The following is a 57,671-nucleotide window of genomic DNA, read 5'->3' on the forward strand; positions in this document are numbered from 1 at the left end:
CTTAACAACAGCGCTATCAACGAATGCAGATTGTTTGCAATGTCTTTCAGGCGTTCGCTACTGGCGTCGTACTGGCGGGAAAACTCCGCGTTGAAAATGTCATTTGTATCGTGCATCACATCGCCTCTGATGGATTTTCGGTGGAAAACTGGGCAATAAACACCCAATAAACTCATGTAACTTACGATATTTATAAGTAATCTTAAATTATTTTCCTGATGACATTTTTGCTCGAAACGATATACAGGAAATAAATCTTCCAATAAAGGAAGTCTTACTTCCCGTAAATGAAACAAAACATGACATCAGGTAACAACAAGCATCTTTCGTTACGAAAAAAGTAAAGATCGATAAAGTTCCGAGGATCCCATTTCATTATATGTGAACAATGATATAATTGGCAGCGGACTTACTCTGCATTCAAATAAATAAAATAACGTGTCACCTGCCTTTTATCACTGGCCTCAGACACTCATTTTACGGGAAATAACCCCGTAGCTGAATACCGAGAAAATAATATGACGCAACACCAACTCCAGGACACCATCGCCCGCTACAGTCAGCAATTAAAAAAGCATCCCTGCTTTCGCGAGGCCATTCGACATCATTATGACTCCCTGCTGGTAACCTATAAAAAACAGCCGCTCTTTTATAAAACAATTCTGCAAAGCTCCCGCTTTCATGTGGTGCTGGCGCTGCTGTGCTTTCACTACGGCGATCGCAAGGCCGTGCTGGCGGATATCAAAGAGTTCTGCGTAAAAATGGAGCTAACCAGCCTCAACACGGTGAATTCTCTGGTCACGCTGCTGCGCATTACCGGCAGAATGTCGCTGGAAAAAAGTGAGGATGACCGCCGGGTGCTGCTGTATAACCCCAGCGTGAAAGGCCTCAATGAAACCCGCAGCTATATGCAGATTTCTATTCCTTCACTGAAAATGCTGCTGCCGGAGAGCGTGCTTTCTATTCACGCTCTTGACGATAACAACACCTTTGAAAATTTTTTTCGCCGCAGCGCCAACCTGTTATTTGATGAGGTCATATTGAGTAGACTGGTGCCTAATAGCGCGATGTTTGTCGATAAAGACGCCGGACATATTATTATCCTCAGAATATACCTGATGGCTGCACAGAGTGAAGATGGCAAATGGTGGCTACGTCCCAATTACAACAAAACGGCGAAAGATCTGTCAGTGTCGAGAATGCACCTGAGACGCATCGTTAATTGCGGTATCATGGCGGGATTATTTAGCGAAGATAGCGCAGGCGTATTAGAAATACACAACGGCTTTATGGAAATGGCTGAGTCCTACTTTGGCTTTTATTTCTCGTTTATTCTGTACGGGCTTAATATCGACCCAACCAACGTATAAAAATGCCGGCTTTCGCCGGCTTTTTTTTATCTTTCTCGCAGCGCTTCGCTGGCTTTATTCAACGGTTTCAACAGGTAATCGAGTACCGATTTACTGCCGGTTTTAATGTCCACGGTTGCAATCATGCCGGGGAAGATGGGGAACGATTTTCCCTCCCGGTTTTCCAGCTGGCTGGCATCGGTACGGATGTAGACCCGGTAGTAGTAAACGTCACGCTTCACCTCATCCTGCAGCGTATCCGGCGAAATGGTGGTCACCACCCCTTTCAGCCCGCCATAGATGGAATAGTCGTAGGCGGTAATTTTCACCAACGCCTTTTGCCCTGGGTGAATAAAGGCGACGTCGCGCGGCGAGATTTTTGCTTCAATCAGCATCTGGTCATCCAGCGGTACCAGCGTCATCAGCTTGCCGTTAGGAGGAATCACCCCGCCCACGGTGGTGACCTCAATGCCTTTCACAATCGCCCGCACCGGTGAGGTAAACTTCAGGCGCGTCAGCGAGTCTGTCCGCCCCCGCATCACCGAGCGCTGAGTTTCAATTTCCTCGTTGGTTTTTGCCAGTTCTTCACGAGCGCGCACGTAGTACTGGTTTTGCATTTCGGTGATTTTGTTTTCCAGCTCATTTTTTTGCCGCTGCAGGCGCAGAACTTCCACGCTGCTGGCGGCACCCTGTTTGACCAGCGGCTGGGTCATCGCCAGTTCGCGCTGCACCAGCGAGACGGCCTCACGCAGCCCGGCGACGCCTTTTTCAAGGCTGCTACGGCGTGATTCGTAGAGCGCCGTCTCCTGGCGCACCAGGTCGCTATCACCGGCCAGCATGTCGGGGAAGACCAGCGCCGTAGCGCCGACTTCGGCCTTCAGGCGTGCGGCGGTGGCCATCGCCGCGTGGAGGCGTGATTCACTTTCCTGCACGCCGGACTCGGTTTTCGTGCGGTCAAGCTGCGCCAGCACCTGGCCCCGCTCAACGATGTCCCCCTCATGAACGTCCAGCTTGTAGAGGATCCCGCCCTCGAGGGACTGAATAACCTGCTCCCGTGACGACGGCACAACTTTCCCCGAGCCGGTCGTAACCTCATCCAGGCTAAAGAAATTAGCCCAAAGCACAAAAACCAGCAGCATCAGCCCCAGCGCCCAGGCTACCAGGCTCGATCGCGGCAGCGCAGGCTCTTTCAGGCGGCTGTTATAGCGTGTGATGTCGTTCATCCCTGCACCTCCGGCGCGATGTCAGGCTTAAGCGTCGCCGTCCTACGCGGGGCGGCTTTATTCTCCATCCCGTGCAGCTGTAAAATTTTGTCTCGTGGGCCGTCCATGACAATGCGGCCGTTATCCAGCACGATGATTCGGTCTACCAGCTGCAGGATGGGCATCCGGTGCGTGGCGACCACCAGCGTGCGGTTGCCCAGCCACGGAGCCAGGTTAGCGATGAGCTGCTGTTCGCTGATTTCATCCAGCCAGGCCGTCGGCTCATCCAGCAGCAGGATCTGCGGTTGCAGGATGAGGGTTCGCGCCAGCAGCAGCGCCTGCCGCTGGCCGCCGGACAGGCCTGCGCCCCCTTCGGTAATCAAATAGTTGAGGCCATTTTTCTGCTTCTGAACAAAGCCCAGCGCGCCGCTAAGCGTCAGGGCGCGATGGATCTCTTCGTCACTTGCCAGCGGACGGCCCATGGTCAGGTTGTCGCGGATCGAGCCGAAGAATAAGCGAGCCTGCTGGCTGAGCAGGGTCATATCACGACGCAGATCGGCGGTGTCGAGCTGGCCGAGGCTGATATCATCCAGCAGGATCTGCCCGTGCTGCGGCGTTTGCATCCCCGCCAGCAGCTGTAAGAGCGTGCTTTTGCCGGAGCCGTTCCGTCCCAGCACCGCGATTTTCTCCCCGGCGGTGATGGTCAGCCGCGCAATGTCCAGGTCGTTAACCTTTTCTTCTTCGTCGTAGTAAAACGCCGCATAGTTAAACTGGTAGTTCCCCTGCAAATGCGCTTTATGCACTTTTTTGCCCTGCTCCGGATCGTCCAGCGGGCGCTGCATCAGGTCGTCCAGCCCTTTACGCGCCACCTTCGCCTGCTGCCAGCGCGATAGCACGCCGGATATCTGCGCCAGCGGAGCAATAGTGCGGGAAGCCAGAATGGAGGTACCAACCAGCGCCCCGGTGGTCATATCGCCGTTAATCACCAGGTAACACCCTACCAGCAGCACCACGGCGTAGACGATAGACTGAACTTCCTGGGTCCAGGTCATCAGCAGGCTGGTCAGCCAGCGCTGCTTCATGCCAACCCCGGCCGCCACGTCGTTGGTGTTATTCCACTGGTTCTGGAACCGCTGCTCGGCACGCAGCAGTTTGATGTCTTCGATGGACTGAACGGCCTCCACCAGCGTGGCGTTGCGGATGGCCGACTCACGCATGCCCTCGTTCGAGAGGTGCGCCAACGGACGCTGCACCAGCAGGCCGGGGATCAGCAGCAGAGGGATCGCCAGCAGCACCACAAACACCAGCGGGCCGCCAATCAGCCAGAGAATAAAGACAAACAGCAGGAAGAACGGAATGTCCGACACCGTGCCGATGGTGGTGGAGGTGATAAGCTCGCGAACCGACTCCAGCTCGCGAATCTGCGAGATAAACGAGCCGGTTGATTTAGGCCGTGCGCTGTTTTTAATGCGCAATGCCCTGGAGAAAACCCGGTCGGAAATGCGCAAATCGGCCCGCTTGCCGACCACGTCGGCTATGTGGACGCGCAGCATACGCATGGTAAATTCAAAGAGAATCGCCAGCATCACGCCGCCAAACAGTACCCACAGCGTGGGGACAGATTGTGAAGGCACCACCCGGTCATACACCTGCATGGAGAAGATCATCCCCGCCAGCGCCAGCACGTTAGCCGCCATCGCCACCAGCATGATGTCGCCGTAGCGTTTCCAGTCTTTCAGCGCCAGCGTCCAGAACCAGTTTTTTTGGTACGGCTTGACGTAGTCGTCCACTCGCGCGTCGGGGATAGAGTTCAGCGGGCGCAGCAAAAACAGGCCTTTCAGCCTCTGCGACAGCGCTTCACGGCTGACCACGGTTTCCAGGCCTCCGTCGCCGCTAAGCTGTATGCTGAGCTGCCAGTGCTTATCCATGTGGGTCAGCACCGCCATCTGGCCGTCATTAAGCTCCGCGACCAGCGGCAAACGCCAAGGATCGATAAGCGTGACATCCGCCGGGACGCTGCGCAGGGCTAATCCAAGCTGACGAGCCATATCTTCCAGCACCAGATGATGGGGACTTTGGCTTTCCTGGTTAACCACCACGCGCACGTGCTCTTCCGAGAAGTCCAGCCGATAGTGGCGCGCTACGGCCAGCATGGCCTGCAGCCAGGGTTCATAGCGGGTATGCGTTGAAGTCATCGTGTCTCACGTCCTGCGAAAGTGGCAAAAAGCGCCGGTGTTGCCCTTTCTGCGGCTTGTTTCATAAACATGTTTTATACCGGGTAATAAAGATAAGCGGCCAGAATGCCGCCGGACTTAAAGCCCGGCGGCACTAACGTTAAATAACCACCAGCTGGTGGTTCGCCAGCAGCGTGGCGAGGTCGGTCTGTACCCCGTTCAGCGTCACCACGGTGGTTGGGTCAAAGACGCCGCCCTTACCGTCGCGGTCAATCTGAATCTCGGTGCTGCTGCCGTTTTGTACCACTTTGATGTAGTCGCCGATGTTGCCTGCCCCGGCACCCAGCTGTGCGACACCATTGATGTAGTGTGCGGAAGCATCTCCGGCGTAACCGCTGCCCTGCAGCAGCTCGCGCAGGTCAATGCGGTCGCTGTCTGCGGTGCCTTCCCAGGTCCCGACGCTGAAGCCATTGACGACGTCATGGCCGTTACCGCCGGTGGCATCCGACCCGTTCAGCAGCTTGTAGAGCAGCGTATCGTGCCCGCCGCTGCCGATGTTGAAGGTGTCGTTACCGCCGCCGCCTTCGAAGGTGTTATTCCCGCTATTGCCGGTAATCACATCGTCATGGCTGGAGCCGACGATCCCTTCGATATTGCTAAAGGTGGCGGTATTAAACCCGGTGTTCTGCGCCCCGGTTTTACCCAAATCGACGGTGACGCCCACGCTCGAGTTACGGAAATCAACCACATCCATTCCACCCGTCGAGCTCCAGGTCTGGTGTTCGGAAGACGTTTCCCAGCCGCCGCCGCCGTTGTAGACATAAGTGCCCTGCTCGGCGATAAACGTATCGTTGTAGCCGGTGCCGGTGAGCGTGCCTCCGTGTACGCCGGTCGCGGCATCTGCCGTCAGGGCATAGCTTTCTCTGCCATCGCCAGCGGTGAGTCCATTCCAGGTCGTGTTGCTGGAGACGCCGTTGATCGCCCGCACCAGCTCGGCATGGTAGGTTTCATTCGGGTTGAGGCCGTAGAAGCTCACCAGCGCCGAAGCGTCGTTGATGCCGATCCCCGACTGGGCGTTAATCACCTGGCTTGCCACCAGTTCACCCGCCGCGTTATAGAGCTTCACCGTGTTGCCGAAGAACACGTTAATGCCCTGGCTGTCGACAATTTTCAGGTGAATCGCCGTGCCCGGTGCCACGGCGTTGGTGTTCCGCTCCAGCGTCACGCTGCCGTTTTGGCGGAAGATCAGCAGGTCCTGCGCGCCGTCCCAGTCGTAGTCGACCAGCGCCGCGCCGGAGACCTGGCTGGTGGTCGCCGAGCCGAACTTCGACGAGGTGAAGCTTGCCACGCCCTTCAGCCCGTCGTTGGTGTACATATACGACTGCCCGCTGTTGGCCAGCTTGATGATGTCCATCCGGCCGTCCATGTTCCAGTCCACCGCCACGCTGACCGTACCGTTGTACTTCTCGGTGCCAACCGCCGTGCCGGCTAGCAGATTGCCTTTGCCGTCGTTCGTCATCAGCAGGCCGCCGGTGCCTGCCCGTGACATCCCCATGTAGAGGTCCATGTAGCCGTCACCGTCGAAGTCAGCCCAGGTCATGCTCACCGAGTTGTTGGCGGCGGCAGAACCCGTTGCGCTGTACATGGTGTTGATGAAGTTCTGGCCCCAGGTAAAGGTGCCATCACCTTTGTTAAACATGGTGGACAGCGCATAGTAGTTGTTGCCGTTGGTGGTGTGCTGAGCAATATCCACCATGCCGTCGTTGTTCAAATCCACGCCTGAAGCTTCAATCAGGCTGTTGTAGTTGCCGACTTTAGCCCCGGAGACAAAGTTGATGTACGTTCCGGCGCCGGAGGTCCCTACCAGCTTGCCGGCGTTGTTATTCACAAAGGTGCTGGAGTCCGGCCCGCCAGCATCGCCCATCACAAAGTCAACGTAGCCGTCACCCTGGAAGTCAATGGCCACGACGGCGCCATACCACAACAGCGCGCCGACCGAGGCGCTGCTGCCGGGGCTGGTTGAGGTGTAGGTTCCATCCCCGTTGTTCATCAACTGGGCGATGTAGCTGTAGTTGGTGCTTTCCACCAGCATATCCGCGTGGCCGTCGCGGTTGATGTCCGCATAGGCACCGGTGGTGTAGCTCCCGTTCATCGTGAAGTTTCCGCTCACTTTGTAAGTGTTGCGGTCGCTCGAGGTGGCGAACTGCTGGTTGCTGGCAAACGTCCACATGCCGTTTTCGTCGAGCATAAAGCTGGCGGCAATGGCGTTGGTGGCGCTGGTAAAGGACCAGGCTGGCGACATCGACGCTTCTGCACCTACCACCACCGTGCCGTGCGTGACATCTACGCTGTTGCCGTTGCCCGCGCTGCTTTTCACCTGCGCCGTAACGTCATAGCTCTTTAACGAAAGCACATCGGCGTCCGGGATTTGCAGATACCAGGTGTTAGAAGAAGGATCGACCACCACCGCACCGCCGCGATCGGAGGTGTAGGTCTTGCCGTTCACCGTCACCACCACGAACTCGCCGTGCACCAGGCTTGCATCCACGCTGCCGGTGATAATTGGCGTGGTGTCAGTGGTGTTTAAACCGTCAACCAGCGCTTTGGTGGTCGGCACCGAGGTGTCGACCGTCAGGCTAAAGTCGTTAGATTCGGTGTAGTTCCCCGCTTTGTCCGTCACTCGCAGAACGTAATGATAGTTTCCGTCCAGCAGGCCGGAGTCCGCGAACGTCCAGTTGGTGCCGCCGGTGATGGTCACTTTGCCCACCAGCACGCCGTCGCGGAAGATCTGTGCGATTTCGCCGTCGGCCAGCGCCTGGTTCAGCGTGCCGTTTAGCACCGGCGAGGTGTCGTCGGTAGAATAGCTGCTGTCGAAATTACCGGTACGTTCGCCGTCGTTGTCGGTATAGCTGACGATGCTCCCCACGGTGTCCGGAGCCACGGTGTCAACGGTTACCAGCTGGTTTGCGGTTGATCCGACGTTTCCGGCCTGGTCGACAATGCGAACCTGGTAGACATAGTCGCCATCGGCCAGGGTGCGGCCATCAACGTAGTGCCAGGCGGTCCCGTTCACCACGGCATCGACCCAGGTTTTACCGCCGTCGAGGCTTACCTGTACGCGCTCATCGCTCGCCAGCGCATGGCCGAGCGTGCCGTTCAGCGTCAGCGTGGTATCCATGGTGATAAAGTCGCTGGCGCTCTGCCCGGTATCGTCAGAGATACCGTCAATGGTGATGCCATAGTTTGGCGCGACGGTATCCACCGTCACCGTCTGGCTGGTGGTTGCGCCCACGTTTCCGGCAAGGTCGACGACGCGAACCTGCCAGGTATGGTCGCCGTCCGCCAGCTGGCGTCCGTCGGTATAGCTCCAGCTGGTGCCGTTCACCGAGGTGGCATAAACCCAACTGACTCCGCCGTCGAAGCTAATCTGGACGAATTCATTGTTGCCGAGCGCCGTCCCCAGAGAACCGTTCAGCGTCAGCGTATTATCGTTGGTGATAAAATCGCTGTTGCTGAAGCCGCTGTCGGTGGTGATGCTGTCGACGGTCACGGTGATGGACGCGTCCGGCGGCGTGGTATCCACAGTGACGTTCTTAGAGGCGCTTTGCCCAACGTTACCGGCATCGTCAACCACGCGAACCAGGTACTGATAAGTGCCGTCGCTGAGGGTTCTGCCGTCGTTGAAGTACCAGGTTGTGCCAACCGTGACTACCGTCTGCCAGGTCTTCCCGCCGTCCAGGCTTATCTGCACGTATTCCCCCGCCAGCAGCGACGCGCCCAGCGAACCGTTCACCGTCAGCGAGGTATCGCTGGTGACAAAGTCGGTGCTGCTCAGCCCCGTATCGTTGCTGATGCTGTCAATCGAGACGGTTTTACTCGCGTCCGGTGCCACGGTATCTACCGTTACCAGCTGGCTGGTGGTTGCACCGACATTGCCCGCCTCGTCGACAACGCGCAGCTGATAGAGATAATCACCGTCTGCCAGCGTACGCTTATCAATGTAGCTCCACGTGGTACCGCTAATACTCACGTCAATCCAGGTTTTCCCACCGTCAATGCTGATTTGGGCGTGTTCGCCCGCCGCCAGCGGAGCGCCGAGCTTGCCGCTGAGGGTCAGGGTATTGTCGTTGGTAATAAAGTCGTGCGCGTCCAGACCTGTATCCTGGCTAATAGCTTCGACAGTAATGGTCTTACTGGCGTCCGGCGCCACGGTATCGATGGTCACATTCTGCGTTGCCGTCGAGCCAACGTTGCCCGCATTGTCGATGACGCGCACGTTATAGGTCACGATGCCGTCCGGCAGAGTGCGCCCGTCGGCATAGCTCCATGATTTGCCGTTAACCACCAGATCAATCCAGCTTGCCCCACCGTCAAAGCTAATTTGCGCCTTCTCATTGTTACCCAGCGCCCCGCTCAGGGAACCTTTTACGACGACCTTGTTGTCGGCGGTAATAAAGTCGCTGGCGCTCAGCCCGGTATCGTTTTGCAGCGAGTCAATGGTGATGGTCATCTGCGGTGGCGTGGTATCCACCGTGATGGTACGGTCGGCCCCCGCACTGTTGCCGATGCTGTTGCTGACGCTGGCGTGAATAACGTATGCGTCGCCGTCCGCCAGGGCGGATACCGCGCTGCTGCCAAGGGTGTAGCTCCAGGTCCCGTCGCCGTTCACCGTCGTGGTGTATTTCTGCCCGTTCAGCGTAATGGTCACGGTTTGCCCCGCAGGAGCATTGGTGACTCCGCTCAGCACCAGCGGTGTGCCGTGCTCCGCCGCGCTGACGATATCGTCCCCGGCAAAGGTGTTAATGCTGATGGTAGGCACTTCACCGCTCAGGGTGACCTGCTTGTCCGCGCTGCTGCCGTTGCCCGCTTTATCGCTGACGCTCGCAGAGATTTGATAGCTGCCGTCCGCCGCGCCCAGGAAATCCTGAGCAGGCACGGTCACAGACCAGGTCCCGGTATCGCTAACCACCGCCTTGTAAGCGTGATTATTGAAGGTCACGGTAATCGTCTGCCCAGGCTGGGCGCTGGTCGTCCCGCTGATAACCTGGCCTGCCTGCTGCTCGGCGCTGTTGATGATGTCGTCCCCGGCCACCTTGTCGAAGGTGATGGTCGGCGCGGTCGTGTCCACCGTCAAAGTACGGTCCGCGCTGCCCGGGTTCCCGGCTTTGTCACTCACTGCGGCATGAACGGAGAAGTCGCCGTCAGCGAGCTTTGCCAAATCTTCAGCGGCCACGGTGAGGCTCCAGGAGCCATCTGCCTGAACCGTGGCTTCATAGCTTTCGCTGCCCAGCTTAACGGTGACTTTTTGCCCGGCTTCTGCGCTGCTGGTGCCGCGAATCGTTAACGGCTGCTGCTGTTCGGCCGCGTTGATCACGTTGTCGCCGGAGATGTCGGCAATGGTGACTATCGGCGCAGCTGTGTCGACGCTGATATTGTGGGTCGCCGACGTCGCGTTATTCGCGCTGTCTGTCGCCGAGGCCATCACCGTGTAGCCGCTGCCGTGCGCCAGATTCTGCACCTGGTTTGCCGGGACGGTTAAGCTCCAGCCGCCGCCCTGCTGAATAGTGGCGCTGTACTGAATGCCGTTTAACGTGACCGTGACCTGAGTGCCCACGGCCAGCTCGGTGCTGCCGCCGCTAATCACCAGATCCTGCTGAGCTTCCGCAGCGTTAATCACGTCATCCTGGCTAATGGTGTCGATGGTCAGCCCGATGCGGGCGGCGTTAACCTCAACCGTGTGGGAGTTCGTTCCCTCGTTTCCGGCGCTGTCGGTCAGCGTGGCGGTAATCGTCGCCGTGCCGTTTTTCAGCGCTGAAACCGCCGAGGCCGGCACGCCCACGCTCCAGTTGCCGTTGGCATCCACCTGAGTAACGTACTGAATCCCGTCGAGGGTGATGACGATTTTGTTCCCTGCTGCCGCGCCAGTGCTTGAGCCAGAGATAATTTGCGCCTGAGCGTGCTCTTCAAGGTTGATGATGTCGTCACCCGCCACGACGTTAAAGCTGACGGTCGGCGCGGTGGTGTCCAGCGTCATGTTCTGGCTGCCGGTGGTTTTGTTGCCTGCCGCATCGCTGACGTCAACTTTTACCGCATACTGGTTATCCGCCAGCGCGCCCAGGGCGGTTGAATCAAGCGTAATGCTCCAGGTGCCGTCCGCTTTCACTACGCCGGTGTAGGTTTTTCCGTCCAGAGTCAGGGTAACCGTCTGCCCGGCCTCCGCATTTGACGTCCCGGTGACGGTCACGCCTGCGCCTGCTTCTGCAGCGTTAATCACGTTGTCCGTGGCGATCGGGTCGATAGTCAGCCCCGGTGCCGTGGCGTCAACGCTGAACTCACGCTCCGCGCTGGCGCCGTTCCCGTTCACGTTAGTGACGCTAACTTTCACCGAAGCATCGCCGTCCTTCAGTCCGGCCATATCGTTTGCCGGCACGCTGTAGTGCCAGCTGCCGTCGGATTCAACCTGGGCCGTGTAGGTGTGGCCGCCGAAGATAATAGTGACGGTTTGCCCCGCCTCAACGTTTTGGGTTTTACCGGAAAGCACCAGGTCTGCCCCTTTCTCGGCGGCATTAAGCACGTTATCTGCGGTGATAGCTTCAACGCTGACCGCGACCGGAGTGAGATCGACCGTCACGGAGCGATCGATAGAGATCGGATTGCCCGAGCTGCTGCTGCCCGCCGCCGTCACGTTGATATTACCCGCCGCCCACAGGCTGACATCTTCCGCCGGAACGGCAGCCGACCATGTGCCGCTCGCGCTAACCGTCGCCAGGTAGTTCTTGCCGTTAATGGTGACGGTGACGGTGCTGCCTTCGTTCATGCCGCTGGCGCTGCCGCTGATGATCAGGTTCTGATTGTGCTCGATGGCGTTGACGACGTCATCGCCGGCCACGGTGTTGATGCGGATGCCCGGCAGGCTGGCGTCAATCGTAAACTCACGGTCTGCCGTGCCGCTGTTGCCGTGGCCGTTGGTGACCGAAGCCGTGACGGTTAATTTTCCGTTACCCAGGGCGCTCAGCACGTCGGCCGGCAGGTCGAGGCTCCAGCTCAAATCACTCTGCACCGTCGCGGTGTAGGTTTTCCCACCCAGTTTTATAGTGACAGTGTCACCTACGGCGGCATTGCTGACCTTTCCGCTCAGGGTCTGGCCTGCCGCGATTTCCGCAGCATTAAGGACGTTGTCTGCGGTAACCGGGTTAATCGTGACGCCCGGGGCGGCAGTGTCCACCAGCAGATTAGCGTTGGCGCTGGCGCTGTTGCCGATGGCGCTGGTTGCGGTGGCTGTCAGCGTATAGTTTGCTTCACCCAGTCCGGCCAGGTCGCCCGGCCGAACGTCCACGCGCCAGTTGCCGCTGGCGTCGGTGGTTGCGGTGTAGTTTTTGCCGTTCAGGGTGACGATGACGGCGGTGCCCGGCGCCAGATTAGCGCTGGTGCCGCTCAGCGTCAGCACTTCGCCTTTTTCAATGGCGTTCAGCACGTTATCGCCGCTGATAGCATTGAAGTTTAGCGACGGCAGGCCGGTGTTAACCGTCACTTCATGACTGCTGCTGCCGGTGTTGCCGGCGCTGTCCGTCAGGCTGGCGTTGATGGTGACTTTACCGTCCGCAAGCTGGCTTACCACGCCGGCCGGGACGCCGATGCTCCAGTTGCCCGCCGCATCCACGGTGGTGGTCCAGCTGTTTGCGCCGATAGTCACGGTGATTTTATCCCCGGCAGCAGCGCCACGGCTGGAACCGGAGATAATCTGTGCCTGCCCGTGTTCGGCGAGGTTAATCACGTCGTCGCCGGCGACCACGCCAAACGAAATGGACGGCACGGTGACGTCCACGCTCAGGTTATGGCTCGCGGAGGATCCGTTGCCTGCGGCATCGCTGACGCTGGCTTCAACGGTATACACGCCGTCGCCAAGCGCGGAGGCTTTGTCAACCGGAACGGTTACGCTCCAGCTGCCGTCGGCCTGCACGGTGCCGGTATAAGTTTCATTGTTCAGCTTCACGGTCACGGTCTGGCCCGGCTCCGCGTCGCTGGTGCCGGTAATCACCAGCGGCTGCCCGGCCTCGGCGGCATTGAGCACGTTATCCCCGGCGAGGGTGTTGATTTGCAGAGTCGGGGCTGCGGTATCCACGCTGATTTCACGCCCGGCCGATGCCCCGTTGCCGCTCACGTTAGCGACGCTGACTTCCACGGAAGTTTCGCCGTCTTTCAGCCCTTGCATATCATTAGCCGGGACGGTGAATTTCCAGCTGCCGTCGCTCTCTACCTGAGTGGTGTAGGTGTGCCCCGCAAAGGTAATGGTGATTGTCTGCCCGGCTTCCACATTCTGTGTTACCCCGGAGAGCAATAAATCAGCGCCTTTCTCGGCGGCGTTCAGCACGTCGTCTCCGGCAATCTGGCCGATGGTTATCGCCACCGCGTTGAGATCCACATTGACGGTATGATCGATGGAGACTGGGTTACCTGAACTGCTGGTTCCGCCTGCAGAAAGGGTGATATCTCCGGCCTGCCACTGGCTGACTTCGTTTCCTGGCACCACGGTCTGCCAGCTGCCGTCGGCCCGCACCGTTGCGGCATAGTCTTTACCGTTGATGGTTACGGTTACCGTGCTGCCTTCGTTCAGGCCGCTGCTGGTGCCGTTGATCACCAGGTTCAGGCCATGTTCAATGGCGTTGATAACGTCATCGCCCGCAATGGTATTAATCCGGATGCCCGGCAGTGCCGCATCGATGGTGACGTCGCGCGAACCGGTGCCGGTGTTACCCGCCCCGTCCGTCACGGAGGCGTTAATTTTAAGCGAGCCGTCGCCGAGCGCGGTCAGCACGTCCTTGCCAAGGGTCAGGCTCCAGGTAAGATCGCTTTGCACCTTAGCGGTGTAGTTCACGCCGCCAATGTTAATGGTCACGTCCGCCCCGGCCTGCACGCCGGTCACGCGCCCGGTAATCATCTGACCAGCCGCCAGCTCTGCGGCATTGATAATGTCGTCGATCGCCACGGCATTGATGATAATGCCCGGCAGCGTAGAGGCGACTTCCAGGGTGCTGCTCTGGCTGCCAGCGTTGCCCACGCCGTTGCTGGCGCTGACGGAAACATCATAGAAGGCCTCGCCAAGCTTGCCAACGTCGCCCGCAGGGACGGTAGTGGTCCATTTACCGTCGTCACCCACGGTGGCCGCATAGTTTTTACCGTTCAGATTCACCGTCACCGACGTCCCGGCAGCAAGGCCGGTAGACGAGCCGCTAATTACCACATCCCCCGTTTTCTCATCGGCGTTGAGGATGTTATCCCCCGCAATGGTGTCGATGCTCAGGGTTGGCGCGACGGTATCCACCTTAAAGGTATGCGAAGCATCGCCGGTATTGCCCGCTTTGTCGGTAATAGACGCGGTCACCGTGTAAGTATTGTCGCCCAGCGCGCTGATATCAGCCCGCGGCACGCCCACGCTCCAGTTGCCGTTCGCGTCCACCACGCCGGTATAGCTTTTATTTCCCAGCGTGACGGTAACAATATCGCCAGCCTGCGCGCCGCTGCTGGTGCCGGAAATCACCTGCGCCTGGCCGTGCTCGGTCTGGTTAATCACATCGTCGGTAGCGATGGTGCCGATGGTCACTTTAGGCACGGTTACGTCTACCAGCACGTCGCGGCTGGCGCTGCCTGGGTTACCGGCGCGGTCTTCTACGCTTGCGGTAACGGTGATGTTACCGTCGACCAGCTTGCCAACGTCCGCTGCAGGTACGCTCAGGCTCCAGCTGCCGTCTGCTTTGACCGTTGCCTGATAGCTTTCGCCGTTCAGCTGGACGGTCACTGTCTGGCCCGCCTCTGCGGTGCTCGTTCCGCTGATAATCAGATCCTGCTTCGCCTCTGCGGCATTCAGCAGGTTATCCTGGCTGACTGGGTCAACGGTCAGCGCCGGGACAAGGCTGTCGACGCTGACGTTTTGCGCCGCTTCGGTGCTGTTGCCATTTTTGTTGGTGACGCTCACCTGCACGGCGGTGTCACCCTCTTTCAGGTTCACCATATCTGCCGCCGGAACGGTGTATTTCCAGCTGCCGTCCGCCTGAACCGTGGCGGTGTAGGTGTGCCCGGCAAAGGTAATGTTGACGGTCTGCCCCGGCTCTACGTTTTGCGTCATGCCGGAGAGTTCGAGATTGGCGCCTTTTTCGGCGGCATTCAGCACGTTATCGCCGGTTATTGCGTTAATGCTGATGACCACTTCGCTGAGATCGACGGTCACCTGATGCTGGATAGCCACATCGTTGCCCGCGCCGCTGCTGCCCTTCACCTCAAGGGTGACGGCACCTTCAGCCCAACGGGCGACATCTTCCCCTGGTACGGCGGCCTGCCAGCTGCCGTCCGCGCGGACTGTTGCCGCATAGTCTTTGCCGTTGATCGTTACGGTCACCGCGCTGCCCGCGCTGAGGCCGGTGCTGGTGCCGTTGATAATCAGGTTCTGGTTATGTTCGATGGCGTTAATCACGTCGTCACCCGCGACGGTGTCCACGCGCAGCCCCGGCAGGTTCGCGTCGATAACGATATCCCGGCTGCCGCTGCCGGTGTTGCCGTGCCCGTTGGTCACAGAAGCGGTGATGGTCAACTCGCCGTTGCCCAGCGCGGTGAGGATTTCTTTGGAAACCGGCAGGCTCCAGCTCAAATCGTCCTGGACGGTCGCCTGATACAGCTTGCCGCCGAGATTAATAGTGACAATGTCACCTTTTATCGCCCCGGTGACGGTGCCGCTCAGCGTCTGGCCGCTGGCGATTTCCGTGACGTTGAGAATGTTGTCGCCGGTGACGCTGTTGATAGTGACGGTCGGCAAGGCGCTGTCGACCTGCACGTTGTGGCTGTCGCTGTTGCTATTGCCGTGGGCGTCGGTCACTGACGCGGTCACCGTGTAGTTAGCTTCGCCCAGCTTGCTGACGGCGGAAGCCGGGACCGTTGTGCTCCAGCTGCCGTCGGTTCCGGCCACGGCCTGATAATTAATCCCGTTCAGGGTGACGGTGATAAGGGTGCCCGCTGGCTGATTGCTGGTGCCTGAGAGCACCAGATCATCGCCCTTTTCCGTCGCGTTAATGACGTCATCTACCGCGATAGTGGCAACCGTAATAACCGGCAGCGCGGTGTTGACGGTCAGGGCATGATCGACGCTGCCGCTGTTGCCTGCCGCATCGGTGACGCTGGCAGTAATGGTGTAGCTGCCGTCCGCGAGGCCATGAATGACCGACGCCGGGATACCGACATTCCAGTTGCCGTTAGCGTCCAGCGTGGTGGTGAAGGTGAACGACGTTCCCTGCCCGTTGGTCACCACGACGGTAACCACATCCCCTGCGGCCGCCCCTGTGCTGGTGCCGCTCACGGTATGAGCCTGGTTATGCTCGCTGGCGTTAATAGTGTCGTCCCCGGCAACGGGGTCGATGGTCAGCTTCGGCTCGGTGATATCCACCAGCATGCCGCGATCGGCATTTGCCGGGTTACCGGCTTTGTCAGCGACAGACGCGCTGACGGTGATGATGCCGTCCTTGAGCGCGGCGAGGTCGTTAGCCGGCACGCTGACGCTCCAGCGGCCGTCAGGGCCGACCGTCGCGGTATAGTTGACGTTATTCAGCGTGACCGTCACTTCCTGCCCCGGCTCAGCGCTGCTGCTGCCGCTGACAATCAAAGGCTGTTTCGCCTCTGCGGCGTTAAGCAGGTTATTCCCGCTCAGCGGATCGATAATTAACGCAGGCGCGCTGGCGTCCACGCCGTATTCCTGGGCGGCATTCGCCGGGTTGCCGTTAGCATTGCTGACGCTGACGGTCACCTGGGCATCCCCGTCCTTCAGCTTCGCCATATCGGCGGCAGGCACGGTGTAGCTCCAGCTCCCGTCGTCATTGACGGTGGTGGTATAGCGATGCCCCGCAAACGTAATAGTAACGGTCTGGCCCGGCTCAACGTTGGTGGTGAGGCCGGAAAGTACCAGATCGGTGCCTTTTTCTGCCGCGTTCAGCACGTTATCCGCCGTGACGCTGTTTACGCTGATGGACACCGGCGCTAAATCGACATCGACGATACCGTCGATGCTGACCGGGTTTTTGGCGCTATCTTCTGCTTTAGCCGTTACCGTCAGTACGCCGTCAGGCCAGCCGTTGACATCCACGCCCGGTATCGCAGCGCTCCAGGTTCCATCGGCGTTAACCGTTGCCAGATAGTCTTTGCCGTTCAGCGTGACGGTAACTACGCTGCCTGCGTTCAGACCGCTGCTGGTACCGCTGACGATCAGGTCCTGGCTATGCTCCGCCAGGTTGATAACATCGTCGCCCGCGATCGTATCGATGCGCAGGCCCGGCAGTTGGGCATCGATGGTAATGTCATGTTCCGTGCTGCCGGTGTTGCCCCGCCCGTTGGTGACGGAGGCGTGGACGGTAAGCTCGCCATCGCCCAGCGCGGTGAGCATTTCTTTGCTCAGCGGCAAATTCCAGCTCAGGTCGCTCTGTACGATAACGGTATAGCTTTTGCCGCCAAGAATGACGGTAACTTCATCGCCTGCCGCCGCGTTGATCACGCTGCCGCTGAGTACCTGCCCGGCGTTAACCTCCGCGAGGTTAATGATGTTATCGCCCGCGACGGTGTTAATGGTGATAATCGGCAGAGAACTGTCGACCAGCACGCTGTGGCTGGCAGAATTGCCGTTGCCGCTGGCGTCCGTGACGGAAGCGTTCACGGTATAGCTGGCTTCACCCAGCCTGGCGACGTCCAGCGCCGGGATCTTCACGCTCCACGCATTGCCGTTGACGACGGCCGCGTAGTCCACGCCGTTCAGATTGACGGTGATTTGCGTCCCGTCTGGCTGATTGCTGGTGCCGCTAATGGTGACTTCCGCGCTCTTTTCCGCCGCGTTAATCACATCATCCTGGGCGATGGCATTGATGGTGATTTGCGGCAGTCCGGTAGCAACGTCAAACGCCAGCGAGCTGCCGCCGACGTTGCCTGCTTTGTCCGTCACCACGACAGTTGCGGTGTATTTGCCGTCCGCCAGGCCGCTTATCACCTCTGCGGGCAGGCCAAGGCTCCAGTTGCCGCTGGCGTCCAGCACCGTTGAGTATTCCACGCCGTTAACGGTGATTTTCACGCTGTCGCCCACGGCGGCGCCGGTGGCCTTCCCGGACAATACCTGCGCCTGAGCATGCTCGGAGCGGTTAACGATGTTGTCGCCGGCGAAAGTATTGATGGTGACAACCGGCACGGTGGTATCGACCAGCATTCCGTGGCTGGTGCTGACCGGGTTGCCCGCTACGTCGCTGACGCTGGCGCTAACCGACCAGCTCCCGTCGGTCAGGTTAGCCAGGTCGGCAACCGGTACGGTAACGCTCCAGGTGCCGTCGGCCAGCACCAGTCCGGTGTAGCTTTGGTTGTTGAGGCTTACGGTGACCGTTTGTCCCGGCTGGGCGGTGCTGGTCCCGGTTATCACCAGATCCTGTGCCGCTTCGGCATGGTTAAGAATATTGTCGGCCGTGATGCTGTTCAGCGTGATGGCCGGGGGCTGGGTATCGACCAGCACTTCACGCGAGCCGCTGGCGCTGTTCCCGCTGACGTTGGTGACGCTGACGGAGACGTCGGCGCGGCCGTCAATCATGTCGCGCATATCCGCCGCCGGGACGGTATACGTCCAGTCCCCGTTTTCGTTAACGGTTGTGGTGTAGGTGTGCCCGGCAAACTTAATGACCACCGTTTGCCCGGCTTCCACGCCCAGGGTTTTTCCGCTCAGGGTGAGATCTGCAGCTTTTTCAACCGCGTTTAGCCTGTCGTCGCTGGTCACGCTGTTGATGGAGATAGCGACGGAGTTCAGGTCAACGTCCACCGGGCGGGAGGCCGCAACCGGATTACCTGATTCGTCGGCGGAGCTGGCAACCATCTCCAGCTTGCCGTTCGGCCAGCCAGCCAGATCGCCTGCCGGAATACCAATTTGCCAGCTTCCCGTGGCGCTCACTGCCGCCTGATAGTCCACGCCATTTATGCGCACGGTGATAATCGTGCCGGCATTGAGGTGCGTGCTGGTCCCCGTCACGGTCAGATCCTGATGCTGCTCGATGGCGTTAATCACGTCATCGCCGGAGACGGTATTGATGCGCAGCCCCGGAAGCTGGGCGTTGATATTGATGTCACGACTGCCGGAGCCGGTATTGCCGTGGCCGTTGGTCACGGAGGCGACGATTGAAACATCGCCGTCGCCCAGCGCCTGCAGGTCAGCCGCAGGAACAGTGGTGCTCCAGGTCAAATCGCTTTGTACGGTGGCGGTGTAGTTTTGACCGCCAATGTTAATGGTGACGGTGTCGCCCTGATGCGCCCCGGTGACGCGCCCGCTCAGCGTCTGATCGTTAGCGATTTCGCTGTTATTAACGCGGTTATCGCCCGCAAAAGTGGACACAATAACCGTTGGCAGGGCCGTATCTACCTGCAGCGTGGCCGTTGCCGTCCCGGTATTGCCGGTGGTATCCGTGCCGCTCACGCTAAGCGTGTAGGTAGTGTCCCCTAGCTTAACCACGTCGCTGACAGGAACCTGCACCTGCCAGACGCCGCCCTGAACTTGCGCGGTATAATTTACGCTATTCAGCGTCACGGTGACGGTGCTGCCGTCCGGCAAATTGCTGGTGCCGCTTAGGGTTAAAGGCTGGGTCGCTTCAGTGGCGTTCAGCACGTTGTCCTGGCTAATCGCGTTGAAAGCCACGTTCGGCGGGGTGGAGCTGACGGTGATGTCGTGCGTGGTGGAGCCCGTATTGCCGGCGGCATCGGTGATGGCCACGGTAATGGTGTTCTGTCCTTCCGGCAGCGAAGAGATAACCTCTTTAGGCACGCCGATGCTCCAGTTGCCGTTCGCCTGCACGGTGGTTTGGTAGGTTTCGCCCCCAATGGAAACGGTGATTTTATCGCCTGGCGCTGCGCCACGGCTGGTGCCGGAGATAACCTGCGCCTGCCCTTGTTCGCTGACGCTGAGAATATCATCCCCGGCCACGGTATTGACGCTGGCTTCCGGCGGTGTGGTGTCCACCAGCAGGGAAGAGGTTGTCGTCGTAGCGTTGCCCGCTTTGTCGCTGACGCTGAGGTTCAGCGTGTAGCTGTTGTCCGCCATCGCCTGCACGTCGGCCGCCGGAACCTCCATGCTCCAGCTGCCGTCTGCGCCCACGGTCGCGGTATAGGTTTTGCCGTTCAGCTTAAGGGTAACGACCTGCCCGGCTTCGGCGTCGGTTTTACCGCTGACGGTGACCGCCGCGTTATGCTCAGCGGCGTTGATAATGTTGTCGCCCGCGAGGGTGTCCAGCGTCAGAGTCGGGGCTTTGGTGTCTACTACCAGCGTTTCACTGGCAGAAATATTATTGCCCGCAGCGTCTTTGCCGCTGACGGCCACCGTCCAGCTGCCGTCGGCCAGGTTTTTAGCCTCGGCTGCCGGCACGGTTACGCTCCAGCTGCCGTCGCTGCCCACGGTAGTCGTATAGGTTTTGCCGTTCAGGGTGATGGCTAACGGCGTGCCGTTCGCCAGCTCTTTTGCGCTGCCGCTGATGACGACGTCATTTGCCTGCTCCGCCGCGTTGAGCATATTGTCGCCTGCGATCGTCGCGACGGTCAGTGAGGCCTGGGCGGTGACGACGTTGAGGGTTATCTCCCCGGCGGAGGTGATTTTATTGCCGTCAATTTGCACCACGCTGTAGGTGTGCGTGCCGTCCGGCTGCTCGCTCAGCAGAACCTTCCAGCTGCCGTTGCCGTCGACCATGGTGCTGGCAATGGTGTTGCCATTACCGTCTTTAACCTGAATCGTGGCGCCCGGCTGCCCGGAACCGCTGAAGGTTGGCGTTGAATCATCGGTAACCGCGTTGCTGCTCAACAGCCCTTTGCTGTCACCTTTGTTGTCGGTGACCGTAAAGGTCGGCCGGGCGCTTTCCACCTCGTTGGTGTTGTCGATAACTTCGGTGTGTGACTTGCCGCCGCCGTGTGCCAGCAGTGCGCCAATGCCCACCCCGCCTGCCACGGCACCGGCAACCCAGCCCCACGGCATGTCGCTCAGCAGCGAGCCGTCCATGAACGGCTCGATGGATTCGATCGGCACTGCGGTAGCGGTTAATTCAGTGCCCTGCGTCCCTACGGCCGCGCCCGCTTCGTCAAAAGTGATATGGGTCAGTTCTTTCCCGTCATCAAACACCAACTCTGAGTGGTGCCCCGCCCGCCCTTCTTCCTCCACGAAATAGCCGTTACAGCGAATGACGCTGCCGTCTTTCATGTACACCAGCAGATCGTTGCCCTGACGCACATAGTGCGCCACGTCTTTGGCACTGCCGTGAATCTGAATGATGGAGGGGGAAGAGAGCGAAACAGAGAGATTCCCGTCGCCGGTTACCAGGGTTTTCTCTGCATCTTTACGGGAAATAACGTCCAGAATCTTATTCATAGCACTTCTCCTTAAATATGCCGAAACGAGGCATATGTTCTTATTTTTTGGATGTGGGTATCCCTGAGAAATCCAGCTCTCATTTCACATCAACTTATTTTCAGGCGAGTGAGGCTAACCCACTGCCCTGACTCTCTTTATTTCAAATCAGGTAATTTCGACGCGGCATTTTTTTCTACTCCTGTCAGGGGTAATAAATTATCCACGGCAGCAGCGTAAATTACCGCGGCCTGCCAGCCGTCAAAATCAGCATTAATTTGCGCATAGGCGGCCTGAAAAACATCCTGCTCTACGCTTAATAAATCATTAAGGCTGCGTTTGCTGAGCTTATATTCATTTTTATAAACTTCGCGGGCGCGCCGGGCGTTCTCTAGCTGCAACTTTCCCGCCGTCTCACGGCCTTTGGCCCCGTTCCAGTCGGCCATCGCCACCGACGCCTTCTGCAGCACGTCGAATTTGGCCTGTTCGACCTGAGAGGCCGCAATGCGCCTTGCGCCCTGTGCCTGCTCGACCTGGGCGGAAACCGCGCCGCCCTGATAGATAGGCGCATCCACGTTAAGCTGAATCTGGTCGTCCCAGTACGCGCTGTTGTTGGACTGGTAGCGCGTACGCCCGCCCCGCAGGCTTAGCGTCGGCCAGTGGCCTGATTTTGCTTTCTCTACGGCATATCCCGAGGATTCACGCATCGCCTCAGCGGCCAGCACGCTGGGGATCAGCGAGTAATCGATGTTGTCGAGCGGTGCCTGTTCCAGCGCCAGGCGCGCGGGCATGGCCTGATAGTTCGCGGCGCTTACGCCGGTTAGCACCGCCAGCCTGGCCTTTGCACTCTGTCCCGCGGCCAGGTACTGCTCCAGCGTCGAGCGCATACCGGCGATGCGCGTCTGGGTTTGCAGCACGTCTGAACTTGAACTCAGCCCGGCATCAGCGCGCAGCTTTGCCATGGTGTTCACGTTTTGCAGCGCGGCGATACTCTCTTCCGTCGCCGCGACCAGCGCCTCGTTACGCTTCAGGTCGACATACGCCTGGGCGGTTTTTTCCGCCACGCCGGTTAGCGTCGCCATCAGCTGATAGCGGTAGCTTTCGCGCTGGCTTTGCTGCTGGCTGATGTTGCTGTTGGTTTTACCAAAGTCATACACCAGCTGAGTCAGGCTCAGTCCGTAGGCCGCCGAGTTCTTGAGCGAGCCGCTTGAGTCCGTGGTACGTGAGTGACCGGTACTGCCGTTGAGAGAAATCTGCGGCATCCAGGCGCTTCGGGCTTGATCAATCTGCGCCTGCCCAATACCGAACTGCGCCGCCTGCTGAGAGACGGACGGATCGCGGTCGAGCGCGAACAGAATACTTTCCCCCAGCGTCAGGGTTGACGCCTGCGCAATGCCGGGTGCCGTGGCCCAGGCCGGTGTCGGCGCGGCATTCACCTGCATGCCGCTGCCGAGGCAAAGAACGGCAAGGATCATGGCTGGCAGGGAATAAGACTGAAGCATAGACGGCGATATCCTTATCCAACGTAATAATCTGGATGATGTTGTGCCGTCCTGTATTGGATATAAACAGGCACGGCTCGATAAATTATTTCTTTTAAACGGCTGTAATATTTAAATTTAAATACTCACAGCGTGGTTTTGCATTAATTTCATGAAACAATACGTTCTGACTAAAAAGAGGTAGAAAACTATCCTTCGCTTTCGTTTCTTCTTAAAAAATGAAGGTCACAATTTCACTGCCTCTTAATATAAAGGCGACACGCAATATGACTTATTTAATTCGGGGGATCAAACTGGCCCCATCCTTTTCCCGAATCGTTTGCAAGAAAAATCCTACCAAAGAAAATTTAACCTCACCAATCATTTATTGTTAACAGTGTGTTACTTAAAAGGAAGGAGCCGGGGCATAGCGATCGATAACCCCGACGAATGAATACATAAACACAAATAGCTAACAGTTATAATTCATAAGGTTATGGAACAGGCTTTGATTTACATCAATTTTACATTTCGGGGAAATATGCCGATAAATCCGGGCTGCTCATTTTTGGTTGTTTTTCCATAAATGTTACATTGCCGTAAGTTTTACGCAAAATAAGGTCGCATGGACAAATGTGTGCCCGAAGAGATAGTCACTTAACGCAAATACTTCATGACTAAAATAGCGCCTTCTTGACAAAAAAATGCAAAAAAAAGACCGGGAAAACCCGGTCTGAAGGTAGCAACATTTATTATCATGATTAATGGTCAAGATCGGACAACGATCTCCCCTCGCGGGAGGGGGACCATCAGATTACCAGCGACAGATAATTCCGGGCCGTGATAAGCGCCGAAATGTGCTCACATTCAGTAACGCACGCAAACCGTTTTGGTTTCGGTATAGGCGTCGAGCCAGTCGGGGCCAAAATCGCGGCCTGTGCCTGACTGCTTCATGCCACCGAAGGGCATGTTGGCATCGATAAGCGTGTGGCTGTTTACCCAAACCGTACCGGCCTGAATGCGCCCGGTATACTGCATTGCCGCCTGCAGGCTGTTGGTCCACAGGCTCGCCGTAAGGCCGTAGTCGCTGTCGTTAGCCAGCCGCAACGCTTCTTCCGCATCCGCCACCCGCACGAGGTTGACCACCGGGCCAAAGACCTCTTCTTTGGTGAGCCGCAGGCTGGCTGAAGGGTTTACCACCAGCGTCGGCGCAATGTAGTAGCCGCTGCCCTGCGGGCCTGGATTGCCGGAGATAAGTTCAGCCCGCTGCTCCTCTGCCTGGGCCAGATAACCGGCGACTTTTTGCTGCTGAACCTTCGAAACTAACGGGTTGATATGGGCGGCCGGATCCATGCCCGCCCCTACCTGCAGTGATTTCACCGCCTGCTCAAAACCACTCACCAGCGTGTCGAACAGCGGCGCCTCGATATAAATCCGCGAGCTGGCGGCACACACCTGCCCTTGATTGAGGAAACTGCCCGCCATTAAGCCTTCAATGACCATTGCCGGGTCGGCATCTTTCAGCACGATAGCCGGGTTTTTGCCCCCCAGCTCCAGCGTTACGCGCGTTAACCTGTCTGCCGCCGCTCTGGCGATGCCCTTTCCCGTCGCGGTCGAACCGGTAAAGCTGACCTTGGCAATCAGCGGATGTTCGGTCAGCGCTTTGCCACAGCCCGCGCCGCTGCCTGTCACCACGTTGAATACGCCGTCCGGTACGCCAGCCTCGGTCGCCAGCTCCGCCATGCGCAGCAGCGTCAGCGGCGTGGTTTCCGAAGGCTTAACGACAATAGAACAGCCTGCGGCCAGGGCCGGCATCACTTTCCACATGCCAATCAGCAGCGGGAAGTTCCACGGTACTATGCCCGCCACAACGCCAACCGGCTCTTTGCGCGTCCACGCCTGATAGCGTGCGCCTTCCGGCATAGGAATAGACACATCGAGCGTCTGGCCGCTGATTTTCGTCGTCAGGCCTGCGGTATAACGCATCCAGTTCAGCGTGCAGCCAACCTCAAACGCGCGGGAAATGTTGATGGACTTGCCCTGTTCAAGCGTCTCAAGCTGCGCCAGCTGTTCCGTATTTTGCTCAAGCAGATCTGCGAAACGCAGCAGGACTCTTTCTCGCCCGGCAGGCAGCATATTAGCCCATACGCCGCTGCTAAACGCACGCCAGGCAGACGTTACCGCCCGGTCAACATCCGCCACACTGGCATCGGCGCTGCTGGAAATCTGTTGCCCGTCTGCAGGGTTAAAAACCGGTAGACGCGCTTCGCTGTCAGACTCCTGCCAGCCGCCGTCAATGTAAAGCCCATGAGAACGCTGAAGAAACTGGCGCACATTGCCCAGCACGCTTACCGTTTCTGGCTCAGTCATAGCATCTCCTTATCAAGGTCATTATCGTGTAGCACCCCTTCATTCTAGGCGTTATGTTGAGGTTAGGGTTTTCTGCGGCTGACATTCGCTTTGCTGGCTGTGACACGCTACACAAATGTTGATGATGATTCTTTTTTTGAATCACGTTTACCTATAGTTATTGGCTTCGGGCGGCGATAAGTGAGGATCTATGGCGGAAAGACAACATAACGAGCGATTCGAAAAATGGCTGGAGAAGGTGAATGTCGCATGTGGTCGTTTCTCGGGCGCGGCGCTTGAGCAAGGGTTTCACGGCAGCCTGAGGGAGCATCTTGCCCATGCTATTAAACTCAGCGTGGTAGAGATTAACCAGGCTCGTTTGCTCAGAACAAGCCGCGAAGTCGCCCAAAGCAACGACGCCTGGTTCTATACCGTCTTCCAGCTGGAGGGCGAAGCCGTGATGGAGCAAGGGGAAAACCAGGCCGTGCTCGGCCAGGGAGATATCACGCTTATCGACGCCTCACGCCCCAGCTGTTTTACCTATACCCACGGGGCGAAGCAGGTTTCGCTGTTGCTGCCCCGCCACCTGCTGGAGCAGCACCTGCGTCTGGGGGAAATCCCCTGCGCGCAAAGGCTCCCGGCCGAAATGCCGATGGTTCGCCTCAGCCACGGCCTGCTGCGTGAAAGCATGGGCAGCGACGGCCTGACCGGCGGAGAAAGTGAAGCCACGCTTGAGGCGATTGCCTGTCTGCTTGCTCCGGCGCTGACCCGGCACAGCCTGCCGCATTCAAAGCGCGATCGCCATCTGCAAAAAGTAATGACGCTGATTGACGAACATATTCAGTCGGAAACCCTGCGCCCGGAGTGGATTGCCGCCGAGTCCGGGATGTCGGTGCGAAGCCTCTATCGCCTGTTTGCCGATAAAGGCCTGGTGGTGGCTCAGTACATCAAAAACCGGCGGCTCGATCTCTGCGCCCAGGCGCTACGTACGGCGAGCCACAGCGAGAAGCTGGCAGGCATTGGCTACAGCTGGGGATTTGCCGATCACAGCCATTTTTCAACGGCGTTCAAAGGCAGGTTTGGTGTATCTCCGGGGGAGTATCGCAAGCGCTTTCAGGCGGCCTGAAAGGTAACCCTCACCCCAGCCCTCTCCCCAAAGGGGCGAGGGAGAAAACAAAAGCTATGGGAAACATTGTTTATTCCCTCTCCCTTCCAGGGAGAGGGGGAATAGACATAAAGCTATTTCTTCATCCACTGCCCGTTCAGGCCGCGCACGTATTCCCCGGCGGGCGCTCTGTCCACCAGTTTTTGCCCCGCCAGCCGCGCGACTTCGTTGATTGAGACATTATTGGTGTCCGCCAGCTGCTGATAATGCTGAGCGCGGCCTTCATTGATGCTTTTCACCAGCGCCAGCGTGTCTGGGTCCTGCTTAATCGGCGCGATATAGCCGCTGAGCGTTTCGCCTACCCGGCCTTGTTCACGAGCTTCGCTCAGGGTGAGCGCCATCGCTGACGCGCTGAAGAACAGGCCGGCCAGCAGCACGCCTTTAATCATTGATTTCATCGCCGTTCCCCTAATCAGAACAAATCGCTACGGTTTTTAAGCAGGCTTTCGACGTCTTTATCCACCTTGATGCGGATCTCGTGTTCGATTTTAACGTTCATATTGATGGTTATCGGCTCTTTGGGCGCGGCCACTTCGATGCGCGGCGTGCACCCCGCCAGCATCAGGGCCATCGATGCCAGCAGCGCGGCGGTAAAGTATTTCATTTGGGTTCCTCACAGGCTTCACCGGGTCGGGCGCAGCGAGCTGTTGGCAGCGCGGCGTTCTCTTCCAGCCAGGTTTGTAAATTATCGCCAAAGCGTAAACTGCGCCACAGGGTAAACAGGTTTTCCTGATGGGTATAGTTGAGATTGACGGTGTTGGTTTTGCCCTCGACGTGGCTAATGCCGGTCACGCTTGAACGCATCCTGACGACGCCGAGGTTATCCAGATCGATTTGGGTCCAGGAGCGTGATATTTCCATATAGCGCAGCCAGTTGATGGCCGCGCCCGCCGCCATGTTGTTGTCGACGATGGCGTCCGCCATGTCTTTATCCATGCGGAAGGTCATCGGCCCCGGGTTGGTCAGCCAGCCGTCTTTGATAATCCACTGCGCATGGTTGAGCCACAGCGGCAGCGCGCCGTTGAAGCGCCCGGACATGCTGAACTGTTTAGGGTTAATCGCCGTTACCAGCTGGCTGGAAGACAGCCCTGTCAGGCGCAAGAGCGCCGCGTCACGCTGCGGCATGCGCAATTGCTGCATTGAAATTTTGCCCCCGAGCACATCCGCACTGACGTTGGTCAGCAGCAGCGGCTGTTGCTCGCTCCACGGATACCAGCCTTCCAGATCGGCGGTAATGTTCTGCGCCGCTATCTGGTTGCGCACTTCGGCGATACGCAACGTCACCGGCCCGCGGGTGCCAAGGTGCCAGGTAGAATCGCTAAAGCGGAACGGCAGCACGAAGTCGACGCCGTTAATCTGGTTGTCGGGCATCCAGACGCTGCCGCTTTTCACCACGCCGTGGCCTCCGGCCTCGAAGCCTTGTTCTGCGGCGGCGGAGAAGGCAACCTGGGCGTACAGATCGCCGCCCTTGAGATCCATTTTCCAGTCAGCTGGCAGCAAAGGCTGGAACACGGTGAGCGTTTGTTTTGGCCACCAGGCATTGCCGCGCAGGCGCTCTCCGTCCCAGCGCCCCACTACGCGCACCGGGCCAATCTTCCCGGCATGCAGATTGCCCTTGAACAGGAAAGAGGTCGGGTTTTGCCCATCTACGCTGAACTTAAGCGTTGAAGGCGGCAAGGTGCTGCCGCCGCTAAAGGTGGTGGCGCCTGCATCAAGCGAGAAGTCGCCGTTAAAGGTCTCTTTTTGTTCGTCACGCTCCCAGCGCAGCGGCTTGTCCAACACCAGGCGAGGTTTGGACATCAGCATCGAGCCGTACTGAAGTTTGTCGAAGCCGGTTGACAGCGAACTCAGCTCGATGGCGCTGTCCCGCCACTCGCCAAGCCCACGCACGTCCCATTTAGCCTGCATCGGCCTGAAGCTGCCCTTACCCCAGTAACGCCACTGCCACAGCCCGGCGTCCGGCAGGAAGTCGTTCGCCCTGCCGTCAAGGTGAAGCTCAACGGCTCCCATTTCATTATCGTGGGCACGAAGAATAGCCTGCAGCCTGCCGTCCACGCCTTTACTGGAAACGCGTACGCCCGCCAGCGGCCAGCGCACGTCGTCGATGTTCAGGGTTTCAATGAGGCGCCCGCGTGAACGCAGCAGCGCGCCGGGCTGGAACAACAGCGCCGGGTCGGTCAAGGCACCCGTCAGCTGCCCCGGCAGCACTGCGTAAAAAATCAGCCGATCCTGCTTCGCCTCGCCGGTGAGCTGCAGCGGCAAGGCGCTGTCGGTCAGGCTGAGTTTGCCGGGGCCGAAATTTAACACGGCGTTGCCCTTCCCGGCTGCGCCCTGGGTCAGCACGTTCATGCGCCCGGTAAATACCGCGTTATCCAGCCCGTCCTGCCAGTTTTCAACTTTCAGCGTCAGCCCGCCGCCCAGCGGGAAACCTTCATAAGGCCAGCGCCACTGCCCGGCGTCAATGTCAAAGGCCTTTTCACTCAGACGCCAGGGAATGTTCAGCAGCGGCGCCTCGTCGCCTTGAGATTTTTTGACCGTCAAAGTCCCTGCATTTGTGTGCCAGTTAAGGGCGACGTTCAGCCTGTCCGGCTCCTGCGGAATTTGCAGCTGGGTCGCAACCTGGCCGTCCGTTGGCAGGCCATCTGGCACTAACGGCAGCGTTAAGTCGCCGACCAGCTCAAGCGGCGGAAGCCCTTCAAACGCTCCAACTTTCAGTTCACTGACCCGCAGGTTTTGCCCTTTGAGGGTGGCAGAAAGCGTGAGCAATTTGCCCTGATAATCCAGCCGTTGCTGCCGCGGCGTGAGCGAGAGATGCAGCGCTCCCGCGTATTGCAGCCACGGGGTAACGTTAAGCTGGTCGATAGTCAGCCAGGTGTTCGGCAGCATTTTCTGCCATTCTTCAAGGGTACGCGGCGCGGCAGGCGCAGAGTCCTCCGCCGGGATTTTGCTGATGCAGTCGGGGTTCAGGTTGAGCGCGGCGAGATGCAGCCGCCAGCGGCTCGGATGGCTGAGGGTCGCATCCTTAAGGCTTGCAAGCTCGCACTCCCCGGCAAGATAGCGAAGATCGGGAATCACAATCGCGCCGTTGTGCAGGCGTGGGCTGGCCTCCATGGCGATACGCGTCCCCTGAGGCAGCCAGATACCGGCGAGCGTTGGCAGCCAGTGGGCCACCGTGAGCAGCAGCGACAGCGGCAATAGAATGAGCGCAAGCAGCAGGGCTAGAGCGGCTTTGTATTTACCCTTCATGGGTGGTTAATATCCTGATTCAGCGACAATTTAAGCCGAAATATGTCATTATTCTGGCACGATTCAGGCCGGGCGTGAAGGCAGCGGCTGCATTAAGCATAGTCTGCCCGGAAAGTGAAATAGTCACCTGCCGTTAAAATTTCAGTTTATAAATTGTATGATTATTTTAAGCATGATAATTTTAGAACCAACCCTTTCTGGAGATAAGTCTTATGAAACTTGCGGTTTATAGCACAAAACAGTACGACAAAAAGTATCTGGAGCAGGTTAACCAGGAGTATGGCTTTGATCTTGAATTTTTTGACTTCCTGCTGAGCGAAAAAACGGCCAAAACCGCCAACGGCTGTGACGGCGTGTGCATTTTCGTTAATGATGATGGTAGTCGCCCGGTGCTGGAAGAGCTAAAAAAACATGGCGTTAAGTTTATCGCGCTGCGCTGTGCCGGCTTTAACAACGTAGATTTAGACGCGGCAAAAGAGCTTGGTATGCCGGTTGTTCGCGTGCCTGCCTACTCGCCGGAAGCCGTGGCTGAACACGCTATCGGGATGATGATGTGCCTTAATCGCCGCATCCATCGCGCCTATCAGCGTACCCGCGACGCCAACTTCTCTCTGGAAGGATTAACCGGGTTTACCATGCACGGCAAAACCGCCGGGGTCATCGGCACCGGTAAAATCGGCATTGCCGCGTTGCGTATCCTGAAGGGGTTTGGCCTGCGCCTGCTGGCGTTTGATCCGTACCCAAGCGCCGCGGCGCTGGATTTAGGCGTAGAGTATGTCGACCTCGAAACGCTGTTCGCGCAGTCCGATATTATCTCCCTGCACTGCCCGCTGACGCCGGAAAACTATCATCTGCTGAACCAAAGCGCCTTTGATCAAATGAAAGACGGCGTGATGGTGATTAACACCAGCCGCGGTGGACTGATTGATTCCCAGGCGGCGATTGACGCCCTGAAGCATCAGAAAATCGGCGCGCTGGGCATGGACGTGTACGAGAACGAACGCGATCTGTTCTTTGAAGATAAGTCTAACGACGTGATTCAGGACGACGTGTTCCGCCGTCTTTCCGCCTGCCATAACGTGCTGTTTACCGGCCACCAGGCGTTTCTGACGGCTGAAGCGTTGATCAGCATTTCTGAAACTACGCTTGAGAACCTGCGTCAGTTAGAAAAAGGCGAGCCCTGCCCGAACCAAATTAATTGATTTCACACCCTCTTCTCGCAGGAAGAGGGTTTATTTTAAGAATATCCTTACTGATTCATGCGCCACATCCTGCGAAAGTGGCGCCCTTTCATTGATGACACATAAACCTTAGGGAGAAGAGATGAAAAAGTTTGCTTCACTGATGCTGGCAAGCGTTGTTCTGGCGGGCTGTGCCCAACCGGCGGATAAAGGTTCCGTGACTGCACAAGATTTGCAGCACCACCGTTTTGTGCTGGAGAGCGTTGACGGCAAGCCTCTGGTCGTTAAAAACACCAAACGCGCGCCTGAGCTGAGCTTCGGTGAGAACATGCATATTTCTGGCGCGATGTGTAACCGCTTTATGGGCCAGGCTACGCTTGAGAACAATACGCTGAAGGTGAAAGGGCTGGGCATGACTATGATGCTTTGCGTTGAGCCACAGCTTAACGACCTGGATCACCGTATTAATGAGATGCTGACCGCCGGGGCTAACGTTTCTCTGGCAAACCAGCAGCTGGTGTTGAAAAGCGGCCAGCACACGCTGACGTACAAACTGGCCGATCTGGTTAATTAATCAGTAGCTTCCACAGGTGCCAGCGGCAAGCGAGTTCTCGCTACAGCGTTTGCCGTTCGGCATAGCACACATGCCCATCGCACTGCCGTCCAGCTGACGCGCAACGCTCATCGTGCCGCCAATCATCGCACAGTTCGCTTCGCCCTGGCTGGACATCGCCGCCCTGAGGCCGGGGGGTACGTGGGCCGCAGTGGCCTGTTGAGGGGGTTCATTACTGCATGCTGATAATAACAGTGCGGCACAACCGGCTAAAAACGCAGCGCGCATGGCTTCTCTCTCCCGTCTGAATATGCAAAACCTTTGCATAATGGCGCATGGCTCCCGCTGCGTCGAGAGCACAAAGCAATAAAGTGTGTTGTTTTATGTGGCTTAGATCACCTTTCAAACTAAAACATCAGAGTTTTCTGAGCGCCCCGGCGTTCAATGCGGCTCTGCATCGATGAGTAACAGCGTGCCGTGGCTGCCGGGCAGCACGCGATGCACCGCCTCTTTGGGCACCAGATAATAATCCCCGGCTTCGAGCGAGAAGGTTTTGTCGTCCACCACCAGCGTCATCTGCCCTTCAATCACCACCAGTAATTCTTCAAACCCGGTATGGGACTCATCGGGAATCCCCTCGCCGCCCATTTTGATCAGCTTGATATTGGCCTGGCCGACCTGCCCAAGCAGCCGTGAACGCCAGACATCCGATAGCGCTCCTGCCAGCGTTGTTAACGATCCTGTAGACATTTTGTCGCCTTCTTCTGAGAAAGCGTTATCCATACCGCATCTTGCCCGCGTTACAAATTCTTAATCACCATAAGATATTCAGGTAACACATTTCACTCACGCGTCACGCCATGCCTGGATCAATTTGTGCACTCGGAGGCTCAGCAACTTCAAGCAGATAGATGGACGTACTATAATTGGGGGTTATTACGGGACTCAAGGCAGGCAGGCGGGTCCCTTTATTTTGCGCAATGTAAGGGTGTCTTATGATCACTATCGACGGCAACGGTGCAGTCGCCTCCGTGGCGTTTCGTGCCAGCGAAGTAATTGCCATCTATCCTATTACCCCCAGCTCAACGATGGCCGAACAGGCCGATGCCTGGTCCGGCGACGGCAGAAAAAACGTCTGGGGTGATACGCCTCGCGTAGTCGAGATGCAGTCGGAAGCCGGCGCGATCGGGGCGGTGCACGGGGCGCTACAAACCGGCGCGCTTTCCACGTCGTTTACCTCGTCGCAGGGTTTACTGCTGATGATCCCGACGCTGTACAAGCTTGCTGGCCAGCTGACGCCTTTTGTTCTCCACGTTGCCGCGCGTACCGTGGCAACCCACGCGCTGTCCATTTTTGGCGACCACTCGGACGTGATGGCCGTGCGTCAGACCGGCTGTGCGATGCTGTGCGCCAGCAGCGTCCAGGAAGCTCAAGACTTCGCGCTGATTTCGCACATTGCGACCCTGAAAAGCCGCGTGCCGTTTATTCACTTCTTCGACGGCTTCCGCACCTCGCACGAAATTAACAAAATCGTGCCGCTGGCGGATGACACCCTCCGCAGCCTGCTGCCGCAAAAAGAGATCGACGAGCATCGCGCTCGTGCCCTGAACCCGGAACATCCGGTGATTCGCGGGACCTCGGCTAACCCGGATACCTATTTCCAGTCTCGTGAAGCGACCAACCCCTGGTACAACGCGGTTTATGCTCACGTTGAACAGACGATGAACGACTTTGCTGCGACGACAGGCCGCAGCTACCGTCCGTTCGAATATTACGGCCATCCTGAAGCCGAACGCGTGATTATCGTGATGGGCTCCGCCGTCGGCACCTGCGAAGAGGTCGTGGATGAGCTTCTGACCCGGGGCGAGAAAGTCGGCGTACTGAAGGTTCGCCTGTACCGCCCCTTCTCCGCCGAACATTTGCTGGCGGTTCTGCCGCAAACCGCGCGCCAGGTGGCGGTGCTTGACCGAACCAAAGAGCCAGGCGCCCTCGCTGAACCGCTGTATCTCGACGTGATGACCGCGCTTGCCGAAGCAGTGAGCCGCGGCGACCGTGAAACGCTGCCTCGCGTCATCGGCGGCCGCTATGGGCTGTCGTCCAAAGAGTTCGGCCCGGAATGCGTGCTGGCTATCTTTAACGAGTTGAGCGAAGCCAAACCACGCCCACGCTTCACCGTCGGAATTTACGACGATGTAACCAACCTTTCGCTGCCGTTACCGGAAAACACCCTGCCTAACCGCGCCAAACTGGAAGCGCTGTTTTATGGTCTGGGCAGCGACGGCAGCGTCTCGGCCACCAAGAACAACATCAAAATTATCGGGAACTCCACGCCGTGGTTTACCCAGGGCTACTTCGTTTATGACTCCAAAAAGGCCGGTGGCCTGACGGTTTCGCATCTGCGCGTCAGCGAACAGCCAATCAACTCCACCTACCTGATTGAGAAAGCCGATTTCGTCGGCTGTCACCAGCTGCAGTTTATCGACAAGTACCAGATGGCCGAGCGCCTGAAGCCCGGCGGTATTTTCCTGCTGAACACGCCTTACGCCGCCGACGAAGTCTGGAGCCGACTGCCGCAGGAAGTTCAGGCAGTACTCAACCAGAAACAGGCGAGGCTGTACGTCATTAACGCGGCGAAAATCGCCCGTGAATGCCATCTGGGCGCCCGCATCAACACCGTGATGCAGATGGCGTTCTTCCACCTGACGCAGATCCTGCCGGGCGACACCGCGCTGGCGGAGCTGCAGGGCGCGATTGCCAAAAGTTACAGCAGCAAAGGGACGGAAATCGTCGAGCGTAACTGGCAGGCGCTGGCGCTGGCTCGTGATTCTCTGGCCGAAGTGCCTCTGCAGGCGGTTAACCCGGAAAGCGCGATGCGCCCTCCAGTGGTGTCCGACGCCGCCCCTGACTTTGTGAAAACCGTCACCGCCGCCATGCTCGCCGGGCTTGGCGATGCCCTGCCGGTTTCCGCGCTGCCGCCTGACGGCACCTGGCCGATGGGCACTACCCAGTGGGAAAAACGCAACATTGCCGAAGAAATCCCTATCTGGAAGCCGGATATCTGTACCCAGTGCAACCACTGCGTGGCGGCCTGCCCGCACTCGGCTATTCGTGCCAAAGTGGTTCAGCCGGAGGCAATGGATGGCGCCCCGGAAGCCCTGCAGTCTCTGGACGTGAAGTCCCGCGATATGCGCGGCCAGAAATATGTGCTGCAGGTGGCCCCGGAAGACTGCACCGGCTGTAACCTGTGCGTGGAAGTTTGCCCGGCGAAAGACCGTCAGAACCCGGAAATCAAGGCCATCAATATGATGTCCCGCCTTGAGCATGTTGAAGAAGAGAAAGAAAACTATGACTTCTTCCTCGCGCTGCCGGAAATCGATCGTGCCAGCCTGGAGCGCATCGACATTCGTACTTCTCAGCTGTTAACGCCGCTGTTTGAGTACTCTGGCGCCTGCTCCGGCTGCGGTGAAACGCCGTATATTAAAATTCTGACCCAGCTGTTCGGCGACCGTATGCTTATCGCGAACGCTACCGGCTGCTCGTCTATTTACGGCGGTAACCTGCCGTCCACGCCGTACACCACCGACGCCAACGGCCGCGGGCCTGCATGGGCAAACTCGCTGTTTGAGGATAACGCCGAGTTTGGCCTGGGCTTCCGCCTGACGGTGGATCAGCACCGCGCCCGCGTCATGCGCCTGCTGGGGCAGTTTGCCGATAAACTCCCGGCTGAGCTTAACGAGCAGCTTCACGCCGAAGCCACACCGGAAGTTCGCCGCGAACAGGTTGCTGAGCTGCGCAAGCATCTGGCTAACGTAGACGATGCGGATGCTCGTCAGCTGGTCACCGACGCCGACGCGCTGGTGGAGAAATCCATCTGGCTGATTGGCGGCGACGGCTGGGCTTACGACATCGGCTTTGGCGGCCTCGACCACGTGCTGAGCCTGACCGAGAACGTCAATATTCTGGTGCTGGATACGCAGTGTTATTCCAACACCGGGGGCCAGGCCTCTAAGGCTACGCCGCTGGGCGCGGTTACCAAGTTCGGCGAGCACGGCAAGCGCAAGGCGCGTAAAGACCTGGGCGTCAGCATGATGATGTACGGCCACGTGTATGTGGCGCAGATTTCGCTGGGCGCACAGCTTAACCAGACGATGAAGGCGATTCAGGAAGCGGAAGCCTATCCTGGCCCGTCGTTGATCATCGCCTACAGTCCTTGCGAAGAGCACGGTTACGATCTGGCGCTGAGCCATGACCAGATGCGTCAGCTGACCGCCACCGGCTTCTGGCCGCTCTACCGCTTTGACCCGCGCCGTGCGGACGAAGGCAAGCTGCCGCTGGCGCTGGACTCCCGTCCACCGTCCGATGCGCTGGCCGATACGTTGATGAAAGAGCAGCGTTTCCGTCGCCTGAATGCCCAGCAGCCGGAAGTCGCCGAGCAGCTCTGGAAAGACGCCGCGGCAGATTTGCAGAAGCGGTATGATTTCCTGGCACAGCTGGCGGGTAAAGCGGAGAAGGTTAGCGAGTAATCGGGGGGAATGCCCCTCACCCCGGCCCTCTCCCTGGAAGGGAGAGGGGGAAAACATAGATTGGCGTTCTTTTTATCCCCTCTCCCCCGTGGGGAGAGGGGGAATGATGGTGGGGAAACGGTCAGGATGAGGGGAAAATTCGTTTACTTCAGCAGGCGAACCTTCACCGACTTGCCCTTAATCTTCCCTTGTTGCAGCTGCTTCCACGCGTGACGCGCCACGGACTGGCGCACCGCAACGTAAACATGGATTGGGTGGACGTCGATTTTACCGATGTCCGCCCCTTCCAGCCCCATATCCCCGGTTAACGCGCCCAGAATATCGCCCGGACGCATTTTGGCTTTCTTGCCGCCGTCAATGCACAGCGTCGCCATTTCTGCTTCCAGCGGCTTCACGGAGACGCCGGACGGCACCTGCTGCCATTTCAGCGAAAGATTCAGCATCTCTGCCAGCACACTCGCACGCTGCGCCTCTTCCGGCGCACAGAAGCTAATAGCCAGCCCGCTTTGCCCCGCTCGCGCGGTACGACCAATGCGGTGGACGTGCACTTCCGGATCCCACGACAGCTCGTAGTTAATGACCATTTCCAGAGCTTTAATGTCCAGCCCACGAGCGGCAACGTCGGTCGCCACCAGCACGCGGCTGCTGCCGTTAGCAAAACGCACCAGCGTCTGGTCACGGTCACGCTGTTCCATATCACCATGCAGCGCTAACGCGCTTTGGTGGCGTTCATTCAGCGCATCACAAACGGCCTGGCAATCTTTTTTGGTATTACAAAACACTACGCAGGACGCGGGCTGATGTTTGCTCAGCAGCGCCAGCAGCAGGCCAATCTTGCCGCCGCGCGAAACTTCATAAAACTGCTGCTCTACGGACGGAAGTTCATCGACGGTATCAATTTCGATAGTTTGCGGGTCGCGCTGAACCCGGCCGCTGATCGCAGCAATGGTAGTTGGCCACGTGGCGGAGAAAAGCAGGGTCTGGCGTTTTACCGGCGCGTGGGCGATAACCTCGTCGATAGCGTCGGCAAAGCCCATATCCAGCATACGGTCGGCTTCGTCCAGCACCAGCGTTTGCAGGGCATTCAGCTTCACCGTTTCTTTTTTCAGGTGATCCAGCAGGCGGCCAGGCGTGGCAACGATAATGTGCGGCGCATGCTGCAGCGAGTCGCGCTGTACGCCGAACGGCTGGCCGCCGCACAGGGTCAGGATTTTAATATTTGGCATGTAGCGTGCCAGGCGACGCAGCTCTTTAGCAACCTGGTCGGCCAGCTCACGCGTCGGGCACAGCACCAGCGACTGGGTTAAAAACTGGCTGGCATCAATGTGCTGCAGCAGGCCAAGACCGAAAGCAGCCGTTTTGCCGCTGCCGGTTTTTGCCTGCGCACGGACGTCTTTTCCGGCCAGAATGGCGGGCAAGGCCGCTTCCTGAACGGGCGTCATTTCGTGATACCCCAGTTCGCTAAGGTTGGCGAGTTGTGCTTCAGGTAAAGCGTTCAGTGCGGAAAAAGCGGTCACAATGGTCATCTCTTAATAATAACGGGCAGGCGCGTATGCTAGCAGATTCGCGTGATTCAGGCGTGAGTTTATCAATTTTGCCGCGTTAGCGGGCTAAACAATAAAAAACGGCCCCTTTCGATAAGGTGCCGTTTTTCCGTAAGAGAGAATTTCAGCTAGCAGATAAAACGCGGCTTAAAGATTGATCGTAAACAGGAAGCCAGATAAAAAAATGATTACTATGCTTTGGCTTTGCGTCCTAAGCTAAATCAGAGGACGCGCTTAATGGCAGATAAGGAGCCAGAATGTTCGAAGATAATGACTATAAGCTTTATGTCATCGTGAACCGCACCGCCGACGTCAGCGTGCAAATGAATGCCGTGGGCCACCTTTGCGGCGGTATTATGCTCAAAGCGGATGAGCCTAAATTTCATGATTATCCCAACCAGGAAAGCGGCTTAAGTGCTTATATGAATCATTATCCGGTGGTGGTGCTTCAGTCTAAGAACAGCAGCCAGCTGGCGACGGCGCTTGAGAAATGCCGGGAAGAAGGCGTGCTGTATAACTTCTTCACCACCACAATGCTTTCGCACTCTTCCGAACAACAAATCAAAGATACGCTCGAAACGCCCTTCGCCGATCTCGACTTCGTGGGCATTGCGCTCTACGGTGAAACCGAGAAGCTCAAGCCTGTGACCAAAAAGTTTTCGGTCTTTAAAGGCTAAGCCGCCGGGTAATAATGCGGGCACATTGCGTTGTTACCCTGGTCTTTACCCTTCGTCTCCGGCATAGAAATTGATGATGTCATCCTCAAACCAACAACCCACTTTGTAGTACATCGCGCAGCCAATCAGGAAGCTGGCAATCAGTATTAATGCCGTCAAAAATCCTTTCACTTCGTAACACTCTCCAATAACTCAAGCTGTGATATTGACAGGCCGGGTAAAAAAAAGTTCCGCAGAGTGACTATCTCACTGCCATGCGAAAATCAGCAAACTCGCGCCACGGGCAGATCAGCATAACGCGTGGTATAGCGCGGCGACAGCATTTCACGCTTCATCGCCCACGGCTGCTGTATTCCCTGCCCGGCAAAATAGAGTGTTCCTTTGCCCTGTTCTTTATTCAGGCGATCCAGAACGGTCATCAGCTTTTCGCCGTTAAGCCGCGGCACGCTGCTGTCGAAGAGATCGAACTGCGCCACGCCCTGGCTGAAGAAATCCCCCAGCATGACGCCCGCTTTCTGGTAGCGATGCCCTTCCTGCCAGATAGCTTCCAGGCTCTGCATCGCGGCCTGGATAATATCCCGGCTGTCCTGCGTTGGGATAAGCAACGAAACGGATGAACAGTTGCCGTAATAAGGCTCATTTGTCGCAAACGGGCTGCTCTTCACAAAGGCGGAGATAACCCGGCAATACTGGTGTTCGGCACGCAGCTTTTCCGCCGCCCGGCTTGCGTAGCTGCTGATGGCCTGACGCATATCTTCAAACTCGGTAATACGTTCCCCAAACGAGCGACTGCAGATGATTTCCTGCTTAGCAGACGCAAATTCCCCCATTTCAAGGCATGACTCGCCGCGCAGCTCGCGCACCGTTCTTTCCAGCACCACGCTGAAGTGCCGGCGAATAAAACGGATGTCCGCATCGGCAAGCTGCAAAACCGTGTTGATGCCCATGCCTTCGAGCTTTTTCGACATTCGCCGGCCCACGCCCCAGACCTCGCCCACGGCAAGCTTTGCCATAAGCCAGCGCTGGTGCTCAGGGCGAGATAAATCCACCACGCCACCGGTCTTTTCCTGCCACGTTTTTGCGGCGTGGTTAGCCAGCTTGGCCAGCGTTTTTGTCGGCGCAATGCCGACCCCCACCGTCAGACGAGTGCGCTGGAGAATCGCCGCGCGGACAGACAGCCCAAACGCCTTCAGGTTGCAGCAATTGCTGACGCCCGTTAAATCGCAAAATGCTTCGTCAATGGAGTAAACCTCAACCCTGGGCAATAGCTCTTCGAGCACGCCCATCACACGCTGGCTCATGTCAGCATACAGCTCGTAGTTGCTGCTAAACGTCAGCACGCCCTGCCGTCTGAGCGACTCTTTCTGCTTAAAAAAGGGTTCGCCCATTTTCACGAAGGGCTTGGCTTCGGCGGAGCGCGAGATCACACATCCGTCGTTATTAGACAAAACTACAATCGGCTTGCCCGCGAGATCGGGGCGAAAGGCCGTTTCACACGAGGCGTAAAAGCTGTTCACATCCACCAGCGCAAACATATCTAGCCCGCCGCTTTGATGATAAAAGTGACGACGCCAAAGATATCGAGCGGGACGTCATCGGTCACGGGAATCGGGGACCAGGCGCTGTTCATCGGCAACAGCATCACCGTCGGGCGAAGCTGCAGGCGCTTCACGGTGAAGGCACCGTCAATGGCCGCAATCACAATATCGCCCTGCGACGCCGTTCTTGAGCTGTCAACGATAAGCAAATCTCCTTCGCCGATTCCCCCTTCCACCATCGAGTCCCCCGCCGCCTTCACGAAGTAGGTCGCGCCGGGATTGCGCACCAGCAGCTTATTGAGATCGATACGCTGCTCAACATAGTCCTGAGCCGGTGACGGAAACCCGCACTGCACCAGGTCGCCAAAAAGAGGTAAAGAAGAGTCAGGGCAATGCGCCGCAGGTTTGAGAAGGTTCATGATACCGCCAATGCAAATACTGTTTATATATACAGTATCAGGTAAAAAAGACACTTCAAGCAAGAAAACACGCACTTTTGCTAAGCCATTTGTTTTGCAAACGAAAAAACTCTAGCCCGCAGACAGAATCCATAAAAGCCTTAAGGTGTAATGAAAAAGAGCATAGTGATATGGTCAACAGCAGGCCCGTTACCCAACAAAAGGATGCGTGATGACACAGCCAGAGATTCAGGATTTGCTTAACCAGCTCGAAACCCCGGAAGATGCCGCGGCGCTGAGCTGGGTGGAAAAACAAAACCAGCGCACCACGGACAGGTTCGCCAAAGGAGAACGTTTTCAACAGATGCGGGGCGCCATCCTGCGGTCGCTTGACGATAAAACCAACATTCCCTGGGGAAGCCATTACCGCGAAAAGGTCTATAACTTCTGGCAGGATGACGAGCATCCTCGGGGCATCTGGCGCCGGACGTCTGAAGCCTCTTATCTGACGGCCACGCCGGAATGGGAAACGGTGCTGGATATCGATCGCCTGAATGAAGACGAAGACGCGAACTGGAGCTACCACGGCGCAGATCTGCTTCATCCTGACTACTCGCGGGCGCTGATCTTTTTATCCAGCGGCGGCGATGCCTGTGAAATACGTGAATTCGATCTGGTGAATAAAACGTTTATTCGCGACGGTTTTTTCCTGCCGGAAAGCAAAAGCTCGGCAAGCTGGGTGGATGAAAATACCCTGCTGCTGGCGCTGGACGCGGGTGACGACACGCTCACCACCTCCGGCTATCCACGCTGCGCTTACCGCTGGGTTCGTGGCACATCGCCGCAGGATGCCGCGCTGATTTACGCTGGCGAAGCTACGGATATGGCCGTTTCAGCCTGGCATGACGATACCCCCGGTTTTGAGCGCGATCTGGTGCACTGCAGCAAAGACTTCTACCGCGGGCAGACCTGGCTATTGACCGGGCAGGACACGCTGACGCTTATCGCCGTCCCGGAGGATGCCTCCTGCGGATTTTTTAAAGACTGGCTGCTGGTCACGCTAACCTCCGACTGGACAATAGCTGAGACAACCTGGCCCGCAGGTGCCCTGCTGGCTATCGATTTAGCTGATTTTCAGCGAGGTGAGCGCAATTTCATTCCACTCTTCACGCCCAACTCGCGCACCACGCTGCAAGGCTACGGCTCGACCCGTGATTACCTCCTGCTTAACCTGAGCCAGGATGCTGTCGAAAAAGTCGATTTTATAAAAATCGAAAACGGGCAACGCCACTGCGTGAAAACGCTGGAGCTGCCTGATTTTACCAATGTCTCCGCCGGCGGTATTGATGACGAAAGCAATCGCTACCGGCTGGTCAGCCACGGTTTTTTACAGCCGAATAGCCTGAGCTATGGCGATCTGGACAACGATACGCTCGGCCTCGTCAAACAGGATCCGACCTGCTTTGACGCAGCGGAATTTAGCGTGACTCAGCACTTCGCCCTGTCTGAGGACGGCACGCGTATTCCCTACTTCCAGGTCTCAGCCAAAGCGCTAACGCTTTCCGGTGATAACCCAACGCTGCTGTACGGTTACGGCGGGTTTGAGGTCTCTTTAACGCCTCATTACCTCGGTTCGAAAGGCGTGACGTGGCTGCAAAAAGGCGGCGTCTACGTTGTCGCTAATATTCGCGGCGGCGGTGAATATGGCCCGGCGTGGCACCAGGCCGCGCTCAAACAGCACCGCCACCGAGCCTGGGAAGATTTCACTGCCGTCGCAGCCGACCTGGTGGCGCGCAAAATCACCAGCCCCGCCAGGCTTGCGGCCCAGGGCGGCAGCAACGGCGGTCTGCTGATTGGCAATATGCTCACCGACTATCCCACGCTCTTCGGCGCGCTGGTGTGCGAAGTCCCGCTTCTGGATATGCTGAACTACCACAACTGGCTGGCAGGCGCTTCATGGATTGCCGAATATGGCGACCCGGAAGTTGCCGAAGAGCGAGAGTGGCTGCTGCGCTACTCGCCGTTCGACAAGGTGTCCGCCGACGTGGATTATCCCCCCACGCTGTTTACCACCGGCACTCAGGATGACAGAGTCAGCCCGGCGCACGCCCGCCGGATGGTGGCGCGTATGCAGCAGCAAGGGCATGACAATGTCTGGCTGTATGAGGAAACCGATGCGGGCCACGGCAGCGCGCCGGAAAATAGCCAGACGGCGTCTCATCAGGCGATGATAGAAGAGTTTCTCTGGCAGATGCTGAGCGGGAAATAAATAAGCCAGGGCGGTGCATAAAGGGCGCACCGCCTTTTCATTAGATGTACTAATCCATAAGCATATTTTTTAATTTTTATTTATCGTTCAAACGCTATTTAATCCGTCTTCAATCACCTGAAGGAGACCGATACATGTCTGGCGAAAATAACCTTGAAATCCTGCTGAGCAATGCCGCTCCCGAGCTTAATCCCGGGAAATATGTCTTTTGCACTTTAGCCTCACCTTCTGCGGAAATAAAAGATGCCGCCATTGTGACCGTGCGCGAGGCTGAGGGCGTGACGCTGGTTCTGCCGCAGGATCTGGCGGATAAACATGCCGTTAGCTACGACTATGTCGCCAGTTGGGTAACCCTGAAAATTCACTCGTCCCTCGCCGCCGTGGGCCTTACCGCCGCGTTTTCACGCGTGCTGGCAAATAAAGGCATCAGCTGTAACGTGGTGGCGGGTTATTACCACGACCATATTTTCGTGGCTCATAAAGACACCGAATCGGCGATGGCGGCATTATCGTCTTTGTCATCGGCTATATAAGCAGGCAAATAAATAAGGGGGGCCTTTCGCCTCCCCTGACAACAGGCTATTAGCTGCGGATAAATTTCAGGATGTCCGCATTGATGGTATCGGCATGCGTGGTATGCATTCCGTGAGGATAGCCGGGATAGATATGCAGTGTGCCGTTGCTGAGCAGCTTGTCCTGCAGAATGGCAGCATTTTTATAAGGCACAATCTGATCGTCATCGCCCTGCAGTACTAAGACGGGAACGGTGATGGCTTTCAGATCGTCGGTCTGATCGGTTTCTGAAAACGCTTTAATACCGTCATAGTGCGCTTTTGCGCTGCCGGTCATGCCCTGCCGCCACCAGTTCCGGATGCTGCCCTCGGCGACTTCTGCCCCCTGGCGGTTAAAGCCGTAGAACGGGCCAGAGGCTACATCAAGGTAAAACTGCGCCCGGTTTGCCGCCAGCGCTTTACGGAAGCCGTCGAAAACGTCGAGCGGCGTTCCGCCCGGATTGTTCGCCGTTTTCACCATCAGCGGCGGAACGGCACTGACTAAAACGGCTTTCGCCACGCGCCCCTGAGGCTGCCCGTATTTGGCCACATAGCGAGCTACCTGCCCACCGCCGGTTGAGTGCCCCACGTGCACGGCATTTTTCAGATCCAGATGCTCCGCTACCGCCGAGGCATCCGCAGCATAATGATCCATATCATGCCCTTCACTGACCTGGTCTGAACGGCCGTGCCCGCGACGGTCGAACGCGATAACCCGGAAGCCTTCGCCTAAGAAAAACAGCATCTGGTTATCCCAGTCATCGGCGCTTAACGGCCAACCATGATGAAAAACAATCGGCTGAGCCTCTTTCGGCCCCCAGTCTTTATAGAAGATATTGACGCCATCTTTCGTCTTTACGAAGGTCATAAACCTCACTCCTCGTCGCTATGAATTGCGTTTAACCCAGTAAAGCATAGTCGATGGGTGTGGCATGTCCGTAAATCCTGCTGGCATTCGCCGCCGCAATCCGTACCATACACGCCAGCATGACACGCTGTGCGTGTTGGATTCAGAGCCCGAGACTTTCATGACCACTCAAAAAGAACAGTACAACCTGAACAAGTTACAGAAACGCCTGCGTCGCAACGTGGGTGAAGCGATTGCCGATTACAACATGATTGAAGACGGCGACCGCATTATGGTTTGCCTTTCCGGCGGCAAAGACAGCTACACCATGCTGGAGATTCTGCGCAACCTTCAGCAGAGCGCGCCAATCAGTTTTAGCCTCGTGGCGGTCAACCTCGACCAGAAACAGCCTGGCTTCCCTGAGCATATTCTGCCGGCTTATCTGGACAGCATCGGCGTTGAATACAAGATTGTAGAAGAGAACACCTACGGCATCGTTAAAGAGAAGATCCCGGAAGGCAAAACCACCTGCTCTCTGTGCTCGCGCCTGCGCCGCGGCATTCTGTATCGCACCGCGACCGAATTGGGCTGTACCAAAATCGCGCTGGGCCACCATCGCGACGATATTCTGCAGACGCTGTTCCTGAATATGTTCTACGGCGGCAAGATGAAGGGTATGCCACCGAAGCTGATGAGCGACGACGGCAAGCACATCGTTATTCGCCCGCTGGCCTACTGCCGCGAGAAAGACATTGAGCGTTTTGCGATTGCCCGCGAATACCCGATTATTCCGTGTAACCTGTGCGGCTCGCAGCCAAACCTGCAGCGCCAGGTGATTGCCGATATGCTGCGCGACTGGGATAAACGCTATCCGGGGCGCATCGAAACCATGTTTACGGCGATGCAGAACGTGGTGCCGTCACACATGTGCGATACCGAACTGTTTGATTTCGCCAATATTACTCACGGTTCAGAAGTCGTGAACGGCGGCGATCTGGCGTTCGATCGTGAAGACATTCCGATGCAGCCGGTTGGCTGGCAGCCGGAAGAAGACGGCGCGGACGCCGCTCTGCAGCGCCTGGATATTCTGGAAATCAAATAATCTTACTTCCCTCTCCGCCCGGAGAGGGAAAACTTCAGTGATGCGCCGGTGGGTCGATGATTGGCCTCGGGTCCGGGTCGGTCGGCGGGTCTGGAATGGGCTGCGGTTTAGGGATCGGGTCAGGTACCGGCACGGGTTCGGTGGGAAAAGCCGGGTCGCTCATCATCAGGCTGTTGCGATACAGCATCGTCATCTCCTGCGTGGGTGAATTCGCCCTTTAAAGCGTAGTCCACAAATGACGGACAAAAAAAAGCCGACTCTTAAAGTCGGCATTGTACGAATCAATTGTGCTATGCAGTAATTCTAAAAAAAGGAAGTAAGACAATATGGAGCGCAACGCCCATCGCTTGACGTTGCATTCACCTGCGAGAGAGAGTTTGCCCCTATGCGGCATTTGGTTTCTTGATTTTGCTCAAGAACAGCGCCGTTTTCAGCGGTTGATCCCATTAAAATGATGCGATTTTACAGCCATCTACTGCGATGTAACCACCAGGCAACACCGCCGATCAAAACCACCAACATAATGCAGAACAGCGCAAAGCCAAACGCCCAGCCGCCCCCGGGAATGCCCCCAAGGTTAACGCCAAACAGCCCGGTTAAAAACGTGCTGGGTAAAAATACCATGGCCATCAGCGACATGGTGTAAGTTCGGCGGTTTAAGGATTCTTGCATCACCTGGGAGATCTCATCGGTCATCACACCCGTGCGGGCGATGCAGGAGTCGATTTCGTCCAGCCCCCTGCCCAGCCTGTCGGCAATGTCCTGCATACGGCGGCGCTGATCGTCGTTCATCCAGCTAAGCCGCTCGCTGGACAGTCGCGCGTAAACATCCCGCTGCGGAGACATGTAGCGACGCATTACGATCAGTTGCTTACGCAGCAGCGCCAGCGCGCCGCGAGGCGGAACCTGCTGGTCGAGCAAATTGTCTTCCAGGTCGATGATTTTGTCGTGCATTTGCTCGATAAATTCACTGGCGTGATCGGTGAGCGCATCACAGGCATCCACCAGCCAGCTGCCGCAGTCGGTCGGGCCGGTGCCTTCATTCAGATCGTTAACCACATCGTCCAGCGCCAGCACCTGCCGCCTGCGGGTTGAAACAATGAGCCGTTCATCGATGTAAAGCCGCACGGCCACCAATTGGTCCGGACGTTCGTCGGTACTGCCGTTGATGCAGCGCAGGGTAATCAGCGTGCCGTCACCGACACGAGAAACGCGTGGACGCATGCTCTCACCGGCTAATGCGTCTCTGACATAGTTGGGCAACAGCGGCGTGTTTGCCAGCCAGTCCGCGCTGTCGGCGTTGGTGTAATTGAGATGCAGCCAGCAGGGATGCTCGCTGTCGATGATTTCGTTGCTGTCGATGGGCTTTACGCCGCCCTTCCCGTCCAGTTGCCAGGCAAATACCGCGTCCGGCACGTGCAGCTCGCTGCCTTTAATTACATCCACTGCGCAATCCTCAAGCTGAGTCAGTTCTTTCTGTCAGTCTAGCCATCTCTGATACGAAGGCAACCGCAAGAAGTTATCAAACGCGCTGAAATTGCAGAGAAAAGCGTAAATAAACCTTAATGGCAGGCGAAAAAAAACCGGGCTATTGCCCGGTTTTTGCTAACGTAGCTGGCTGTCTTTCGAGCCGCGGCGGTTATAACCTGAGAACGTGGCCCGGTGCACATCCTCCGCCTGCTGGCAGCGGATGCACAGCCGCACACCCTGAATCGCCCTGCGCCGCGCGTCTGGAATGCGTTCCCCGCACTCCTCGCAGTACAACAAACTTTCGCCTTTCGGCAACTCACTGCGCGCTCTGGCAACGGCGTCGTCCACGGTGCTGTCGATTTGCTCCTGAACGGCGTCGTCATTGGCCCAACCTGATGCCATTTAGTCACCTCCGCAATCGCTATGTCTGAGGTGACTATAATAACACTTTTACCGCACAAATTTTAGCCAGCACTAATGCTTGATAATGTACATCGTCCGGCTGTAAGCCACGTCTTCCGGGTTGTTAATCGGGTAACCTTTCAGCCAGGGTTTAATCAGGCGACCATTGGTGTACTGGTAGATAGGCGCAATAGGCGCTTTTTCCTGAATGATTTTTTCCGCTGCGTTGTAATCCGTATTGCGCGCTTTATCGGTGGTTTCCAGCGCCGCCTGGGACAGCAGCTTGTCGTATGCCGGGGAGTTAAAGCGTGAAATATTGCCGCTGTGGGTCGAGGTTAACAGCGACAGGAAGGTCGAAGGTTCATTGTAGTCCCCCACCCATGAGGCACGAATCACGTCGAAGTTACCGGTATTGCGGCTATCGATGTACGTTTTCCATTCCTGGTTTTGCAGCTTCACGTCAACGCCCAGATTTTTCTTCCACATTGAGGCAACGGCAATCGCTATTTTCTGGTGGTTTTCGGACGTGTTGTACAGCAGGGTCAGCTTCAACGGTTTGGCATCGCCGTAGCCTGCGGCCCGCAGCAGCATTTTCGCCTGAGCGTTAAGCTCCTGTTGGCTCATCTCTTCAAACGATGAAGAGTCCGGCTCAAAGCCAGCGGTGACGTCAGGCGTAAAACGCCAGGCCGGTTTTTCTCCCGTGCCCAGAACTTTGTCTGCCATAAGGCGGCGATCGATAGTCATGCTTAATGCAAGGCGCACTCGTGGGTCCGCTGTCGGCCCTTTTTGCGTATTAAACGCGTAATAATAGGTGCCAAGCTGTGGCGGCGTGTAGACCTGCCCCGGAATGTCTTTCAGCAGCTTCTGATAGAGGTTTTTCGGGAAAGACTCGGTGATGTCGATATCGCCGGCCAGATAACGCTTGGTTGCCGCCGACTCCTGGTTAATAGGAACAAAGGTCACTTTGGTCAGCACCGTTTTCCCGTTATCCCAATAATTTTTATTCGGCACCACAACCAGCTTCTCGTTCACCACGCGGTCCTGCAGCGTAAATGCGCCGTTGCCCACGAGGTTGCCGGGTTTCGTCCACTCATTACCTAATTTTTCAACGACCGCTTTAGGCGTTGGATAGAAGGCAAAGTTTGCCGCCAGGCCTGGGAAGAACGGCACGGGTTTATCAAGCTGAACGCGCAATGTTTTGGCATCCACGGCCGTTACGCCGAGCTTATCGGCAGGCATTTTTCCGTCGATAATGGCCTGGGCGTTGGTGATACCCGCGAGCGCGGCGAACCAGGCAAAGGAAGAGGTATTTTTCGGGTCAACCAGGCGCTGCCAGCTGTAAACAAAGTCCTGCGCCGTGACCGGTGAGCCGTCGGACCAGCGGGCGTTATCCCGCAATGTAAACGTCCAGACGCGATTGTCGTTGCTTTGCCATTTGGTCGCCACGCCAGGGACCAGCTCGCCTTTTTCGTTTTGGTTAACCAGCCCTTCAAAAAGATCGCGAATAACCTGAATTTCCGGCAGGCCGACCGCTTTGATCGGGTCCAGACTCGCGGGCTCGTCTTTAATATGTCTGACCAACTCCTGACTGCTTGCAAGCTTTGTCCCTGCAGGCACATCCGCCGCCCAGGCGCTTTGCAGCATGGCGGCAACGGCCAACGCACAACAGCTAAAACTGAGGCTTTTTTTCATCGCTTTCCTTCCGTGTTTTTGCATTCAGGAGATTTGTGTAAGTTACTGTAGCGTAATTTATTCTTTTGATTCCAGGAAAAAGCTCACATCTGCGGTTTAAGGTGAGTTTTCCCTAAAAGATTGCTATTAATGACGTTCATAGCCGTCTTATTCAGTGAGAGGAACATCATGCCTGTGACCCGCCCTCGCCCCCAGCGCGGCCATTTGCCGCCGGGCTGTGAACGCTACGGAAAATCAGCATTAGGCGCGCCGCTGCTCTATTTTCCGGCAATAAAAACGGAAGAGCGCAGCGGGCTAATCATTGCCGGCACACACGGCGATGAGAACGCCGCGATGGTGGCGCTTTCCTGCGCTTTAAGGACGCTCGAACCGCAGTTCAGGCGGCATCATGTGGTGCTGGCGGTGAATCCGGACGGCTGCCAGCTTGGCCTGCGTGCAAATGCGCACGGCGTCGACCTGAACCGCAACTTCCCGGCCGCCAACTGGAAAGCGGGTGACACGGTTTACCGCTGGAACAGCAGCGCGGATAAACGTGACGTGGTGTTGTCTACCGGCCAGACGCCGGGATCTGAACCAGAAACTACCGCGCTGTGCCAGCTTATCCATCAGCTGCAGCCCGCGTGGGTTGTCTCTTTTCACGATCCGCTGGGCTGCATTGAAGATCCCCACAGTTCAGCCCTGGGGCACTGGCTGGCCGAGGCGTTTGCGCTCCCGCTGGTGACCAGCGTCGGGTATGAAACGCCGGGGTCGTTCGGCAGCTGGTGCGCCGACCTGGGCCTGCCCTGTATCACGGCTGAATTTCCGCCGATCTCAGCGGATGAAGCCAGCGAGCGCTACCTGCGCGCAATGACCGATCTTTTGCACTGGCACAGGTAAGCTTAAGGGTAGAGTTTTCCGGTTTCAAAATGCAGCGATGGCTCCACGTCTACGGCAAGCCAGGTGGGGCCATCCAGATCGGCAAAACGTACTCTGGCCGCCAGCGGTAACGCGGCAGCAATCGCCCGTGACGTGCAAAGCATACAGCCGAGCATGACGTCAAATCCCTGCTCCCGCGCGGCCTTAGCCAGCAGCAACGCCTCCGTCAGACCGCCGGTTTTATCGAGCTTAACGTTCACCATTTCGTAACGCCCGGCAAGCGCAGGCAGGCTGCTACGCGTGTGGCAACTTTCGTCGGCGCAAATCGGTAGCGGGTGGATAAAATTGGCCAGGGCGCCGTCGTCCCCCGCCGGAAGCGGCTGCTCCAGCATCGCCACGTTGAGGTCTGCCAGCAGCTGGCAGCGCGCGGCCAGGCCATCGCTGCGCCAGGACTCGTTGGCATCCACAATCAAAATAGCTTCGGGTACCGCCGCCCTGATGGCAACCATACGCTCGGTAATAAGACGATCGTCAAGTTTGACCTTAAGCAGGCGGGCGCCTTTCTCCCATAACAAAGCAGCAGATGCAGCCATTTGTTCCGGGGCGGCAATCGTGACCGTTTGAGCCGTGGTCACCATTTCAGGTAATTCAACCGAATTCAGGGCTGATACGCTGGTATGTTTCATCCGGGCTTCTAAGTCCCACAGCGCGCTGTCGATTGCATTGCGCGCCGCCCCCGGCGGCAGAGCCTGCTGCAATTCAGCGCGCGTCATACCGCGTTCAAGCAGTGAAAGTACCGTTGTTACCTGAGCCAGAACCGAAGCATCGCTTTCACCATAGCGCGGGTATGGCGTGCATTCGCCGACGCCTTTCACACCGTCCTCTTCCAGCTCAACCACCACGACAACCGCTTCGCTGCGCGTTCCCCTCGATATCACAAATGGCGTATGGAGCGGCCATGCTTCCTGGTAAACTTTCACTGTTCTCATCGTCATCCTCCCCTGGGGTTATCGCCTGAGTATAGCGAGCCCAGGCTTTTACGTGCACTTTCAGTTTTTTATGTTCATCACGGATTTCCTGGAATACACTGTCCCGGGCGTTAATTTTATGTAAAAGGAAGATTAAACATGTCACAAACCGTTCATTTCCAGGGCAACCCGGTCAAGGTTGCAGGTCAGATCCCACAGACCGGCAGCAAAGCCACTGCATTCACCCTGGTCGCTAAAGATCTTTCTGACGTTGCGCTGAGCCAGTTCGCCGGCAAACGTAAAGTGCTGAATATTTTCCCAAGCATCGATACCGGCGTGTGTGCCGCATCCGTGCGTAAATTTAACCAACTGGCAACCGAGCTGGATAACACCGTTGTGCTGTGTATCTCTGCCGACCTGCCGTTCGCTCAGTCCCGTTTCTGCGGCGCTGAAGGGTTGAACAACGTCGTTACCCTGTCGACCCTGCGTAACCCTGAGTTCCAGCAGGCTTACGGCGTCAGCATTGCCGAAGGCGCGCTGAAAGGCCTGACCGCACGTGCGGTAGTGGTTATCAATGAGAACGATGAAGTGGTGTTCAGCGAGCTGGTGAATGAAATCACCACCGAGCCGGACTACGCTGCGGCACTGGAAGTGCTGAAGGCTTAAGACTCAGGGCCTGTATCAAAAGAAAACCCCGGTTCTCCGGGGTTTTTTATTTTTACTCTTCGCTTTTCTTCTGGCTCAGACCGTATTCGCGCAGCTTGTTGGCAATCGCGGTATGGGAAACTCCCAGCCGTTTTGCCAGCTTACGGGTACTTGGATAACTCCGGTAAAGCTGCGTTAATACCGAGCGCTCAAAGCGGCTGGTAATATCATCCAGCGATCCTTCCATCGCTTCTTCCCCCACAGCCAGGCTGGCCGCGTCAAAGTCCGGCAGCAGGATGTCCTGCGGACGAAGCTCGTAGCCTTCCAGCTGGGTTAAAGCACGATAAATAGCGTTTTTGAGCTGGCGAACGTTACCCGGCCAGCCGTAGCGGGTCAGCACGCTGCTTAAATCGTGAGACAGCTTAGGCCGTGGCACGCCCTGTTCGTCGGCAAAGCGCGCCACGAACAGTTCGGTCAGCGGCATGATGTCCTGCGGACGATCGCGCAGCGGCGGCAGGTTCAGGGTCAGCACGTTCAGGCGGTAATAAAGATCCTCGCGGAACTCACCTTTCTGCACCAGCTCCACCAGATTTTTCTGCGTCGCACAAATTACGCGAACGTCGACATGCACCTCATGCTCTTCGCCTACGCGACGGAAAGTCCCGTCGTTCAGGAAGCGCAGCAGCTTGGTTTGCATGCGCGGCGACATTTCGCCGATTTCATCCAGCAGAACCGAGCCGCCGTTAGCCTGCTCGAAGAAGCCTTTTTTGCCTTCGACGGCGTTGGCATAGGCACCGGCGGCATGGCCAAACAGCTCGCTTTCGATAACGTCATCGGGAATAGAACCGCAGTTAAGCGCCAGATAAGGCTTCTGCGCCCGCGGGCTGCTCAGGTGGCAGGCATTCGCCAGAAGATCTTTACCTGTGCCGGTATCACCCACAATCAATAATGGCGCATTCAGCAGCGCCAGTTTGCGGGCCTGCTCAACTACGTGACGCATTTTCTGACTGACGGCAACAATCTGGTCAAAGGCGCTGAAATCGCTGCTGGAGAGGTTTTGCAACTGACGCCCCATGCGCACCGTAGAACGCAGCATAACAACCGCACCAACCAGCAGCGGCTGCTTATCTTCGCCGTCCAGGTGAACCGGGGTGATCTCCAGCAGGAAGTTTTGCCCGTGGATCACCACATGCTCGGTATGCGAGTCGTGCGGTTCGCTCTCCAGCCAGCGGGTGAAGTTAAAACCGCTAATCAGCGTGCCCGCATTATGGTTACGAAGGCGGTCTTCGCTCTGCCCGAACAGCGTGCAGCTTGCCGGGTTAGCCAGTTCAACTTTACTACGCATATCCAGCGACAGCACCGGCTCCGGCAGCGCTTCAAGCAATGCGCTCAACGCACGATGTTCGCGCTCAGAAGGCATCCACGGCACCTTACGCACGTCCGTGACGTCAGGAATGCGGCGGATTTCAGCCATCAGGCTGCTGAAGGATTCAAAATCAAGGGATGAAAAATTAAGGTAAATACGCCCAATCGGGTCAATTTCGATACCGCGCAAATCAATGCCGCGCAGCACTAACAGATCGAGCAGTTCACGAGTGAGACCAAGGCGGTCCTGACAAAAGACTTCCAGACGCATGCAGGTGACCTTATTTTACGGTAAACGGCCTATATGACCCTCAGCCAGGCTGAAGGACCTCATAGAGTTGGAAGGATGATAACTCAGTTAGCCGTTAGCAAGAAGATACCTGTCATGAAATGTTGACACTAAAAGGCAAACCACTGGTCAACAAGCGCGAAATTCTTCCGGGGCTGTAAACGACAAAAGGCAGCCGGAGCTGCCCTTTCGTCAATAGCACGGACTCAGCTGGCCGGTTTGTTTTTCCCGGAGGCCAGGGTTTCTTTGAGCTGGACCAGAAGCTGTTTGCGGAAATCGCCCAGCCGGGGTTTGTCACCCTCCAGCCACGGCAGCGGACGGCACAGTTCCATGGCCTTGATCCCCAAACGCGCGGTCAGCAACCCGGCGCCTATGCCCTGCGCGGCACGAGCCGAAAGCCGGGCGGCGATATCCTGCGACATCCAGTCCATACCGACTTCACGCACCAGCTCGCTGGCCCCGGCAAAAGCGATATTCAGCAATACCAGACGGAACAGGCGAATACGGCTAAAGTAGCCCAGCTCGATGCCGTACAGCGTGGCAATGCGGTTAATCAGGCGCAGGTTGCGCCAGGCGATAAACGCCATATCCACCAGCGCCAGCGGGCTGACGGCGATCATCAACGTGGATTCGGCGGCCGAGCGGCTGATTTCACGTCTGGCCTGCGCGTCCAGCACCGGCTGAACCAGCTGGGCATAGAGCGCCACAACTTCCCGGTCGTTATGGGTTTCGTGAATGGAGGCGTACCAGCGCTGCAGCGCCGGATGGCCTTTATCCAGCCCGGCCTGGCTGGCTAATTTTTCGCAGAACGCTCGCCCTTTCCCGGTTCCGTGGCTGGCAAGCAGCTCGCGGGCCTCGTCGCGCTCCTCTGCGCGCTGGCGTAAACGCCATAAACGCCGCCATTCGCCGGCAATGGAGCCGACGCCGGCCGCAACGATAAGCCCACCGGCTATGCCGCCGCCGAGCGCTATCCAGTCTTGATTAACAAAGGCGTTGTGGGTCCACTGCACGCCCTGCGCGACGACGCTAACGCCAAACAGCGCCAGCCCGGCGGTGACCATTTTACGCCACAGGCTGCGTTTCGGCCTCAGCGCAGCGTCAATAACCGCCTCTGCCTGCCCTTCTTCTTCGGCAAGCGTTTCAGGGCTGGTCACGACCGGCGTAAACTTTTGAGCCTCTGGTTCACTGAACGCATGAGCCGCTTTCCAGTCCTGCTCTTTGTCCGCCTCCAGCGGCTGCGCAAAATCGATGCGCGGTTTAATAGGATCGCTCATCGCAATTTATCTCCAATCAGGAATTCCAGCGCCGCGTCCATTCGAATGTGCGGCAGCGGACGGTCAACGTCCATCACCTGCGGGCGGAATTGTTCAAACTGAAAACCCTGGTTCTGCCAGAAAGCATTGCCGGGCAGGCGCGAAGGGACTTCACCCGGATAGACCGTCAGCGGTTCACCATCGCTAAGGCGGTTGCCGCGCAGCGCCGGAATTTGCTCGCCCTGAACTTCAACCATGCCGCTCTGCGTGGCCTGAACCGAAGCCAGCCCCATGCAGTCCATAGTGATACCTTCGAAGGCCGCATTTTGCCAGGCGTCCTGCACCAGCTGCTGCAGTAGAGAGACCATGTTGGCGTGCTGATCGACAGTAACGTGATCGGCTTTGGTCGCGGCAAACAGCAGCTTATCGATAACCGGTGAAAACAGGCGGCGGAACAACGTGCGCTGCCCGTAATGGAAGCTTTGCATTAGCTGGGTTAACGCCAGCCGCATGTCGTTAAACGCCTGCGGCCCGCTGTTGAGCGGCTGCAGGCAGTCCACCAGCACGATCTGGCGGTCGAAGCGCAGGAAGTGATTCTTATAGAACCCTTTCACCACCTTTTCACAGTAGTAATCAAAGCGCGCACGCAGCATACCGATATTGCTGTTTTTATCCGCCTGCGCAAGTTTCGACTCGCCGTAATCGTCGACGTCCGGCCACGGGAAGAACTGCAGGGCCGGAGCTCCGGCCATATCTCCGGGCAGGACAAAACGCCCCGGCTGAATAAAGTGCAGCCCTTCTTTTTTGCAGCGCATCAGGTAGTCGGTCCACGCCTCAGAGATAGCGGCGAGGCGGTTTTCATCCGCGGGTGCAAGAGGATCCAGCCCTTCACAAAGACGACGCCATTGGGCAGACCATTCGGCGCGCTGCCCCTGCAGCAGGCCGGTCATCTGTCGCGACCAGCTGAGGTAATCCTGCGCTAACATGGGCAGGTCGAGCAGCCACTCGCCCGGATAATCCACGATTTCCAGGTACAGCGTTGAAGTGTCTTTGAAGTGGCGCAGCAGCGAGTCGTTGGAACGGTAGCGCAGCGCCAGGCGCATTTCGCTCACGCCGCGAGTCGGCGTCGGCCAGGCCGGGGGCGTGCCGAAAAGCTGCGCCATACCTTCATCATAGGTGAAGCGTTGAATGCCCAGGTCACGCTGGGGGACGCGCTTAACGCCCAGCAGCCGCTCTTCGCGCGCGGCGCTCAACATCGGCAGGCGTGCGCCGGTATGAATCCCCAGCAGCTGGTTGACCATCGCGGTGATAAACGCCGTTTTACCGCTGCGGCTCAGCCCGGTCACCGCCAGGCGTAAATGACGATCGACGCCCCGGTTCACCAGGGCGTTAAGTTCGTTTTTGATTCGGTTCATAAGCGTCCTGATTGCCTTCCGTTTCGGGAAATACCTTCATTGATAATATCAAATGGGGCGAAATGCCACGAATCAAAGCGTTATGGCGAGAATTCTTACCGTTGCAGGAGGGTTATTTTGCCATACGGCGGTCGTAACGATCGGAGACGTTACGCAGGATGCGGGTCAGCAACGGCTCCAGCACCACGGCCAGCACCATTTTAAGTGGACGACGGGCAACAGATTTTATTGCCCACGCGGCAAAACCGGCCGGGCCGAATCGCAGGGCGGCAAGCAGAGCCAGCTTACCGGCGAGTTTCAGGCCTGGTTTGGCTTTCTGACTGACGGTATGGAATGTAGTCATTGTCTCTCCAAAAGTGGTTAATTGCGGTGTGCGGTGGGCATTGAACCTGGGCGCCCTCACCCCGGCCCTCTCCCCCCAGGAGAGGGAGAAAACCTGTTTATCCCCTCGCCCTCAGGGAGAGGGTTGTTTTTAAAGCTGACGGAAACGGCTGCGAAGCGTAAAGGTGTCAGAGGTGATGTAACGTTCCATAGAACGCAAACGTTGTTCACCCGCTGCCAGCTCCGCATCCACCTCGTTCAGCAAATCACGGCTGGTGGGCTGGGCGTTTTTTTCATCTGCGCCTTGGGGCATCGGATCGAGGACAAAGGTCATCACGATGTAGGCCACCAGCACAAAAAACGACAGGCCAAAGAATATCGACAAAATGGCAATGGCGCGGACCAGCTTTACCGGGACATCAAGATACTGCGCAATGCCCGCGCAAACGCCTTTCACCATCCCTTTTTCAGGGATGCGCCACAGCTTACGACCGGAAAATGAATTCACCATTAGTTGTTTCTCCAGTTCGGGTGTTCGGCATCAAGGATCTGTTCCAGAGACTGAATACGCTCCCGCATCTGTCGCGCCTCATCGGTCAACTGGGCGAGGCGCTGCTGTTCACTCTGTGAAAGCTGCTCCCCGTTAGGACGGTTGCTGTAGTGAAGCCACAGCCAAATCGGCGCCACAAACAGCACAAAGATGGTCAGCGGGATAGCAAGAAAAAGCGCGGTCATGTGTACTCCTTACAGGTCAGGCTTGAATCGCGGTACGCCCTGCGCACCGCGGCCTGGATTATTATTGACGATCCTGGTTCATTTTAGCTTTCAGCGCAGCTATCTGGGCGCTGATTTCATCATCGGCTTTCAGTTCGGCAAACTGGGTGTCCAGCGACTTCTGTTTGCCAAACCCGTGGCTTTCCGCCTCGGACTCCATCTGGTCGATGCGGCGTTCGAAAGATTCGAACCGCGCCATGGCTTCGTCCAGTTTACCGCTGTCCAGCTGGCGGCGAACGTCGCGAGAAGAAGACGCAGCCTGGTGACGCAGGGTCAGTGCCTGCTGGCGAGCACGAGTTTCGCTCAGTTTGTTTTCCAGCTCACCAATTTCTTTCTTCATGCGCGCCAGGGTTTCATCCACGTGAACCACTTCATTTTCCAGCGTCACAATCAGGTCGGTCAGCTTCTGTTTTTCAATCAGCGCGGCACGAGCCAGATCTTCTTTTTCTTTACGCAGCGCCAGCTCGGCTTTTTCCTGCCATTCGGCCTGCTGCGCGGTAGCTTGTTCAACGCGGCGGCTCAGCTGTTTCTTCTCGGCCAGCGCGCGAGCTGAAGTGGAGCGAACTTCCACCAGCGTGTCTTCCATTTCCTGAATCATCAGACGCACCAGCTTTTGCGGGTCTTCCGCTTTCTCCAGCAGGGAGTTGATGTTCGCATTCACGATGTCGGCAAAACGAGAAAAAATACCCATTATTCAATCCTCTTAAGTCATTATTTCAGGTGCCTGACTCTCTTCGGGTGCCAGATACTCTGCTCGCAAAAGATATTGCAGCATCCGTGCCAACTTTTTAATTCATTGATTTATCAGCATTCACGCGAATTTGACGTCAATACAAAAACCGCTATAGTGGTTAAATTAACTAACTATTAGGGAATTTAGCCATGTCAGAAAACAAGGATAGCCTGATCGGAGAAGCCAACAGCTTCCTCGAGGTCATGGAGCAGGTTTCCCGCCTGGCGCCGCTGAACAAACCCGTGCTGGTTATCGGCGAGCGCGGTACAGGTAAAGAGCTGATAGCCAACCGCCTGCACTTCCTGTCACAGCGCTGGCAAGGGCCTTTTATCTCCCTCAACTGTGCGGCGCTTAACGAAAACCTGCTCGACAGCGAACTGTTTGGCCATGAAGCGGGCGCATTTACCGGCGCGCAGAAGCGTCATCAGGGGCGTTTCGAACGCGCGGAAGGCGGGACCCTGTTCCTTGATGAGCTGGCCACGGCCCCGATGCTGGTGCAGGAAAAGCTGCTGCGCGTGGTGGAGTACGGCGAACTTGAGCGCGTTGGCGGCAGCCAGCCGCTGCAGGTTAATACCCGGCTGGTTTGCGCCACCAACGCCGATTTGCCGGAGCTGGCGGAACAGGGGAAATTCCGCGCCGACCTGCTCGACAGGCTGGCGTTTGACGTGGTGATGCTGCCGCCCCTGCGCGAACGGCGCTCTGATATCCTGCTGCTAGCGGATCACTTTGCGATTCAAATGTGCCGGGAACTCAATCTACAGCTGTTCCCTGGCTTTACCGATCGCGCCTGCGAGACGCTGCTGAACTATGGCTGGCCGGGCAACATCCGCGAGCTGAAAAACGTGGTCGAACGCTCGGTGTATCGCCACGGTTCGAGCGATGAAGCGCTGGACACTATTATTCTCAATCCCTTTACCCGCCGCCCGGCCCCGCTTTACCCGGCGCAAAAGCAGACC

At 57.3% G+C, this 57,671-nt stretch carries 38 protein-coding genes (1 of these 38 running past the window's edge); 12 read left to right on the forward strand and 26 right to left on the reverse strand.

The window, feature by feature from the left end:
• Nucleotides 1–518 precede the first annotated feature (518 nt).
• Nucleotides 519–1,370, forward strand: a complete 852-nt coding sequence (locus HX778_RS22015; RefSeq protein WP_176983068.1) for a hypothetical protein — start codon at nt 519–521, stop codon at nt 1,368–1,370.
• A 26-nt stretch (nt 1,371–1,396) separates the two neighbouring features.
• Here the strand turns inward: HX778_RS22015 and HX778_RS22020 are convergent, their stop codons facing one another.
• The 5 genes from HX778_RS22020 to HX778_RS22040 all read right to left on the reverse strand — a co-directional run bounded on the left by HX778_RS22020 (nt 1,397) and on the right by HX778_RS22040 (nt 24,960).
• Nucleotides 1,397–2,572 (reverse strand): HlyD family type I secretion periplasmic adaptor subunit, encoded by a 1,176-nt coding sequence (locus tag HX778_RS22020; protein ID WP_038472078.1) that lies wholly within the window; start codon nt 2,570–2,572, stop codon nt 1,397–1,399.
• Nucleotides 2,569–4,746, reverse strand: a complete 2,178-nt coding sequence (locus HX778_RS22025; protein WP_176983069.1) for a type I secretion system permease/ATPase — start codon at nt 4,744–4,746, stop codon at nt 2,569–2,571. The genes HX778_RS22020 and HX778_RS22025 overlap by 4 nt, the downstream gene beginning before the upstream one ends.
• Before the next feature lie 139 nt (nt 4,747–4,885).
• A complete protein-coding gene (locus HX778_RS22030; protein WP_176983070.1) occupies nt 4,886–21,130 on the reverse strand; it encodes an Ig-like domain-containing protein in 16,245 nt (5,414 codons plus the stop codon).
• Nucleotides 21,131–21,267: 137 nt separating this feature from the next.
• Complete coding sequence (locus tag HX778_RS22035) at nt 21,268–22,611, reverse strand: TolC family outer membrane protein (RefSeq protein WP_038472069.1); 1,344 nt, start codon at nt 22,609–22,611, stop codon at nt 21,268–21,270.
• 846 nt (nt 22,612–23,457) lie between these two features.
• Nucleotides 23,458–24,960: an aldehyde dehydrogenase family protein gene (locus HX778_RS22040; protein WP_176983071.1), complete on the reverse strand. Its 1,503-nt coding sequence runs from the start codon at nt 24,958–24,960 to the stop codon at nt 23,458–23,460.
• Nucleotides 24,961–25,150: 190 nt separating this feature from the next.
• Here HX778_RS22040 and feaR point away from each other — a divergent pair, with 190 nt between their 5' ends.
• Complete coding sequence (gene feaR, locus HX778_RS22045; protein WP_176983072.1) at nt 25,151–26,065, forward strand: transcriptional regulator FeaR; 915 nt, start codon at nt 25,151–25,153, stop codon at nt 26,063–26,065.
• A 113-nt stretch (nt 26,066–26,178) separates the two neighbouring features.
• On the opposite strand, the gene HX778_RS22050 is transcribed toward feaR, so the two are convergent.
• From HX778_RS22050 to HX778_RS22060, 3 genes are read right to left on the reverse strand one after another with little or no spacing between them, the layout of a single operon-like run.
• A complete protein-coding gene (locus HX778_RS22050; RefSeq protein WP_176983073.1) occupies nt 26,179–26,502 on the reverse strand; it encodes a YdbL family protein in 324 nt (107 codons plus the stop codon).
• A 14-nt stretch (nt 26,503–26,516) separates the two neighbouring features.
• A complete protein-coding gene (locus HX778_RS22055) occupies nt 26,517–26,708 on the reverse strand; it encodes a YnbE family lipoprotein (RefSeq protein WP_038472059.1) in 192 nt (63 codons plus the stop codon).
• Entirely contained in the window at nt 26,705–29,350 is a 2,646-nt protein-coding gene (locus HX778_RS22060) for a YdbH family protein (RefSeq protein WP_176983074.1), read from the reverse strand. Before HX778_RS22060 ends, HX778_RS22055 begins: the two co-directional genes overlap by 4 nt.
• A 212-nt stretch (nt 29,351–29,562) precedes the next feature.
• Between HX778_RS22060 and HX778_RS22065 the strand changes: the two genes are divergently transcribed.
• Together HX778_RS22065 and hslJ are read left to right on the forward strand one after the other, a co-directional pair.
• Entirely contained in the window at nt 29,563–30,552 is a 990-nt protein-coding gene (locus HX778_RS22065) for a 2-hydroxyacid dehydrogenase (protein WP_038472054.1), read from the forward strand.
• A gap of 121 nt (nt 30,553–30,673) precedes the next feature.
• On the forward strand, nt 30,674–31,105 hold the full coding sequence (gene hslJ, locus HX778_RS22070) for a heat shock protein HslJ (RefSeq protein WP_038472052.1): 432 nt from the start codon (nt 30,674–30,676) through the stop codon (nt 31,103–31,105).
• On the opposite strand, the gene HX778_RS22075 is transcribed toward hslJ, so the two are convergent.
• Together HX778_RS22075 and HX778_RS22080 are read right to left on the reverse strand one after the other, a co-directional pair.
• Nucleotides 31,106–31,372, reverse strand: a complete 267-nt coding sequence (locus tag HX778_RS22075; RefSeq protein ID WP_038472049.1) for a DUF333 domain-containing protein — start codon at nt 31,370–31,372, stop codon at nt 31,106–31,108. It lies immediately after the preceding gene.
• A gap of 153 nt (nt 31,373–31,525) precedes the next feature.
• Nucleotides 31,526–31,867 (reverse strand): cupin domain-containing protein, encoded by a 342-nt coding sequence (locus HX778_RS22080; protein ID WP_255483490.1) that lies wholly within the window; start codon nt 31,865–31,867, stop codon nt 31,526–31,528.
• 212 nt (nt 31,868–32,079) lie between these two features.
• Here HX778_RS22080 and nifJ point away from each other — a divergent pair, with 212 nt between their 5' ends.
• Nucleotides 32,080–35,607, forward strand: coding sequence for a pyruvate:ferredoxin (flavodoxin) oxidoreductase (nifJ, locus tag HX778_RS22085; RefSeq protein WP_176983075.1), 3,528 nt, complete (start codon nt 32,080–32,082; stop codon nt 35,605–35,607).
• 143 nt (nt 35,608–35,750) lie between these two features.
• Here the strand turns inward: nifJ and dbpA are convergent, their stop codons facing one another.
• Nucleotides 35,751–37,124, reverse strand: coding sequence for an ATP-dependent RNA helicase DbpA (dbpA, locus tag HX778_RS22090; RefSeq protein ID WP_176983094.1), 1,374 nt, complete (start codon nt 37,122–37,124; stop codon nt 35,751–35,753).
• Nucleotides 37,125–37,408: 284 nt separating this feature from the next.
• Between dbpA and HX778_RS22095 the strand changes: the two genes are divergently transcribed.
• Nucleotides 37,409–37,828 (forward strand): DUF2000 family protein, encoded by a 420-nt coding sequence (locus HX778_RS22095; RefSeq protein ID WP_176983076.1) that lies wholly within the window; start codon nt 37,409–37,411, stop codon nt 37,826–37,828.
• Between the two features lie 263 nt (nt 37,829–38,091).
• Here HX778_RS22095 and umuC read toward each other — a convergent pair whose 3' ends face one another.
• Entirely contained in the window at nt 38,092–39,363 is a 1,272-nt protein-coding gene (gene umuC, locus HX778_RS22100; RefSeq protein WP_176983077.1) for a translesion error-prone DNA polymerase V subunit UmuC, read from the reverse strand.
• A gap of 2 nt (nt 39,364–39,365) precedes the next feature.
• Nucleotides 39,366–39,785: a translesion error-prone DNA polymerase V autoproteolytic subunit gene (gene umuD, locus HX778_RS22105; protein ID WP_176983078.1), complete on the reverse strand. Its 420-nt coding sequence runs from the start codon at nt 39,783–39,785 to the stop codon at nt 39,366–39,368.
• Nucleotides 39,786–39,996: 211 nt separating this feature from the next.
• Here umuD and HX778_RS22110 point away from each other — a divergent pair, with 211 nt between their 5' ends.
• Together HX778_RS22110 and HX778_RS22115 are read left to right on the forward strand one after the other, a co-directional pair.
• Nucleotides 39,997–42,033, forward strand: a complete 2,037-nt coding sequence (locus tag HX778_RS22110) for a prolyl oligopeptidase family protein (RefSeq protein WP_176983079.1) — start codon at nt 39,997–39,999, stop codon at nt 42,031–42,033.
• 134 nt (nt 42,034–42,167) lie between these two features.
• Nucleotides 42,168–42,566 (forward strand): ACT domain-containing protein, encoded by a 399-nt coding sequence (locus tag HX778_RS22115; RefSeq protein WP_176983080.1) that lies wholly within the window; start codon nt 42,168–42,170, stop codon nt 42,564–42,566.
• Nucleotides 42,567–42,615: 49 nt separating this feature from the next.
• On the opposite strand, the gene HX778_RS22120 is transcribed toward HX778_RS22115, so the two are convergent.
• On the reverse strand, nt 42,616–43,452 hold the full coding sequence (locus HX778_RS22120) for an alpha/beta fold hydrolase (RefSeq protein ID WP_038472031.1): 837 nt from the start codon (nt 43,450–43,452) through the stop codon (nt 42,616–42,618).
• A gap of 160 nt (nt 43,453–43,612) precedes the next feature.
• On the opposite strand from HX778_RS22120, the gene ttcA reads away from it, so the two are divergent.
• Nucleotides 43,613–44,533, forward strand: coding sequence for a tRNA 2-thiocytidine(32) synthetase TtcA (gene ttcA / locus HX778_RS22125; protein WP_038482561.1), 921 nt, complete (start codon nt 43,613–43,615; stop codon nt 44,531–44,533).
• 34 nt (nt 44,534–44,567) lie between these two features.
• Here the strand turns inward: ttcA and HX778_RS22130 are convergent, their stop codons facing one another.
• The 4 genes from HX778_RS22130 to HX778_RS22145 form a co-directional block, all read right to left on the reverse strand.
• The gene (locus tag HX778_RS22130) at nt 44,568–44,720 is read right to left on the reverse strand and encodes a hypothetical protein (RefSeq protein ID WP_167549830.1); all 153 of its coding nucleotides are present in this window, start codon (nt 44,718–44,720) and stop codon (nt 44,568–44,570) included.
• 275 nt (nt 44,721–44,995) lie between these two features.
• A complete protein-coding gene (gene zntB / locus HX778_RS22135; RefSeq protein ID WP_176983081.1) occupies nt 44,996–45,979 on the reverse strand; it encodes a zinc transporter ZntB in 984 nt (327 codons plus the stop codon).
• A 159-nt stretch (nt 45,980–46,138) separates the two neighbouring features.
• On the reverse strand, nt 46,139–46,405 hold the full coding sequence (locus HX778_RS22140; RefSeq protein ID WP_038472024.1) for a DksA/TraR family C4-type zinc finger protein: 267 nt from the start codon (nt 46,403–46,405) through the stop codon (nt 46,139–46,141).
• Nucleotides 46,406–46,477: 72 nt separating this feature from the next.
• Nucleotides 46,478–48,097 carry an ABC transporter substrate-binding protein gene (locus HX778_RS22145; protein ID WP_176983082.1) on the reverse strand — a complete coding sequence of 540 codons (1,620 nt, stop codon included), beginning with the start codon at nt 48,095–48,097 and terminating at the stop codon, nt 46,478–46,480.
• 168 nt (nt 48,098–48,265) lie between these two features.
• On the opposite strand from HX778_RS22145, the gene mpaA reads away from it, so the two are divergent.
• Nucleotides 48,266–48,973 carry a murein tripeptide amidase MpaA gene (gene mpaA / locus HX778_RS22150; RefSeq protein WP_176983083.1) on the forward strand — a complete coding sequence of 236 codons (708 nt, stop codon included), beginning with the start codon at nt 48,266–48,268 and terminating at the stop codon, nt 48,971–48,973.
• A gap of 2 nt (nt 48,974–48,975) precedes the next feature.
• Here mpaA and ycjG read toward each other — a convergent pair whose 3' ends face one another.
• Nucleotides 48,976–49,941 carry an L-Ala-D/L-Glu epimerase gene (gene ycjG, locus HX778_RS22155; RefSeq protein ID WP_038472015.1) on the reverse strand — a complete coding sequence of 322 codons (966 nt, stop codon included), beginning with the start codon at nt 49,939–49,941 and terminating at the stop codon, nt 48,976–48,978.
• 138 nt (nt 49,942–50,079) lie between these two features.
• Here ycjG and tpx point away from each other — a divergent pair, with 138 nt between their 5' ends.
• Complete coding sequence (gene tpx, locus HX778_RS22160) at nt 50,080–50,586, forward strand: thiol peroxidase (protein ID WP_038472012.1); 507 nt, start codon at nt 50,080–50,082, stop codon at nt 50,584–50,586.
• Nucleotides 50,587–50,638: 52 nt separating this feature from the next.
• Here tpx and tyrR read toward each other — a convergent pair whose 3' ends face one another.
• The 7 genes from tyrR to pspA all read right to left on the reverse strand — a co-directional run bounded on the left by tyrR (nt 50,639) and on the right by pspA (nt 56,673).
• Entirely contained in the window at nt 50,639–52,201 is a 1,563-nt protein-coding gene (tyrR, locus tag HX778_RS22165) for a transcriptional regulator TyrR (RefSeq protein WP_038472010.1), read from the reverse strand.
• Between the two features lie 224 nt (nt 52,202–52,425).
• Nucleotides 52,426–53,493 carry a YcjF family protein gene (locus tag HX778_RS22170; protein ID WP_176983084.1) on the reverse strand — a complete coding sequence of 356 codons (1,068 nt, stop codon included), beginning with the start codon at nt 53,491–53,493 and terminating at the stop codon, nt 52,426–52,428.
• Entirely contained in the window at nt 53,490–54,887 is a 1,398-nt protein-coding gene (locus HX778_RS22175; protein ID WP_038472004.1) for a YcjX family protein, read from the reverse strand. Before HX778_RS22175 ends, HX778_RS22170 begins: the two co-directional genes overlap by 4 nt.
• 112 nt (nt 54,888–54,999) lie before the next feature.
• Nucleotides 55,000–55,230: a phage shock protein PspD gene (gene pspD / locus HX778_RS22180; protein ID WP_038472001.1), complete on the reverse strand. Its 231-nt coding sequence runs from the start codon at nt 55,228–55,230 to the stop codon at nt 55,000–55,002.
• A 129-nt stretch (nt 55,231–55,359) separates the two neighbouring features.
• Nucleotides 55,360–55,719, reverse strand: coding sequence for an envelope stress response membrane protein PspC (gene pspC / locus HX778_RS22185; protein ID WP_038471998.1), 360 nt, complete (start codon nt 55,717–55,719; stop codon nt 55,360–55,362).
• Nucleotides 55,719–55,943 (reverse strand): envelope stress response membrane protein PspB, encoded by a 225-nt coding sequence (gene pspB / locus HX778_RS22190; RefSeq protein WP_038471995.1) that lies wholly within the window; start codon nt 55,941–55,943, stop codon nt 55,719–55,721. Before pspB ends, pspC begins: the two co-directional genes overlap by 1 nt.
• A 61-nt stretch (nt 55,944–56,004) precedes the next feature.
• The gene (gene pspA, locus HX778_RS22195) at nt 56,005–56,673 is read right to left on the reverse strand and encodes a phage shock protein PspA (RefSeq protein ID WP_038471992.1); all 669 of its coding nucleotides are present in this window, start codon (nt 56,671–56,673) and stop codon (nt 56,005–56,007) included.
• Nucleotides 56,674–56,864: 191 nt separating this feature from the next.
• On the opposite strand from pspA, the gene pspF reads away from it, so the two are divergent.
• Nucleotides 56,865–57,671, forward strand: partial view of a phage shock protein operon transcriptional activator gene (gene pspF / locus HX778_RS22200; protein WP_038471988.1) — the 5' portion only. Its footprint extends 192 nt past the window's final position; 807 of the gene's 999 nt are visible here — the first part of the coding sequence; it begins with the start codon at nt 56,865–56,867; the stop codon falls past the right edge of the window.

The sequence above is a fragment of the Cedecea sp. P7760 genome, assembly GCF_013386425.1.
Classification (GTDB): Bacteria; Pseudomonadota; Gammaproteobacteria; order Enterobacterales; family Enterobacteriaceae; genus Cedecea; species Cedecea selenatireducens.

Bases quoted from the DNA above. Each gene is read 5' to 3' on its own strand.
- HX778_RS22040 (WP_176983071.1), bottom strand. From the start codon at position 24,960: ATGACTGAGCCAGAAACGGTAAGCGTGCTGGGCAATGTGCGCCAGTTT.
- HX778_RS22075 (WP_038472049.1), bottom strand. From the start codon at position 31,372: ATGCGCGCTGCGTTTTTAGCCGGTTGTGCCGCACTGTTATTATCAGCA.
- hslJ (WP_038472052.1), top strand. From the start codon at position 30,674: ATGAAAAAGTTTGCTTCACTGATGCTGGCAAGCGTTGTTCTGGCGGGC.
- HX778_RS22115 (WP_176983080.1), top strand. From the start codon at position 42,168: ATGTCTGGCGAAAATAACCTTGAAATCCTGCTGAGCAATGCCGCTCCC.
- HX778_RS22120 (WP_038472031.1), bottom strand. From the start codon at position 43,452: ATGACCTTCGTAAAGACGAAAGATGGCGTCAATATCTTCTATAAAGAC.
- HX778_RS22015 (WP_176983068.1), top strand. From the start codon at position 519: ATGACGCAACACCAACTCCAGGACACCATCGCCCGCTACAGTCAGCAA.
- HX778_RS22060 (WP_176983074.1), bottom strand. From the start codon at position 29,350: ATGAAGGGTAAATACAAAGCCGCTCTAGCCCTGCTGCTTGCGCTCATT.
- tpx (WP_038472012.1), top strand. From the start codon at position 50,080: ATGTCACAAACCGTTCATTTCCAGGGCAACCCGGTCAAGGTTGCAGGT.
- HX778_RS22030 (WP_176983070.1), bottom strand. From the start codon at position 21,130: ATGAATAAGATTCTGGACGTTATTTCCCGTAAAGATGCAGAGAAAACC.
- nifJ (WP_176983075.1), top strand. From the start codon at position 32,080: ATGATCACTATCGACGGCAACGGTGCAGTCGCCTCCGTGGCGTTTCGT.
- HX778_RS22095 (WP_176983076.1), top strand. From the start codon at position 37,409: ATGTTCGAAGATAATGACTATAAGCTTTATGTCATCGTGAACCGCACC.
- HX778_RS22050 (WP_176983073.1), bottom strand. From the start codon at position 26,502: ATGAAATCAATGATTAAAGGCGTGCTGCTGGCCGGCCTGTTCTTCAGC.
- pspD (WP_038472001.1), bottom strand. From the start codon at position 55,230: ATGACTACATTCCATACCGTCAGTCAGAAAGCCAAACCAGGCCTGAAA.
- HX778_RS22170 (WP_176983084.1), bottom strand. From the start codon at position 53,493: ATGAGCGATCCTATTAAACCGCGCATCGATTTTGCGCAGCCGCTGGAG.
- HX778_RS22175 (WP_038472004.1), bottom strand. From the start codon at position 54,887: ATGAACCGAATCAAAAACGAACTTAACGCCCTGGTGAACCGGGGCGTC.
- pspA (WP_038471992.1), bottom strand. From the start codon at position 56,673: ATGGGTATTTTTTCTCGTTTTGCCGACATCGTGAATGCGAACATCAAC.
- pspC (WP_038471998.1), bottom strand. From the start codon at position 55,719: ATGGTGAATTCATTTTCCGGTCGTAAGCTGTGGCGCATCCCTGAAAAA.
- HX778_RS22025 (WP_176983069.1), bottom strand. From the start codon at position 4,746: ATGACTTCAACGCATACCCGCTATGAACCCTGGCTGCAGGCCATGCTG.
- pspB (WP_038471995.1), bottom strand. From the start codon at position 55,943: ATGACCGCGCTTTTTCTTGCTATCCCGCTGACCATCTTTGTGCTGTTT.
- HX778_RS22130 (WP_167549830.1), bottom strand. From the start codon at position 44,720: ATGCTGTATCGCAACAGCCTGATGATGAGCGACCCGGCTTTTCCCACC.
- HX778_RS22020 (WP_038472078.1), bottom strand. From the start codon at position 2,572: ATGAACGACATCACACGCTATAACAGCCGCCTGAAAGAGCCTGCGCTG.
- ttcA (WP_038482561.1), top strand. From the start codon at position 43,613: ATGACCACTCAAAAAGAACAGTACAACCTGAACAAGTTACAGAAACGC.
- HX778_RS22140 (WP_038472024.1), bottom strand. From the start codon at position 46,405: ATGGCATCAGGTTGGGCCAATGACGACGCCGTTCAGGAGCAAATCGAC.
- tyrR (WP_038472010.1), bottom strand. From the start codon at position 52,201: ATGCGTCTGGAAGTCTTTTGTCAGGACCGCCTTGGTCTCACTCGTGAA.
- ycjG (WP_038472015.1), bottom strand. From the start codon at position 49,941: ATGAGAACAGTGAAAGTTTACCAGGAAGCATGGCCGCTCCATACGCCA.
- HX778_RS22035 (WP_038472069.1), bottom strand. From the start codon at position 22,611: ATGCTTCAGTCTTATTCCCTGCCAGCCATGATCCTTGCCGTTCTTTGC.
- HX778_RS22110 (WP_176983079.1), top strand. From the start codon at position 39,997: ATGACACAGCCAGAGATTCAGGATTTGCTTAACCAGCTCGAAACCCCG.
- HX778_RS22065 (WP_038472054.1), top strand. From the start codon at position 29,563: ATGAAACTTGCGGTTTATAGCACAAAACAGTACGACAAAAAGTATCTG.
- umuD (WP_176983078.1), bottom strand. From the start codon at position 39,785: ATGAACCTTCTCAAACCTGCGGCGCATTGCCCTGACTCTTCTTTACCT.
- HX778_RS22055 (WP_038472059.1), bottom strand. From the start codon at position 26,708: ATGAAATACTTTACCGCCGCGCTGCTGGCATCGATGGCCCTGATGCTG.
- mpaA (WP_176983083.1), top strand. From the start codon at position 48,266: ATGCCTGTGACCCGCCCTCGCCCCCAGCGCGGCCATTTGCCGCCGGGC.
- umuC (WP_176983077.1), bottom strand. From the start codon at position 39,363: ATGTTTGCGCTGGTGGATGTGAACAGCTTTTACGCCTCGTGTGAAACG.
- feaR (WP_176983072.1), top strand. From the start codon at position 25,151: ATGGCGGAAAGACAACATAACGAGCGATTCGAAAAATGGCTGGAGAAG.
- HX778_RS22080 (WP_255483490.1), bottom strand. From the start codon at position 31,867: ATGGATAACGCTTTCTCAGAAGAAGGCGACAAAATGTCTACAGGATCG.
- HX778_RS22145 (WP_176983082.1), bottom strand. From the start codon at position 48,097: ATGAAAAAAAGCCTCAGTTTTAGCTGTTGTGCGTTGGCCGTTGCCGCC.